The organism is Pseudomonas sp. PIC25 (assembly GCF_002286785.1).
Classification (GTDB): Bacteria; Pseudomonadota; Gammaproteobacteria; order Pseudomonadales; family Pseudomonadaceae; genus Pseudomonas_M.
Window position 1 is genome coordinate 1 of sequence record NZ_MUJY01000034.1, and the last position, 57,671, is coordinate 57,671.

General features: G+C 62.1%; 46 protein-coding genes, 1 pseudogene and 1 riboswitch (1 of these 48 running past the window's edge). Of the genes and pseudogenes, 12 read left to right on the top strand and 35 right to left on the bottom strand.

Annotated features, from left to right (window positions below; all coding sequences use genetic code 11):
• Positions 1-116: 116 nt before the first annotated feature.
• Positions 117-554 carry a hotdog fold domain-containing protein gene (locus tag BZL41_RS02045; RefSeq protein ID WP_095597758.1) on the bottom strand — a complete coding sequence of 146 codons (438 nt, stop codon included), beginning with the start codon at positions 552-554 and terminating at the stop codon, positions 117-119.
• A 104-nt stretch (positions 555-658) separates the two neighbouring features.
• Here BZL41_RS02045 and BZL41_RS02050 point away from each other — a divergent pair, with 104 nt between their 5' ends.
• Positions 659-1,237 (top strand): TetR/AcrR family transcriptional regulator, encoded by a 579-nt coding sequence (locus BZL41_RS02050; protein WP_095597759.1) that lies wholly within the window; start codon positions 659-661, stop codon positions 1,235-1,237.
• A 53-nt stretch (positions 1,238-1,290) separates the two neighbouring features.
• On the opposite strand, the gene BZL41_RS02055 is transcribed toward BZL41_RS02050, so the two are convergent.
• Both BZL41_RS02055 and BZL41_RS02060 read right to left on the bottom strand, forming a co-directional pair.
• Positions 1,291-1,788, bottom strand: coding sequence for a DUF934 domain-containing protein (locus tag BZL41_RS02055; protein ID WP_095597760.1), 498 nt, complete (start codon positions 1,786-1,788; stop codon positions 1,291-1,293).
• Entirely contained in the window at positions 1,772-3,430 is a 1,659-nt protein-coding gene (locus tag BZL41_RS02060) for a nitrite/sulfite reductase (protein ID WP_095597761.1), read from the bottom strand. The genes BZL41_RS02055 and BZL41_RS02060 overlap by 17 nt, the downstream gene beginning before the upstream one ends.
• Before the next feature lie 553 nt (positions 3,431-3,983).
• Here BZL41_RS02060 and BZL41_RS02065 point away from each other — a divergent pair.
• Positions 3,984-5,060: an ABC transporter substrate-binding protein gene (locus BZL41_RS02065; protein ID WP_095597762.1), complete on the top strand. Its 1,077-nt coding sequence runs from the start codon at positions 3,984-3,986 to the stop codon at positions 5,058-5,060.
• A gap of 2 nt (positions 5,061-5,062) precedes the next feature.
• Here the strand turns inward: BZL41_RS02065 and BZL41_RS02070 are convergent, their stop codons facing one another.
• Together BZL41_RS02070 and BZL41_RS02075 are read right to left on the bottom strand one after the other, a co-directional pair.
• Positions 5,063-5,284: a DUF2970 domain-containing protein gene (locus BZL41_RS02070; protein ID WP_095597763.1), complete on the bottom strand. Its 222-nt coding sequence runs from the start codon at positions 5,282-5,284 to the stop codon at positions 5,063-5,065.
• A 27-nt stretch (positions 5,285-5,311) separates the two neighbouring features.
• Entirely contained in the window at positions 5,312-6,637 is a 1,326-nt protein-coding gene (locus BZL41_RS02075) for an MATE family efflux transporter (protein WP_095597764.1), read from the bottom strand.
• A 163-nt stretch (positions 6,638-6,800) separates the two neighbouring features.
• A riboswitch (cobalamin riboswitch) is annotated at positions 6,801-6,938 on the top strand.
• A gap of 102 nt (positions 6,939-7,040) precedes the next feature.
• Here BZL41_RS02075 and BZL41_RS02080 point away from each other — a divergent pair.
• The 6 genes from BZL41_RS02080 (at position 7,041) to BZL41_RS28330 (ending at position 14,924) form a co-directional block, all read left to right on the top strand.
• A complete protein-coding gene (locus tag BZL41_RS02080) occupies positions 7,041-11,327 on the top strand; it encodes a cobaltochelatase subunit CobN (RefSeq protein WP_095597765.1) in 4,287 nt (1,428 codons plus the stop codon).
• 2 nt (positions 11,328-11,329) lie between these two features.
• Entirely contained in the window at positions 11,330-11,806 is a 477-nt protein-coding gene (locus BZL41_RS02085; protein ID WP_095597818.1) for a MotA/TolQ/ExbB proton channel family protein, read from the top strand.
• Positions 11,784-12,083, top strand: coding sequence for a DUF2149 domain-containing protein (locus BZL41_RS02090; RefSeq protein ID WP_095597766.1), 300 nt, complete (start codon positions 11,784-11,786; stop codon positions 12,081-12,083). The genes BZL41_RS02085 and BZL41_RS02090 overlap by 23 nt, the downstream gene beginning before the upstream one ends.
• A 314-nt stretch (positions 12,084-12,397) precedes the next feature.
• Positions 12,398-12,892 carry a CesT family type III secretion system chaperone gene (locus BZL41_RS02095; protein WP_095597767.1) on the top strand — a complete coding sequence of 165 codons (495 nt, stop codon included), beginning with the start codon at positions 12,398-12,400 and terminating at the stop codon, positions 12,890-12,892.
• A gap of 122 nt (positions 12,893-13,014) precedes the next feature.
• A complete protein-coding gene (locus tag BZL41_RS02100; protein ID WP_168190917.1) occupies positions 13,015-13,842 on the top strand; it encodes a YopT-type cysteine protease domain-containing protein in 828 nt (275 codons plus the stop codon).
• 410 nt (positions 13,843-14,252) lie between these two features.
• Entirely contained in the window at positions 14,253-14,924 is a 672-nt protein-coding gene (locus BZL41_RS28330; RefSeq protein ID WP_168190919.1) for a YopT-type cysteine protease domain-containing protein, read from the top strand.
• A 308-nt stretch (positions 14,925-15,232) separates the two neighbouring features.
• Here BZL41_RS28330 and sctU read toward each other — a convergent pair whose 3' ends face one another.
• The 11 genes from sctU to sctW are packed head-to-tail and all read right to left on the bottom strand — an operon-like array spanning position 15,233 to position 25,598.
• The gene (sctU, locus tag BZL41_RS02110) at positions 15,233-16,354 is read right to left on the bottom strand and encodes a type III secretion system export apparatus subunit SctU (protein ID WP_095597770.1); all 1,122 of its coding nucleotides are present in this window, start codon (positions 16,352-16,354) and stop codon (positions 15,233-15,235) included.
• Positions 16,351-17,145 (bottom strand): type III secretion system export apparatus subunit SctT, encoded by a 795-nt coding sequence (gene sctT / locus BZL41_RS02115; protein ID WP_095597771.1) that lies wholly within the window; start codon positions 17,143-17,145, stop codon positions 16,351-16,353. Before sctT ends, sctU begins: the two co-directional genes overlap by 4 nt.
• Before the next feature lies 1 nt (position 17,146).
• Positions 17,147-17,407 carry a type III secretion system export apparatus subunit SctS gene (sctS, locus tag BZL41_RS02120; protein WP_084335215.1) on the bottom strand — a complete coding sequence of 87 codons (261 nt, stop codon included), beginning with the start codon at positions 17,405-17,407 and terminating at the stop codon, positions 17,147-17,149.
• Positions 17,408-17,418: 11 nt separating this feature from the next.
• Entirely contained in the window at positions 17,419-18,072 is a 654-nt protein-coding gene (gene sctR, locus BZL41_RS02125; protein WP_095597772.1) for a type III secretion system export apparatus subunit SctR, read from the bottom strand.
• Positions 18,069-19,097 (bottom strand): type III secretion system cytoplasmic ring protein SctQ, encoded by a 1,029-nt coding sequence (gene sctQ / locus BZL41_RS02130; protein ID WP_095597773.1) that lies wholly within the window; start codon positions 19,095-19,097, stop codon positions 18,069-18,071. Before sctQ ends, sctR begins: the two co-directional genes overlap by 4 nt.
• Entirely contained in the window at positions 19,094-19,624 is a 531-nt protein-coding gene (locus BZL41_RS02135) for a type III secretion system HrpP C-terminal domain-containing protein (RefSeq protein WP_095597774.1), read from the bottom strand. Before BZL41_RS02135 ends, sctQ begins: the two co-directional genes overlap by 4 nt.
• Positions 19,621-20,088, bottom strand: a complete 468-nt coding sequence (locus BZL41_RS02140) for a YscO family type III secretion system apparatus protein (RefSeq protein WP_095597775.1) — start codon at positions 20,086-20,088, stop codon at positions 19,621-19,623. Before BZL41_RS02140 ends, BZL41_RS02135 begins: the two co-directional genes overlap by 4 nt.
• Entirely contained in the window at positions 20,075-21,433 is a 1,359-nt protein-coding gene (sctN, locus tag BZL41_RS02145; protein ID WP_174706128.1) for a type III secretion system ATPase SctN, read from the bottom strand. The genes BZL41_RS02140 and sctN overlap by 14 nt, the downstream gene beginning before the upstream one ends.
• The gene (locus BZL41_RS02150; RefSeq protein ID WP_095597777.1) at positions 21,433-22,362 is read right to left on the bottom strand and encodes an FHA domain-containing protein; all 930 of its coding nucleotides are present in this window, start codon (positions 22,360-22,362) and stop codon (positions 21,433-21,435) included. The genes sctN and BZL41_RS02150 overlap by 1 nt, the downstream gene beginning before the upstream one ends.
• Before the next feature lie 33 nt (positions 22,363-22,395).
• Positions 22,396-24,483: a type III secretion system export apparatus subunit SctV gene (gene sctV / locus BZL41_RS02155; protein ID WP_095597778.1), complete on the bottom strand. Its 2,088-nt coding sequence runs from the start codon at positions 24,481-24,483 to the stop codon at positions 22,396-22,398.
• The gene (gene sctW, locus BZL41_RS02160) at positions 24,480-25,598 is read right to left on the bottom strand and encodes a type III secretion system gatekeeper subunit SctW (RefSeq protein ID WP_095597779.1); all 1,119 of its coding nucleotides are present in this window, start codon (positions 25,596-25,598) and stop codon (positions 24,480-24,482) included. Before sctW ends, sctV begins: the two co-directional genes overlap by 4 nt.
• A gap of 304 nt (positions 25,599-25,902) precedes the next feature.
• Between sctW and BZL41_RS02165 the strand changes: the two genes are divergently transcribed.
• The 3 genes from BZL41_RS02165 to BZL41_RS02175 all read left to right on the top strand — a co-directional run bounded on the left by BZL41_RS02165 (position 25,903) and on the right by BZL41_RS02175 (position 28,379).
• Positions 25,903-26,430: an RNA polymerase sigma factor gene (locus tag BZL41_RS02165; protein ID WP_084335206.1), complete on the top strand. Its 528-nt coding sequence runs from the start codon at positions 25,903-25,905 to the stop codon at positions 26,428-26,430.
• A gap of 164 nt (positions 26,431-26,594) precedes the next feature.
• Positions 26,595-27,077 carry a CesT family type III secretion system chaperone gene (locus tag BZL41_RS02170; protein WP_168190924.1) on the top strand — a complete coding sequence of 161 codons (483 nt, stop codon included), beginning with the start codon at positions 26,595-26,597 and terminating at the stop codon, positions 27,075-27,077.
• A gap of 144 nt (positions 27,078-27,221) precedes the next feature.
• On the top strand, positions 27,222-28,379 hold the full coding sequence (locus BZL41_RS02175) for a hypothetical protein (RefSeq protein WP_095597781.1): 1,158 nt from the start codon (positions 27,222-27,224) through the stop codon (positions 28,377-28,379).
• Here the strand turns inward: BZL41_RS02175 and BZL41_RS02180 are convergent.
• From BZL41_RS02180 to BZL41_RS02240, 13 genes and pseudogenes are all read right to left on the bottom strand, one after another.
• Complete coding sequence (locus tag BZL41_RS02180; RefSeq protein WP_095597782.1) at positions 28,376-29,491, bottom strand: hypothetical protein; 1,116 nt, start codon at positions 29,489-29,491, stop codon at positions 28,376-28,378. The two genes, BZL41_RS02175 and BZL41_RS02180, sit on opposite strands and share 4 nt — an antisense overlap.
• 282 nt (positions 29,492-29,773) lie before the next feature.
• Positions 29,774-30,172: a type IV pilin protein gene (locus tag BZL41_RS02185; RefSeq protein WP_095597783.1), complete on the bottom strand. Its 399-nt coding sequence runs from the start codon at positions 30,170-30,172 to the stop codon at positions 29,774-29,776.
• A 6-nt stretch (positions 30,173-30,178) separates the two neighbouring features.
• Positions 30,179-34,609: a pilus assembly protein gene (locus BZL41_RS02190; protein ID WP_095597784.1), complete on the bottom strand. Its 4,431-nt coding sequence runs from the start codon at positions 34,607-34,609 to the stop codon at positions 30,179-30,181.
• A gap of 57 nt (positions 34,610-34,666) precedes the next feature.
• Positions 34,667-35,191: a PilX N-terminal domain-containing pilus assembly protein gene (locus BZL41_RS02195; RefSeq protein WP_095597785.1), complete on the bottom strand. Its 525-nt coding sequence runs from the start codon at positions 35,189-35,191 to the stop codon at positions 34,667-34,669.
• Positions 35,188-35,973 carry a PilW family protein gene (locus BZL41_RS02200; protein WP_095597786.1) on the bottom strand — a complete coding sequence of 262 codons (786 nt, stop codon included), beginning with the start codon at positions 35,971-35,973 and terminating at the stop codon, positions 35,188-35,190. The genes BZL41_RS02195 and BZL41_RS02200 overlap by 4 nt, the downstream gene beginning before the upstream one ends.
• A 9-nt stretch (positions 35,974-35,982) precedes the next feature.
• Complete coding sequence (pilV, locus tag BZL41_RS02205) at positions 35,983-36,528, bottom strand: type IV pilus modification protein PilV (protein ID WP_256578059.1); 546 nt, start codon at positions 36,526-36,528, stop codon at positions 35,983-35,985.
• Positions 36,513-36,974, bottom strand: a complete 462-nt coding sequence (locus BZL41_RS02210) for a GspH/FimT family pseudopilin (RefSeq protein ID WP_095597787.1) — start codon at positions 36,972-36,974, stop codon at positions 36,513-36,515. Before BZL41_RS02210 ends, pilV begins: the two co-directional genes overlap by 16 nt.
• A gap of 466 nt (positions 36,975-37,440) precedes the next feature.
• A pseudogene (gene crp, locus BZL41_RS02215) lies at positions 37,441-38,073 on the bottom strand (cAMP-activated global transcriptional regulator CRP); the annotation flags it as partial.
• Between the two features lie 337 nt (positions 38,074-38,410).
• Complete coding sequence (locus tag BZL41_RS02220; RefSeq protein WP_084335194.1) at positions 38,411-39,040, bottom strand: response regulator transcription factor; 630 nt, start codon at positions 39,038-39,040, stop codon at positions 38,411-38,413.
• 70 nt (positions 39,041-39,110) lie between these two features.
• The gene (locus BZL41_RS02225; RefSeq protein ID WP_168190926.1) at positions 39,111-43,343 is read right to left on the bottom strand and encodes a PAS domain S-box protein; all 4,233 of its coding nucleotides are present in this window, start codon (positions 43,341-43,343) and stop codon (positions 39,111-39,113) included.
• A 158-nt stretch (positions 43,344-43,501) separates the two neighbouring features.
• Positions 43,502-45,892: a type II secretion system secretin GspD gene (gene gspD, locus BZL41_RS02230; protein ID WP_095597790.1), complete on the bottom strand. Its 2,391-nt coding sequence runs from the start codon at positions 45,890-45,892 to the stop codon at positions 43,502-43,504.
• 735 nt (positions 45,893-46,627) lie between these two features.
• Positions 46,628-48,058, bottom strand: coding sequence for a pectate lyase (locus tag BZL41_RS02235; protein ID WP_218224374.1), 1,431 nt, complete (start codon positions 48,056-48,058; stop codon positions 46,628-46,630).
• 459 nt (positions 48,059-48,517) lie between these two features.
• Positions 48,518-49,444, bottom strand: coding sequence for a LysR family transcriptional regulator (locus BZL41_RS02240; protein WP_095597791.1), 927 nt, complete (start codon positions 49,442-49,444; stop codon positions 48,518-48,520).
• A 149-nt stretch (positions 49,445-49,593) separates the two neighbouring features.
• Between BZL41_RS02240 and BZL41_RS02245 the strand changes: the two genes are divergently transcribed.
• A complete protein-coding gene (locus BZL41_RS02245; protein ID WP_095597792.1) occupies positions 49,594-50,823 on the top strand; it encodes an acyl-CoA dehydrogenase in 1,230 nt (409 codons plus the stop codon).
• Positions 50,824-50,862: 39 nt separating this feature from the next.
• Here the strand turns inward: BZL41_RS02245 and xylB are convergent, their stop codons facing one another.
• From xylB to BZL41_RS02275, 6 genes are all read right to left on the bottom strand, one after another.
• Positions 50,863-52,377: a xylulokinase gene (xylB, locus tag BZL41_RS02250; protein WP_095597793.1), complete on the bottom strand. Its 1,515-nt coding sequence runs from the start codon at positions 52,375-52,377 to the stop codon at positions 50,863-50,865.
• Positions 52,374-53,849 carry a mannitol dehydrogenase family protein gene (locus BZL41_RS02255; RefSeq protein WP_095597821.1) on the bottom strand — a complete coding sequence of 492 codons (1,476 nt, stop codon included), beginning with the start codon at positions 53,847-53,849 and terminating at the stop codon, positions 52,374-52,376. Before BZL41_RS02255 ends, xylB begins: the two co-directional genes overlap by 4 nt.
• A 99-nt stretch (positions 53,850-53,948) precedes the next feature.
• The gene (locus BZL41_RS02260) at positions 53,949-55,049 is read right to left on the bottom strand and encodes an ABC transporter ATP-binding protein (protein ID WP_095597794.1); all 1,101 of its coding nucleotides are present in this window, start codon (positions 55,047-55,049) and stop codon (positions 53,949-53,951) included.
• An 11-nt stretch (positions 55,050-55,060) separates the two neighbouring features.
• A complete protein-coding gene (locus tag BZL41_RS02265; protein ID WP_095597795.1) occupies positions 55,061-55,894 on the bottom strand; it encodes a carbohydrate ABC transporter permease in 834 nt (277 codons plus the stop codon).
• A 10-nt stretch (positions 55,895-55,904) separates the two neighbouring features.
• Positions 55,905-56,822 (bottom strand): carbohydrate ABC transporter permease, encoded by a 918-nt coding sequence (locus BZL41_RS02270; protein WP_371916468.1) that lies wholly within the window; start codon positions 56,820-56,822, stop codon positions 55,905-55,907.
• A 72-nt stretch (positions 56,823-56,894) separates the two neighbouring features.
• Positions 56,895-57,671: the 3' portion of a sugar ABC transporter substrate-binding protein gene (locus tag BZL41_RS02275; RefSeq protein ID WP_095597797.1), read on the bottom strand. It continues 531 nt past the right edge of the window; the window shows 777 of its 1,308 coding nt (coding positions 532-1,308); the start codon falls outside the window, past its right edge — the gene reads right to left on this strand; its stop codon occupies positions 56,895-56,897.

Consider the following 57,671-nt stretch of genomic DNA (forward strand, 5'->3'; position numbering starts at 1 on the left):
ACCGCCCAAGGCCATCAAGGCCCAGGACGGTGAAGATTTCGAAGACCCGCTATCCAGTGGATCGGAAGGCTGCTCCGCTTAAGTGAACAGCATTACGGCCTGGCGCCGGGCTTTTTTCATGCTTGGCTGACGTACATGGTGATCTCGGCGCGGAACACCGGCTTATCGCCGACATAAACCATCACCGGCACCTTGATGTCGCCGATCAGGTTCCAGTCGATGGCGCTGCCATCGGCCACGGTGCGGATGTCACCGTCGGCCTTGGCCAGGTACTCCACGGTCATGCCGCGTGGAATCCAGCGGCAGCCCGGTGGGATGGAGGCATCGGTCATGGTACCGGCCGCTAGTTCGGCAGCGTTGCACAGTGCGATGGCATGAACGGTGCCGATGTGGTTCAACACCTCGCGTCGCTTGGGGAAGGCCACTTCCGCATAGCCCGGACGCAGTTCGACGACCTGCGGGGCGATACTGGCGAAGTAGGGTGCCACCTGGCCGATCATGGCGCTGAACTGGGCCGGGCCGGCCTGCCGGAACATCTGCAACATTTGACTCATACGTTTCTCCTGAGTGAAAACGAATTGAAGATGAGCGCGCGCCGGGGCAGTATACGAGCATTAGAAATGAATTCTAGAAAAATATTCTAGTCATTGGGGAGCTGATGGCCCGTCGTTCACGCAAGGATGAAATCCTCCAGGCCGCGCTGGCCTGCTTCACCGAATTCGGTGTCGATGCCACCACCATCGAGATGATCCGCGATCGCTCCGGTGCCAGCATCGGCAGTCTCTATCACCACTTCGGCAACAAAGAGCGCATCATCGGCGCGCTGTACCTGGCGGGTACGGCGGAATACGCAGCCCTGCTGGAGGAAGGTTTCGCCGTGGCCGACAGCGCGGAGGATTGTGTGAAGCTGCTGGTGACTAGCTACATCGACTGGGTGGTGGCCAACCCGGACTGGGCACGTTTCATCCTGCACAGCCGAGGGCGCGTCGAGGCGAGTGAGGTGGGGGAGGCGCTACGCGAGGCCAATCGCGTGCATTACGGGCGCATCAACCAGGCTCTGGCGAGCTACCGAGAACAGGGCGTATTCAAGCCGATACCAGTGGACTGCTTTTCATCGCTGATCATCGGGCCGGCCCATGATTTTGCCCGCAATTGGCTGGCCGGGCGCACGGAGACGGCGTTGATCGAATGCCGTGACCTGTTGGCCCAGGCGGCTTGGGATAGCGTCAGCGCATAAATTGCGTGGAAAAGAAAAGCCCCGCGGGAGGCGAGGCTTTCAGGCTTCATCGATCAACCGCGGCGGCGGAACAGCGGCAATGGCTGGTCGGTGGCGGCCTGGTAGACCTCGGAGAAGTCGTGCAGGCTCTGTAGTGCGTCATAGGGGTCGCGGTCCGGGCGGATGGCATAGGCATCGAACCCGCAGCGCTTCATGAAGAACAACTGGTCGCGCAGTACATCGCCAATCGCACGAACTTCGCCCTTGTAGCCGTAGCGCTCACGCAGCAGGCGGGCGCTGGAGAAGTGGCGACCATCGGTGAACACCGGGAAGTTCAGCGCCACGACCTGGAAGTACTGCAGATCGTCGGCGATCTCTTCCACTTCCTCGTCGCTGTCCAGCCATACGCCGAGGCCGCCGTCGCGGGCCTTCAGCGCGTGGGCGTGGTCGCGCCACAGGGCGAGCGGAACGATCAGGTCGTCGCTGTTGGAGAGTCCTTCGAGCGTCACGTCCTTGGGCAGCAGGTGCCAGGTTTCATCGATCACCTGGTCATTCTTAATGATTCGCTGCATACACGCGCTCCTTGAAGGGGTCGATACCGATACGGCGGAAGGTGTCGATGAAGCGCTCGTCTTCGGCGCGTTTTTCCACGTAGACATTGATGATTTTCTCGATCACGTCCGGCATGGCGTCCTGGGCGAAGGAGGGGCCGAGAATCTGGCCGAGGCTGGCATCTCGACTGGCGCTGCCGCCGAGGGAGACCTGGTAGAACTCCTCGCCTTTCTTGTCCACCCCGAGGATGCCGATATGGCCGACGTGGTGGTGACCGCAAGCGTTCATACAGCCGGAGATGTTGAGGTCGATCTCACCCAGATCGAACAGGTAGTCCAGATCGTCGAAACGGCGCTGGATGGCTTCGGCAATCGGAATCGACTTGGCGTTGGCCAGGGAGCAGAAGTCGCCGCCCGGGCAGCAGATGATATCGGTCAGCAGGCCGATGTTCGGCGTGGCGAAGCCCAGCTCGCGCAGCTCGCCCCACAGCGCGAACAAATCGCGCTGGCGCACGTCGGCCAGGATGATGTTCTGGTTATGGCTGTTGCGTACTTCACCGAAGCTGTAGCGATCGGCCAGGTCGGCGATGGCATCCAGTTGTTTGTCGGTGACATCGCCCGGCGCAGTGCCGGTGGGCTTCAGCGACAGCGTGACTGCGGCATAGCCCGGCTTCTTGTGCAGTACGACGTTGCGTGCGCGCCAGCGGGCAAAGCCCGGGTGCTCGGCATCGAGACGGGCGAGAGCCTCGTCCTGGTCCTCCAGCGACTCATAGTTTGGGTCGATGAAGTGCTTGGCCACGCGTTCCACTTCGGCTTCGGTCAGGGTGGTCGGGCCGTCCTTCAGGTGGACGAACTCGGCCTCGACTTTCTCGGCGAAGACTTCCGGTGTCAACGCCTTGACCAGAATCTTGATGCGCGCCTTGAACTTGTTGTCGCGGCGGCCATAGCGGTTGTAGACCCGCAAGATCGCGTCCAGGTAGCTCAGCAGGTGCTGCCAGGGCAGGAATTCATTGATGAAGCTGCCAACCACCGGTGTCCGGCCGAGACCGCCACCGACGGAAACGCGGAAGCCCAGTTCGCCTGCGGCGTTCTTCACCGCTTCCAGGCCGATGTCATGAACCTCGATGGCGGCACGGTCGCTCACGGCGCCGTTCACCGCGATCTTGAACTTACGCGGCAGGTGGGCGAATTCCGGGTGGAAGGTCGACCACTGGCGGATGATCTCGCACCAGGGGCGTGGATCGACCAGCTCGTCGCGGGCGACGCCGGCGAACTGATCGGTCGTGGTGTTGCGAATGCAGTTGCCGCTGGTCTGGATCGCATGCATCTGCACGGTGGCCAGTTCGGCGAGGATATCCGGCACGTCTTCCAGGTCCGGCCAGTTGAACTGCACGTTCTGGCGGGTGCTGATATGGGCATAGCCCTTGTCGTAGTCGCGAGCGATCTGCGCCAGCTTGCGTATTTGCTTCGAGGAGAGCAGGCCGTAGGGCACTGCTATCCGCAACATGGGGGCATAGCGCTGGATATAGAGGCCGTTCTGCAGGCGCAGCGGACGGAACTCTTCGCCTGTCAGTTCGCCTGCCAGATAACGGCGGGTCTGATCGCGGAACTGCTTGACGCGGTCCTCGACGATCCGTTGATCGTACTCGTCGTATACGTACATGAAATGTCCTGTTTTCAGGCTACTTAGCAACCCTCGCGGCATGCTGCACGAGGCTGCCGGCGAATCGGGTTTCTGGGCTTTCCGCGCGCACGGTCGCGCACTCCCCGCGGAGCCCGAGGAAGATACCAGCTCAGGGTTATGCGCAAAAGTGAAGTTTGAATATATGGTAGGAACTATTAGTTCTAAGTTACCGAAGGAGCATAACTCCGCTGCTTGAGGGAGCGACGGCGCTGGTCTTAACTCCGAAGGGTGTCACCCATAATCACAAGAAGGGGGAAGCATGACCGACCATTCCGAACACGAAAACCGCGACAGTGTGGTAGATGCCTGGGCGATCCTGGTGCTGATCGCGATTGCCGTGGCAACGGCCGTCTTCTGGGTCAGCCATCAGTAAGTCGCTGCCATACGCCACACCGGCTGGCCGTTTCCGACGAGGCGGCCAGTGTCTGCTTGCGACACCGCTCGTCCAACCGGCGCTTTCGATCGGGCTCATGGCTATTTGATAGCTATTCTCGACGCTACACTAAGCTCTTTTGCCCCGGATAACCGCTCCATGCTCCTGCGTCTGTTTCTTTTTCTTTTCTGCCTGTTCGGCAGCCTGGCGGCGCATGCGACATCGGTGGTGTTTCTCAATCCTGGGCGATCCACGGAAGTCTTCTGGGTCGGCTATACCCGCTTCATGCAGGCGGCTGCGGACGACCTGGGGTTCGAATTGACCGTGCTTTATGGCGAACGCGACGCGCAACGTACCCTGCAACAGGCGCGTGACACGCTGGGCGGCGAGGCTCTGCCGGACTACCTGCTGTTCGTCAACGAGGAACATGCCGGGCCGGAAATTCTGCGTCTGGCGGCGGGCAAGCCGGTCAAGCTGTTCTCCGTAAACAGCCATCTGACCGAAGAGCAGCAGCGCTATACCGGCAACACCCGGGAAAACCACCCCAACTGGATCGGCAGCATGGTACCGAACGACGAAGAGGCCGGTTACCTGATGGCCAGGGCGTTGTTCGTCCAGGCCGAGCAGGGCACCTTCGGCGAGATAGAGCTGATCGCGTTCGCCGGCAATCGCCAGACGCCGGCCTCGCGGATACGGGAGGCCGGCCTGCAACGCGCGCTGGCCGAGCACCCTAGGGTGCGCTTGCGTCAGATGGTCTACGGCGAATGGAACCGCCAGCGGGCCTATGAGCAGGCGCAATTGCTGTTGCCGCGCTATCCGCAGACCCGAGTGATCTGGGCAGCGAACGACGAAATGGCCTTCGGCGCGATGCAGGCGCTGGAGGAGCGGCACAAGGTTCCCGGCAGGGATGTGCTGTTTTCCGCCCTGAATACTTCCCGCGAGGTGCTCCAAGCGCGTATCGATGGACGTATCAGTGCCCTGGTCGGCGGGCATTTCACCCTCGGCGGCTGGGCTCTGGTGCTGTTACATGACTATGATGCTGGTCTGGATTTCGCCGCCCATGGCGGCAAGGACCGCCAGGTCCCGCTGTTCAGGTTGCTCGATGAGAAGCAATCCCGGCGCTTGATGCAGCGCCAGGAGCAGAAAGGCTTCGGCCTGGACTTCCGGAAGTTCACCCTGCAAGGCTGGCCCGATGCGAAGGACTACCGGTTCTCCCTCGATGCACTGCTGGATTGAATTCAGATCCCGGCCAGGTGGATCACCAGCTTCACCACGCCAAAGATCGTCAGCACGAACAGCAATGTGAACACCACGCCCAGGATGATGAAGTGACTCGGTTTGCCGTGGGTGAAATCGCGAGCGCGGTTCTTGCCGCTCTGCACGCCCAGGGCGGCAGCCAGTACGCTGTGCAGCATCTGCCAGAACGTCAGCGGTTTGCGGTCTTCGGATTGGTCGTTCATGGGCACCTCCGTCAAGGAGCTTAGCCGCTACAGGCGGATTTGCGTCCAGCCCCTGCGCTGCCACATCACCGCGAACACCGCGGAGGCCATGCCGCGCTGCAGAATCTGCAGACTCCAGATCGCCAGCAAGCCATGGCCCAGCACCGGGCCGACCAGATAGGCCAGCGGCAGGAAGAACAGCCACTGGTTACCCAGGCTGACCGCCATCACCGTGCGACTGGCGCCAGCGCCCAGCAGGGCCTGGGTAAGCACCAGCGCGGTCGCGTCGATGACCATACCGAAGCCGGTCAGGCGCAAGGGCCAGGTGCCCAGCTCGATCAGATGCGCGTCGCTGACGAACAGCGGCAGGATGGCCTGCGGAAACAACCAGAACGGCATGCCCAGCAACGCCAGACCGATGGCCGCGACCTTTACCACCTCCCAGCCCCAGCGATGGGCGGCGACCGCATCTTTCTCGCCGAGGCTCTGGCTGACCAGCGTGGTCGCCGCCATACCCAGGCCGACGCCCGGCAGGATGAGGAACAGCGCCAGGTTGATCAGCACATGGGCGATCGCCAGCTCCGCCGTGCCGACCTGGCCGATGATCCAGAACAGCGCGGTGATGCCGGCGGCGAAGAAGAACTGCTGCAAGGAGTTGGGTAACACCAGGCGCAGCATCACGCGGATATCCAGCGCGCTGGGCCGGCGGCGTAGAAAGCCCTGCGCTTGGGCGATGCGCCAAGTCTGCCAGCCGTAGATCGCCGAGCCCAGGTACAGCGCGAGGCTGGTGCCCAGGCCGGAGCCTGGCGCACCCATGTTGGGCAGGCCGAACAGTCCGTGGATCAGGCTGTAGCTGATGACGACGTTGGCCGCGTGCATGATCACCAGCGTGCGCATGTACACGCCGGATTGGTGGCTGCCGTTCCAGTAGCCGCGGAAGGAGAAGTTCATGCCGACGGCGAAGATCGCCAGCACCCGCCATTCGAAATAGCGAATGCCAATGGCGCTCACCTCCGGGTCATCGGACAGCAGGCCGATGATGGTTTCCGCCTGCCACCAGCCAAGCAGTGTCAGCGGCAGGGCGATACCCAGGGCGATGGCCAGACCTGCATTCAGCGGTGCGGCGGCCTCGTCGGCGCGTCCTTCGCCGCGGCGGCGTGCCACCTGGGCCTGCACGGCGGCTCCCAGGCCCATGACCAGGGCGATGGCCATGAAGTTGGCGTAGCTGCCGATCCCGACTCCGGCCAGGGCTTTCTCGCCCAGGTGGCCGACCATGGCGGCATCGATTAGGTTGAGCAGGCTCTGGCTGAGCATGCCGCCGATGATCGGCAGGCCGAGGTTGAGAATGTGCTTGAGGCGCTGGCGTTCGAGCATGAAAACCTTATGGGGCAGGGAAGCGCATCCGACTGTTCGTGGCGAAGTCCTGGCGCGTGTCGGTCGCGACCGGGCTTGAGCGGGGCATCTTAACCCAGCCGGTACCGGCTTGATCTAGTGCAGGGCGCCGCGTAAGGTGGCGCCCCATTCGGCCCGGTGCGGCCGAACGAACGGAACGCGTGGTGCCCGGATCAAGGTCCGGGGTAAATGGGAAGACAGTCCAAGCTGTCGCTGCCCCCGCAACGGTAGGGTCGATGCGTTCGACCGAGCCCGACACCAGCCCGCGTTCCGCAGGAAAGTTGCGGTGGGCGACTTCCCCGGCATAGAGCTTCTTCTGCCTTGGCCTTGTGGCCGGGGCGCATCCCTCTATTTCGGCAGCCCATCCTTTCTTCACGGAGTGGGCATGTCGTTTATCCGACCTTTTCTTCTGATCGGTCTGTTCTGCCTGGGTTGGCCGCTGGCGGCGCAGGCCCGGATCAATGCCATCGTGTCGCAGTACAGCGCGGCGGAGTTCGCCGCCGGGGCGGCGCTCTTCGCGCAGCGCTATCCGCAGCAGGCGGTGAGTGCGCGGACACCGGAACAACTCGCCGAACTGGACGATGCCGCCGTGCGCGACTGGCTGGCCCAAGGCAGCGTACTGCTGACGGTGGGACTGTTCGGTGCCGAGGCCGAGCGTCTGCAACCCTTGCTGGCGGAATGGACTGCCGGTGAGCGATTCATTCTGCACAGCGAGCAGAATCTGGTGGCGCTCAGTCGTATCGGTGGGCGTCTCGCCTTCGCCAATCGCGAAGAGGCAGAAAAGCTCGGCGCACAGAAGCCGTTGGGCGATTTGACAGGCTGGGTCCGGAAAATGGCCGAGGCCTACCCACGTCAGGCCGAGTGGGTTCAGGCACGCAGTTATTGGCTGGCCGGCGGCAGCGAGAATATCGCTCGCCTGCTTGGCTGGCTGGCCGCTCGCGGCAGCCCCGCTGTCCGGGCCGAGGCGCCCCAGGCCCGGCCGTCGCTGCGCTATTACCAGCACGGCCGGCTGCGGGAACCGAAGCAACTGGTCTGGAAGGGCAATCGACTGGTCGCACTGGTCGATCACGGCCGTGCCGACCGCAACGGTGACCGCGAACTCAATGACGTACTCTGCCGTGCGCTGGAGCAACGCGGAATGGCCTGCGTGAGCCTGTTCGCCGACTGGGGCGCCGCCACCCTGGAGGCGCTGCGCTGGTTGAAGGAGGGCGAGCATCCGCCGCTGGCCGCCGTCGTGGCTTTGCAGGATTTCGTCATGGGCGGCGGGGAAGGGCGCGAACAGGCCACCGATCTGCTGGTCGGCCTGAACGCTCCGGTGCTCAAGGGGCTACGCCTGGACGACCGCGACGAGACCGCCTGGCAACTGTCCAGCGACGGCCTCGGCCGCGACAAGGTGCATTACCAACTGGCCATGCCGGAACTCCAGGGCAGCAGCCAGCCGATGGTCCTGGCGGCGTGGCAGGCGGCGCAGATCGACCGCGTGACCGGTATCCGCTTCGGCTTCAGCCAGCCGTTACCGGCACGGGTCGAAGCCCTGGCGGCGCGAGTCCAGGGCTGGCAGCGCCTGCAAGAGAAGGTCAACGCCGACAAACGCATCGCGCTCATCTACTACAACCATCCGCCGGGGCGGCACAACATCGGCGCAGACAACCTCGACGTGCCGCAGTCGCTGTTCCAGATCCTCCAGCGGCTCAAGGCCGAGGGCTACGACACCGGCCCCTTGCCGGAGAGCCCGCAAGCGCTGCTCGACCTGTTGCAGGAGCGCGGCGTCAACTTGCCGGAGCAGGGCGACGCCCTGGCCGAAATGGCTGGCAAGGTAGAAAGCATGAACAGCGAGGAGTACCGCCGCTGGTTCGCCACACTGCCTGCTGCCTTGCAGTCGGAAATGATCCGTGGACCGCTGGGGTATTGGCATGCGCAGTTGCGTCGTGCGCTGGAAAGCTCGCAACTGGCGATTGCCGGGGAAATCTTCGCCAACGGCTCCAGCGAGCTGCATCACGTGCTGGACGGCGTCGTCCACCCGGCCAAGACACGTGCGCTGGACCTGCTGGCGCAGCTCGAAAACCTCTACCGCCAGGCACTGGAGCGCTCAGGGCAGGTCGACTGGGCGCAGGCCGATGCGCTGATCCAGGCGCTTGCCGACACCGGCATCGAAGGGTTGCGCGGCTGGGGCGAAGGGCCGGGCTACGTGATGGTGCACCAGGGGCGGTTGGTGTTGCCGGGGCTGCGTTTCGGCAATGTCTTCGTCGGTCCGCAGCCGCCCCGGGGCTGGGAAATCGATGAGGAATTGCTGCACGCCAACCTGGTGTTCCCGCCGCCGCACCAGTACCTGGCCTTCTACCACTGGCTGCGCGACGACTTCAAAGCCGATGCCCTGATCCACCTCGGCCGGCATTCCACCTACGAGTTCCTGCCGCGTCGTCGCGCCGGCCTGTCCGACGAGGACTACTCGATGCAGGTGATCGGCGACCTGCCGAGCATCTATCCGTACATCGTCGATGGCGTCGGCGAGGGTATCCAGGCCAAGCGTCGAGGGCTGGCCGTGATGATCGACCACCTGACGCCGCCGCTGGTGGCCACGCCGCTCTACGACGACCTGCTCAAGCTGCGCCAGCTCATCGAGAGCTTCGAGACCGGCAGCGGCCAGGTGGATGGTCCGGCCCGCCGCGCCACCATCGTCGAAATCAAGCGGTTGATCGGCAGCTCCGGCCTTGAGCCCGAGCTGCGCGAATCCATGGCCGAACCCCTGGCGGCACGCGGCATCGACTTCGAACAGGCGGATGACGATCTGCTGGTACACGAGGTTGGCCATTACCTGACCAATATCCAGGAGCGCTTCATGCCCATGGGCCTGCACGTGTTCGGCAAGCCTTGGCAACCGGAAGCCGTCGAAACCCTGCTGACCTCCATGGGCGCTGCCGGGGAGAAGCAGCGTCAGGCCCTGATCGATTCGCCGGTATCGGAAATGAACGCCCTGGTCGGCGCGCTGAATGGCCGCTTCGTCGCGCCCGGCAAGGGCAACGACCCAATCCGCACGCCTGAAGCGCTGCCCACAGGGCGCAATTTCCACGCCTTGGACAGCAGCCTGCTGCCGAGCCGCATCGGCTGGGGCATTGGCCGCGACATGGCGGACAAAGCCCGGGAGCGCCCCATTGAGGACGGCGGGCGTGAGGCGGTGATCCTCTGGGCCTCGGACACGGTGCGCGACGAGGGTGCGATGATCGCCTTCGGCCTGGACCTGCTCGGCGTCGAGCCGATCTGGAACAGCCGTGGCATCGTCGAAGGCATTCGCCGTGTGCCGCTGGAGAGCGGTCGCCAGCGGCGCGACCTGCTGTTCACCACCTCCGGCCTGTTCCGCGACCTCTACGCCGACCAGCTCGCCATGCTCGAACGCGGCGTGCTGCTTGCCCTGGATGGCGCCAGCGAAACCATCCGCCGTGATTACCCCGCGCTGCGCCCTGCGCTGGCCACCGCCCTGGAACCGCTCGGTGCCTTGGCCAGCGGCGGCGACGAATCGCTGGGGGCCAACCGCGTCGCTGCCAACTGGGTGCACGATGCGGCGCGCCGGCTGGACGCCGGTGCGGGCCCCGAACAGGCCGGTAGCCTGGCGGCCCTGCGCCTGTTCGGGGTGGCGCCCGGTGCCTATGGCGCAGGCATCAACAACCTGGTGGAACGCTCCGGCAGTTGGCAGGATCGTAGCGAACTGGCCCGCGCCTACGTCAACCGCATGGGCCATGCCTACGGCATGCGGCATCAGGGCGAGCCGGTGCAGGCGGTGTTCGAAGAGGGTCTCAAGCAGGTCAAGCGCACCTACCTCGGTCGCTCCAGCAACCTCTACGGCCTGATGGATAACAACGATGCCTTCGATTATCTCGGCGGCCTGAGTCTGGCGGTCGAGCAGTTTTCCGGCCAGGTGCCGGAGAGTTACGTCGGCTGGCACAACGACCCACGCCAAGTGCGTCTGGAGCCGTTGCAGCAGGCGCTGCTGGCCGAGCTGCGCGGGCGCTTCCTCAACCCAGCCTGGATTAAAGCGCTGATGCAGCACGACTATGCCGGCGCCCGCACCATGGGCAGCGAATTCCTCGAATACCTCTGGGGCTGGCAGGTGACCAACCCCGACATCATTCGCGACAGCGCCTGGGAAGAGGTCAAGGCGGTGTATCTGGACGACCGCTATGACCTGGGCATCGACCGCTTCCTCGAACAGGGCGCCAACGTGCATGTGAAGAGCAACATGCTGGCGATCATGCTGGTGGCCATCCACAAAGGCTTCTGGCAAGCCGATGAGACAACGGTCAAGGCACTCGGCGAGCAGTTCGCCCGGCTGGTGGTGGAAAACGGCCTGCCAGGCAGCGGTCATACCCGGCCGGACCATCCGATGTTCCAGTGGCTGCTGCCGCAACTGCCGGAAGACCTGCGCACCGCGCTCGCGGCTCGTCTGGAAGCGGCGAAGCTGCCACAGCCGGAGGTGTCGGCCGCGCCGAGCAGCATCAGCGAACTCCAGTCGGACGCCGTCGAGCCGGCTGCCGGTGAAGAGGCACCAGACGAAGCAACTTCCGGCGAGGTGCAACCGCTCGGTCCGTCGATCTGGATCGGCGTGTTGGCCTTGCTGGCGCTACTCGGGCTGGGTATCTGGCGTGGCCGCGGGCATCAACCCCTGGGAGGGCAATGAACATGTTCGACAGTAACGTCTTCGGCTGGCTGCACCTGCTGGTGGGCTGGCTGCTGCAACCGGTGACCTGGGCCCTGTTCGGCCTGCTGGCGCTGGCCGTGTGGGATATCGGCGTGGCGGCCGGCGAGCGCCTGGGCGGGCTGTCTCGCTGGCGGTCGCGGGCACCGACCGATGTCGAACGGCGTGCCCGCAAGCGCCTGGACCGCGCCGATCTGATCGCCCGCATCGGTCCGATGCTCGGCCTGATGGGCACGTTGATCCCCCTCGGTCCGGGGCTGGCGGCGTTGGGCGAGGGCAATGTGCAGATTCTCAGCGTGGCCATGCGTGTGGCCTTCGACACCACGGTGCTCGGCCTGCTCGCCGGGGTGATCGGCTTCGCCCTCGGCCGTCTGCGCCGGCGCTGGTATGACGAACTGCTCGACGAACTGGAAGCCGTAGAGGACGGGGAGGCGGGCGATGAGCCGGCGCTGGCGCTCTAGCCGTTTCGCTGCGGGCGACGACGACCCGCTTGGCCCGCTGGCGAACATGGTCGACGTGATACTGGTGTTCGCTTGCGGCCTGATCGCCGCCCTGGTGGCCCAGACCGACCTGCTGCAACGGTTGGAACAGCGTAGTGAACCGGTCGCGGTGGAGCGCGGCCGCGAACTGCCCCAACTACCGGACAGCCTCAAGGGAAAGGGCGGCGAAGGGCTGGAGAGCGTCGGCCAGGTCTACCGCGATCCACAGACGGGTAAGCTGATACTCATTGGGCAATAAACGCGGGGCCGGTTTGGCACCCAACCGGAGCAGATTCATCCGCGAACCGGTTCGCTCCCACACTGGGCCTGGACGCTACCGTTGGAGCGAACTCTGCTCGCGAAAAGCTTCGCCAGCAGAACGGGCTCCTACAAAAAAGCGGTGCGGTCGGCATCCTTGCAGGGCGAATTCATTGGCCCAGCGGCGGTAAACGGGCGAATACTGCTTCTACGAACCGTTGTCTCGCCTGACCGACTTTTCAACATTGAACTGCCATGGCGCATTACCCACTCAATCGAAGCCGGTGAAAACCGCTATTCGACTATGGGTGAGAGATGAATTTCCTCGAAGCGGAGCAGATGATCAGCCGTTGGCTGACCCGTTGCGGAGTTACGGCTGTCAACGGGCGGGTACTGGATGCGCAGGGTTGCCGCAATGTCGCCCTGGCAGGTTCTCCTGAGATTTTGGTGATGCTGCCGCCGGGTCAGACCCTGGCGTATTTCTACAGCTCGGTCTGCGAGCTGGACCTGGCACGCGACAATGGCCTGCTGACCCTGGCCATGACCCTCAACCTCGACCCGGCCAACACCCGTGGCGCCGCATTGGGCTTCGACCCGGAACGGCGTCAGCTGCTGCTGCGTGCCGTACACCCCTTGGAGCAGACGAACGACGATGAACTGGACCGGGTATTGCGAAACTTCGGCGAACTCGTCCGGGAGCTGGGCGCCTACTTCGAGCGTTGTCGTCAGCCGGCATCGACCGTTGCTTCCCTTTCAAGGCCGGGGCCCACGTCGCTGAGTATCCTAGCCCTGACGGGAGGGTGTGCATGACTCCCTTGCACATCGCTCGTGGCCAGCCGAGCGGCATCGATACGGAGGCTCGGCAAGAGGCCCCATTGCCGCTGGGTCGGGTGGCTAATCCGGAGGTCCGACCGTCGGTTCCCAGTGCCGCAATGACGCCCCTGACCCATCCGCTGCCGGCGCCGTTATCACTGCCGCCCCCTCCGCTGAATACCGCCAGGCCGGCATCCGCGACCGGCAATGCGGGGGCGCCGTCCCATCTTCCGCCGTTCCAGTCGCCTGAGCTATCGAACATCGCCTTCATGCACCACGTCGCTCTTCATCATGGGGGCACCTTGAGCTTGCCGTTCAACCAGCGCGAGGCCCGGCTTGCAGTGCTGAAGACGATCGAAGGGGGGGGCGAACACATCGATGCGGCGACCCAGGATAAAGGGCTCTGCTTCGGTCTTTCGCTCAACTGGTTGAAGAACGCGGCGGAAGGTCACGATAACGCGCATTTCGTCGAGGCATTCCAGGCGTGGGACAGAGATTCGCTTTTCCTGAGATCGGTGGGCTTACAGCACATCGAACTGGAGACAGCCATTGCGCAGCACAACCGCAATGCGCTGCGGATGTTCCAGTCGACATTGCCGGCGGCCGGTTTCCAGCTTCACAGCATGGGGGCCGTCGATCTCGAGGCCCCTAACGGTATTCAGGTACTCGGTGAGGCCGTGAATGCCTTGGGGCGTGGCGACGGAGAGCGCTATTTCATGTTGTGTTCGAGCCAGCATGCGATGGCCTTGCACAAGGATGCCGCGGGGCATATGCACTTCTTCGATCCCAACGGTGGCGTCGTGAGCACCGACGATATCGCGGCCATGGCCCGGGTGATCCGCGACGTACTTGTGCAAAGCCCCACGTATTGGGCGCGGGGGAAGGGACACAACCTGATCATTTTCGAAGCCAGGCCAGGGCATGCGGCTGGGCGCGGGGTGCGCTGAAGTTTCGGAATGGCCTGACAGATGTTGAGGGGAAGAAGCCCATGAGTGCCTTGTCGATTGCCCGGGGCCCGGCAATCAATGCTGACATCCAGGTTAGGCAGGCTCCGCCGTTGCTGTTGAGCCGAGTGACGAGCCCCACGGTCCACCGTCCGGCCTTGAATGCCGGCATGGCGCCCTTGAACCGGCCCATGTCGGCTCCCTTGCCGTTGCCTCGACCTCCGGCAGGTACGAACCGGCCGGCGCCGGTGGTTGTTCCTGGTCCGGCCCATGGGGCGCGTTCGCCTCAATCCACGGCGGGCATGAGCGTTCGGCCGGTCGACTCCCAGCATCACCCGGAGCATCTGGGCCGTGATATCGGAAGGGCGTCCGAGCGGGCGCTACCTCCTTCCCGTGAGTCGCGAGAAGCCAGGATGATCCGGGACCTGGCGCGAAGAAACGGATGTGCGCTCAGCCTGCCTTTCGATCAGAAAAAAATAATGAACATGATCTACCAGCAGGTTCCGGGCCTGGGTGAACACCTTACTGCGGCCGAACAATCTCACGGCTGCTGCTTTGGCCTATCGCTCAACTGGTTGAAAAATGCGGCGGATGGCCACAACGATGCCTTCTTCGCCGAGTCCCTCCAGGACTGGAGCAACAACTCGCTTTTTCTACGGACGATCGGCTTGCAGTTCGTTGGGTTAGATAAGGCCCGCGCGGAGAACGGAGAGAATGACCTGAAAGTGATTCAGGCAGCCTTGCCCGGTGCGGGGCTCGAAATGACAGGGGCGGGGGCCGTGAACCTCTCCCGGCCGGACATGAACCACGTGCTGAAGCAGGCGTTGGAATTCATGGGCTCGGGGGCTGAGTCGCGTTATTTCGTCCTGGTTTCGGACACCCACGCAATGGCCTTGCGCAAGGACGAGTCGGGGCGTCTGCATTTCTTCGACCCGAACGGCGGTGTGATCAGCTCGGACAGTCCGGACGCGATGAAACGCATGCTGCGCGATACGTTGCTATTGACTCCCGGTTACTGGCACCGCGGACAGGACAAGGTCTTGCAGATCGTTGAAGCCAAACCGTCTGGTGGCGCGCAAGGGTGAGCGACGACAGACCGGCGCATGTGGTCTGTCATTCTCGAGCGTGTCGGCTTTTGATGGGGTCCCATGCTTTGACGTGGGGCTCTTGGGGAGGGCGCTCCGCGTCCCGCCCAGTGCAATGGACGCGGAGCGTCCGGGCTGCGTTCACGCAGAGCGTGGGAACGATCTGCCCGTCTCGGTAAGGAACTCGATGGTTCCCATGCTCCAGCGTGGGAACCCCTGTCAGGACGCTCTGCGTCCGCCCAGAGTAAGGGACGCGAAGCGTCCAGGGCTGCATTCCCACGCAGAGCGTGGGAACGATCCGAGCTGACTCAGGCCATGCGGTCCGGTGGCATTTCGATCACTTCGCCGCTGGCTTCGTCGTCGCCGAGCTGTTCGTCCAATTCGCGCAGCAGGCGGTAGACCTGGGCGACGGCCTGGAGGGTTTCGCGGGGGATGTAGCTGCCGACCTCGGTCTTGTAGAGGGTTCGGGTCAGCCAGATGTAGCGAATGACCGGGATTTCCCGTTCGTGGGCGTCTTCGATCAGGTCACGGGCGTCGGCTTCTTCGCCCTTGTAGAGAATGACGGGCAGGGGCGTTTCTTCCGGGCGGTAGTACAGCGCCACCGCGTAGTGGGTCGGGTTGACCAGCAGCATGTCCGGCTTTTCGTCCGTGGGTACCGGCTTGGGCTTCTTCGGGGCATCGGGACCGCTCATGACCAGCTCCCGCGCCACCGACTTGCGATGGCCCTTGGTGTGTGGGTCGCCTTCCATCTGCTTGTATTCGTTGTGGATGTCTTCCTTGCTCATGCGTTGGCGCTTGAGGAAAAAGTATTTCTGCAGGCCGAAGTCGATGGCGGCGATGGCCACCAGGGTGCCCAGGGTGGCGTGGGCGATCTTGGCGAAGAGATCGGCGAGGGTATGCCAGTATTGGTCCAGGTCGGTCAGCGCCAGCTTGACCAACACACCCAGCGCCGGTTTCACCACGATGTAGAGCACTGAGCAGATGGCGGCCGCCTTCAGCACGTTGGTCAGCATTTCCGTCATCTTCTGGGCGGAAAACATCTGCTTGATGTGGTTGACCGGGTTCAGCCGGTTGAAGTCTAGCTTGAAGGCCGCCGGCGCGAACATGGGGCCGAACTGCATCCACCCTCCGATCACCCGCAGCAGCACCGCGACGGAAACGCTGACGATGGAAAAGGAGGCGAGTGTCCAGAGGGCGTGCACGAGCAGCTCTTCGAAAGCACGCACGAAGGGCTGATCCATGCGTTGCAGCGGCAGTGCGACCAGGGCCTGGAGTTCGCGCATGCCGGTATCGGCGAGGCCGAGGATGACTTCGATCAGCCCGGCGCAGATCGCCAGTTTGTGGACGTCCTGGCTCTGGCTGACTTCGCCCTTCTTGCGCGCTTCCTGCAGTTTGTGGGGTGTTGCCTTCTCTGTCTTTTCTCCGCTCATGGCTGGCTCAGCATCAGGGGCAGCAGGTGGGAGAGGTCGCGCAGGTCGAGGAGGCGCTCGTTGGCGAGGTACTCGATCATGGGCATGTAGAGCAGGACGAAGGCCATGCCGACCAGGCACTTGGCCGGCATGGACAGCGAGGAAACCTGCAGGTGCGGGCTGTAGAGGCTGAGGATCGCCACGGAGAAATCCAGCATCAGCAACAGGCCCACCAGGGGCGCGGCGTAGAGCACCATGTGGCTGAAGGCGTCGGCGAGCAGGCCGAGGTAGACATCGAAACCGTCCGCTGTTGGTTGCGGCAACCATTCGGTCGGCGGCCATACCAGGTAACTGTCCCAGATGACCTGGGTGATGGCGGCGTAGCCGAGGCCAATGACCAGCAGGAGGATGAGTACTTCCTGCATCAGGTGGCCGAGGGGCGTGACGTCCTGGCCGAGCGCGGGGTTGAGCTGGCCACCGGTGAGGGCGCCGCGCTGGTTGTCGAACAGCGCACCGACCGAGGAAAACAGCCAGAACGGCATGGACAGCAGCAGGCCGAGCAGGATGCCGAGCACGATTTCCTTGAAGAACAGGCCGCCGAGCCAGAGCCAGGTGTGCTCGGTGCCGGCGAGGGTGGCGCGGATGCCGGGCATGGGTACCAGCGCCAGGGCCAGGACGATGGCATGGCGCAGCATGCCCTTCATTTCCTTGAAGGCGAAGATCGGCACCAGGAACAGGCAGGGGTAGAGACGCGCCATGCCCAGGGTCAGGGCGAGGATGGTATCGACGAGCTGGTCGATGACGGAGAGCATGTCAGGCGCCTGTCTGGGCGATCATGTTGAAGGCGAGGGTGGTCAGTTCGATCAGCTCCACGCCGACCCAGCGCCCGGTCAGTGCCAGGGTCATGCCGACGGCGACCAGCTTGACGGCGAAGGGCAGGGTCTGGTCCTGCAACTGCATCACCGCCTGCAGCAGCGAGATGATCACGCCGACGATCACGGCGACGATGAGCGGCGGTGCGGAGAGCATGACGACCAGCAGCATGGCCTGCTTGAACAGGGTCAGGATTTCCATGGCGGTTTCCCTCAGAGGTAGCTGTAGAACAGGCCGTCGAGCAGGCGCGTCCAGCCGCTGGCCAGGACGAACAGAAGAATCTTCAGGGGCAGCGCCAGGGTCATGGGCGACACCATCTGCATGCCGAGGGCGAGCAGGATGTTGGAGACGATCAGGTCGATGACGATGAGCGGGATGTAGACGAGGAAGCCGATCTGGAAGCCCGCCTGCAGCTCGGAAAGGACGAACGCCGGCACGATCACCAGGAGGTCGTCGCGCTTGACCTTGGCGGCCATGTCTTTCGGCCACATGCGGGCGCTGTTGTCCATCAGGTGGGTGAGGATGTCGGGGTCTGTATTGCGCGACATGAAGTTCTGCAGCGGCTCGATGACCCGCGTGGTGCCGGCCTGGATGGTGTCCATGGAGGAGAAGTCGATCTTTTCCTCCTTGAGGCGCTGGTTCATGTCGCTGAACACGGGCGCCATGATGAAGATGGTGGCGGCCAGGGCGATGCCGTAGACCGCCATGTTCGGCGGCACCTGCTGCACCCCGATGGCGTTGCGGGTGATCAGGAGCACCATGGATATCTTCAGGAAACAGGTGCAGATGATCATCAGCAACGGCAGCAGGGAGAGCGCTCCGAGGAAGAGCGCGAGCAGCAAGGGGTCGACGTGTCCGATATTCATCTACCGAGTTCCAGGCGAGTGATCTGTAAACCTATGTGGCCATCCACGTCGACCAGTTCCCCGTGTGCCAGCGGACGGTCGTCATGGCAGAGCATGGCGAGGCCCGGGGTGCCTTGGGTGAGGGTGAGTACGGAGCCCGCACCGAGGGTCCGGAGTTCGCCCAGGGTGAGGGACAGGCGTCCGCAGTTGAGGGTCAGGGACAACGGCAGATCGTCGAAGGTGGCGCCGCTGTCGTCTTCTAGGGCCATCTCCGGGGAAAGGCCCGGGACGGTGAGGTCGGGAGTGAACTCGCTGGCGTAGGCGTTCATGGGGATTTCCTCCAGGTCGGTGATGACGAAGTGCGGGTTGGGGTGGTTGTCGAGCTGGCCGTGCAGGCGCAGGCGGCCGAGCACCAGGTGGCCGGTGCCGTCGGGTTGGAAATAGGTCTGTTGCGGCAGCACGATGTCGCCGGGGCGCAATGAGCGGAGCTGGCCCATGGTGAGCGCGGTCCGCCCGAGCAGGAGCGACGGCGACAGGCGCCAGCCGGGGCCGGTGGTGTTGGTCAGCGGGCGCCAGCCCGGCTGGGCGAGCAGCCGTCGGGCGGTGTCCAGCGGCAGCAGGGCGTCGCTGCGCACGGTCTGGCCGTCCAACTGGGCTTCGAAGACGCAGGGCAGCCCATCGTCCAATTCGAGGCGGCGCGGCACGAGCTGGCCGAACAACTGGTGCAGCCGCGGGCTCAGGCACTGATTGTAGAAGGGCCAGTACCAATGGCCTTCGTCGGGTTCGACCGTGTCGTTGTCGTCCAGCAGCGCCGGGCAGGTCGCCAGCAGGCTGAGCAGGGGCGAAGCCTGGTACAGGCGCAGGGGGCCGAGGTCGGTGGCGAAGGTGACACCGTTGCCGGCCGCTTTCTCGCTGGCCTGGTACAGGGTGAGGGTGCCCTGGCGATCGGCGAGCTGGAAGTCGAGCACCAGGCCTTGGCCGATGCGTCGGCGGATCTCAGCTTGCGCCTGGGGAAGCGGCCGCAGTTTGAGCAGCTTGGCGGTCATGCCCAGTCCTCCTGCTCCTGGAATTCCAGCCGCACCGGCCGGCCGATGGCGTTCGCCAGACTCTGCTGGCAATGCCCGCGGCTGTCGCGGAAGCGCTCGACGAGGCTGCGGCGGGCGAAGCGCAAGGTGATGTTCCAGCCTTGCCCGGCCTGCTGCTTGAGTGCCACGCCGACCTCACCGAGGTTGGGCAGCATCAGGGTGGCGTTGAACGGTTCGCCGGCCTGCTCGGGGCGGTCGGCGAGCAGCCCGGTGAGCTGTGCCTGTACATCGTCCCAGGCGGGCGACGCGCCGCCGGCCGGGGCGCTGTCCGCTTCCGGCAAGGCGCCTCCCGTATAGCCGGTACCGGCCTGGGGCAGCCAGTCGATGTCGCCGCCGAGCAGGTCGAGGAACAGGTCGCGGTCGGTTTCGGCACGGTGGTATTCGCCGGCGCGTTCCGACCTGTCCCGCTGCGCTTCCCGCGGTGTTTCCCGTGCTTGGGAGGCGGCGCTGCGGTGGGGCTGTTGCTGGGTGCGCTGGATCTGATTCACAGGCCGGCCCCCAGGTTCTTGGTCAGGTAGTCGAGCTTTTCCACGTCGCGCTGGCTGATGATCACCGTTTGGCGTGCGCTGTCGATGCGCTGCTCCTGGCGACCATGGTTGTTCTTCAGCTCGTCCAGCTGTTGTTCGCGTTGGGCGAGGGCGCCGATCATGCCTTTCTCGCGATTGCTCCAGTCCTGCAGTCTGGCGACAGGCTTGGCTTCGGCCTGGTATTCGGCGAGCAGGTCGGCGCGCTCGCGCCAGTGCTGCCGGCGGTGCTCCTGTAGCGCCGCACGGTCGTTTTCGAGGCGTGTGGCCAGTTCGGCCAGGCGTGCCTGTTCTTCGCGCAGCTCGCGTTCGGCGCGGCTGAGGCGCTGGCGGCGGATGGGCTTGAGGATGGCCAGGGTGCGGCTCAGTTCGGCCATGGCCGGGTCTTCGGCCAGCGGCTCTTCCGGCATGAACTTAGCGTGGCGCATGGGCGGTCACTCCGGTCAGTTGTTCGAGGGTCTCGATGAGGTCGGTGGGGGCACGCATTTCCTGGCGGAGGAAGGCGTTGATGGCGTCCTGCGCTTCCACCGCGTAGTCGGTGAGCGGGTCGTGGCCCTGCTGGTATTCGCCGAGCTTGATGAGCATTTCCACCTGCTGGTAGGCGGCCATCAGCCGACGCAGGGTAGTGGCTTGGCGGATGTGATCGCGCTCGACCACGTTGCTCATGGTCCGGCTCAGGCTGGCGAGCACGTCGATGGCCGGGTAGTGGCCTTTTTCTGCGAGGCGGCGGGCCAGGACGATGTGGCCGTCGAGCAGGGAACGCACTTCGTCGGCGACCGGGTCGTTCATCGAGTCCTGCTCGATGAGCACCGAATAGAGCGCGGTGATGGCGCCGTCGTTAGTCTTGCCGGCGCGCTCGACGAGACGCGGCAACAGAGTGTAGACCGAGGGCGGCAGGCCGCCGCGTCCCGGCGGTTCGCCGCTGGCCAGGCCGATCTCGCGCTGGGCACGGGCGAAGCGGGTGAGCGAGTCGATCACCAGCAGTACCTTGCAGCCCTTGCGCCGGTAACCTTCGGCGATAGCAGTGGCGGTGAAGGCCGCACGGGCGCGCTCCATGCTGCTGCGGTCGGAGGTGGAGCAGACCAGCACGGTGCGTCGGCGCAGTTCGTCGTCCAATTCGTGGTCGAGGAATTCGCGCAGCTCGCGGCCACGTTCGCCGATCAGGCCGAAGACGATGGCGTCGCATGGGGTGTTGCGCGCCAGTTCGGCGAGCAGGGTGGTCTTGCCGCAACCGGCGCCGGCGAACAGGCCGACGCGCTGGCCTTCGCCGATGGTCAGCAGGCCGTCGATGGCGCGCATGCCGGTGGGCAGATGGGTATCGATGCGTGGACGGTCGGTAGGTGCCGGCGCGTCGCTGATCACCGGAAGGGCATGCTCGGAGTCCTCCGGGTTGGCGAAGGCGCTGCGGCTTTCGCTGTCGATGGCACGGCCGAAGCCATCGAGCACGCTGCCCAGCAGGTCGTCGCTGACCACGATGCTGTGTGGACGGAACAGCGGGATCACACGGGCGCCGATGGCGATGCCGTCCAATGCGCCGAGGGCGGAAAGCAGGGTGATTTCCTGGTTGAAGCCGACGATTTCGGCGAGAACCATTTCCCCGTCGTCGCGCTGGATGCGGCACAGGTCGCCGATCTTGGCGCGCGGCAGGCGGCTTTCCAGGAGGATGCCGCTGACGCCGCTGATGCGGCCGAAGGTGCTCACCGGCGCGTAGCGGCGCAGGCGCGCGCGCTCGGCTTGGCACCAGGCTTCCAGGTTCTGCAGCGCGGCTTCCATCACCAAGTCACCTCGATCTGCTGGTTGCCCTCGAACTTGAGGTGCTTGTTGTCCAGCAGCACCAGGCGCAACCCGTCGATCTCGTCACCGACGAAGATCCTGCGTCCGGTGGTGGTGACGATGTGCGCGCGCGGGCCGCCGTTGATCTGGACGATGGTGAAGGGCAGCGCCGAAACCAGGGGGGTGGTGCGGTCGATTACCTTGAGTTCGCCGTTGTACTGCCGGTCGAAGCGCACCAGCATGCGTTGCACCATTTCCTGCTCGCTTTCGCCGATGCTGCCGTGCAGGACCAGGTTGTCACCCTCGACGGTGAGGCTGAGCTGCCGGTTCAGTTCGCGGTCCCGGATCATCTTCAGCAGCGTGGTCTTGCCTGCTTCCAGCGACGGCCGCGGGCGGGTGACCTGGGTTTTTTCCGGGATGGCGGCCTGGCCGGTCATGATCCAGCCGGTAGCGATCGCCAGGGTCACACTGGCGCCCAGGGTCAGCATGCCGGGCCAGTTGCGCGTACGGCGCGGTACGGGCGGGCGGTCTTCGCTCGGTGCGGCCAGCTCGGTGGTGGCCGAGGCGGCGCGGCTTTCGATCAACTCCTGCGGCTCGGCTTCGGCGGCGCTGTCTTCCTCTTCTTCAGTGGGCCATTCCTTGTCGGCGCTGACCAGGGTCAGCCATACGCCGCCGAGGGCGAACAGGGTATCCGGCTGCAGCGGGTCGATTTCGCTGACGCGGTGGCCTTCGCTGTCGCCGATCTGTCCTTCGCAGGCGGACAGGGCCCAGGTGTCGCCGCGCCGTTCCAGTAGGCAGTGTTCGGTCTGGATACCAGGGTCATAGAGCGCCAGGTCGGCTTCGGAAGAGGAACCGATGCGCCACTGGCCACCGCTGAGCGGCAGGGCGGCGCCGCGATGCAAGCCGGTCAATACGCGTAGTTCGTACATGTTGAGGTCCCGTTCCAATCAAGCGAAATGCCGTCAGGCAAGCATCATGTGCGAGTCGTCGAGGTTGATCCGGCCCAGTACGTTGACCGGTATGGAGCTCTGCAACTCGGCGAAAGAAAGCACTGGCACCTGGTTGAATTCGTCCTGCAGCAGGGTCCGTAGCGGGCTGCGCAGGTCCTGGGCCACCAGGAGCAATGCGTTCTTCCTACCTCTGAGTGGGAAAGCGGCGCGCAACTGTTCCATCAATACGTTGCCGAGTTCGGGGGAGAGGGCGAAGAAGGTGCCGGTCTGCATCTGCCGCAGGGAGTCGCGCAGAAGCACTTCGGTCTCCGGGGTCAGCAACCAGACGTGCAGGCCCTCGCTGTCGCAGTGCTGGTGGCAAATCTGCGTGCGTAGGGCGATGCGTACGTAGTCGGTGAGAATGCCGACGTCGCGCTCGTGCTGGCCGTGTTCGATCAGCGCCTCGGCGATGGGGCGGATGGCGCGCACGGGGATGCGCTCGGCCGCCAGGCGCTGGAGCACGGCGGAGAAGCGCGACAGGGGCAGCACGCGCTGCAGCTCCTGGGCGAGCTCGGATTGCTCGCTTTCCAGCCAACCGAGGATCGCCTTGGTTTCCTGCAGGCCGATGAATTGCGCGCTGGTGCTGTGCAGGGCCTTGCTCATCCGTTCCTGGATCAGCGCCTCGGCGGTGATGCCGGTCAACTCGCCGCTCTGCAGCGCCGGGTGGTCCGGGGCGAGCCAGGCCCACATGGCTTCTTCTCGGTCCGGGTCGCCGGGCGGGATGTCTTCGGCGTGCTCGCCCAGCAGGCTGCGTTCGACCGCCAGTTTGCCGTTGGCGAAGCTGGCCTTGAGCACCGGGACTTCATGGATGCAGAAACGGAATTCGTCCGGCGCCACCCGCTCGCTGTATTCGATCTCGAAGGAGGGTAGGGTGAAGCCGAAACGATAGACGAGCGTATTGCGTTGTTGACGGATGCCGTGAACCACCGAAGCCGCCAATTGCTGCCCCATGTGGCAACTGTTGAACTGCAACAGATAGGGGCGGGTGGGGATAAAGCGGCGCAGGTCTTCGTGGCCGTTCTGTTCCGGTTCGCAGTGCACGGCTGTGTTTTGGTTGTCCAGGCCATTCTGCTTGGCTCTCCACAACTGCAGTAAACCGCTGCCCAGACAGACGACGCTGATGGTCACGAACACCGCGCCGGGCATGCCTGGGATCGCGGCGAAGCCGAGCATGCCGACGGAGGCGATGATCCAGGCCTTGGGCTGGCTGGTGAGCTGCTCGGCGATTTCCCGGCCGATATTGGCATCCACCGTCTGGCTGCCGGAGACGCGCGTGATGATCATGCCAGCGGTCAGGGAGATGAGCAGTGCGGGAATCTGGGCGATCAGGCCGTCGCCGATGGTCAGCACCGAGTACAGGCGCATGGAGTCGCCGGCCGCCATGCCGTTCTGCAGCACGCCGATGGCGAAGCCGCCCAGCATGTTGATGAAGACGATGATCAGGCTGGCGATGGCGTCGCCCTTGACGAACTTCATGGCGCCATCCATCGCGCCGAACAACTGGCTTTCCTTGCCGAGACGCTCGCGACGGATGCGTGCCTCGGTGCCGTCGATCAGGCCGGCGCGCAGGTCGCTGTCGATGGACATCTGCTTGCCGGGCATGGCGTCGAGGGTGAAGCGGGCCGCGACCTCGGCGACCCGTTCGGAACCCTTGGTGATGACCAGGAAGTTCACGATGGTGAGGATCAGGAAGATCACCAGGCCCACCGCCAGGTTACCGCCCACCACGAAGTTGCCGAACGCCTCGACGATGTGGCCTGCGTCGTGCTGCAGGAGAATCAAGCGCGTGGTGGCGATGGACAGCGCCAGGCGGAACATGGTGGTGAGCAGCAGCACCGCGGGGAAGGTCGAGAACGCCAGCGGTGTGGGCAGATACATGGCCAGCATGATTAGCAGGGAGGACAAGCTGATGTTCACTGCGATCAGCACGTCCACCACCTGGGTCGGCAGAGGCAGGATGAACATGAACACGATGGCCATGACCATGACGGCGCCGACCACTTCGGAACGCCGCATCGCGCTGATGGCGATGCGGTTCAACAGCACGATGAGACCATTCATGCGCTCGCCTTCCTGTTCGGTTCCGTGCGCAGTTGCCGCTCGACGCGGGCCTGTTCGTCCATCAGGGTGCGCAGGATGCCCAGCCCGCTCTGGCGGCTCTTGGCGTCTTTCCAGAGCGCGACGGGCAGCTCATTGACCACGGGATACAAGGCATTCAAGAACGGCGCCTGCTTCAGGGGTTCCTTGCCGATTACCTCATGGCTGAGGTTCTGGAAGTCGCGGACGAATACGCCGGCATTGGCCAGGCGCAGCAGGCGCCGGGTCAACTGGACGGCGCTCATGCCGGGCGGGTTGTCTTCGCTGCCGACGCGTTCGAGCAGATCGCGGCTGCTTTTCAGGGTGTGGCCCAGTTGGCTGGAGGCGTTGAGCTGGCCGAGCAGATCGCGTAGCGCCTTGGGGGTGAGCGAAGGGGCCAGGGCGCCAATGTCGTCGGCCAGGGCGCGTTGCATGGCAAGCAGGCCGCGATTGAAATCTTTCTCGTCGAAGCGCTCGAGCAGGGAGTCGAGAAGACCGCTCGCGGATTGCTGGTTGACCACCGCCTGGTAGTAGAGCTGGCGCATGGCCTGCTTCTGCTGCGGGTCCGAGCTGAAGTCGGCGATGGCGGCTGCGGTGTTGAAGCCGGCGCGAATCTGCTCGCCGTAGTCCTTCTCCAGCGCTTGCAGGTAGCGCTCGGCCGTCTGGGTGTCGGTGAGATTGCCTTCCGCCTTGGCCTGGCGCTGCATCTGCTGCAACAGCAGGCTGGCGCGGGCCGGGTCCTTGTCGACCTGGTCCAGCAGATCCTCCACGGAAGGGTTCTTGTTCAACAGGCTGCGCATCTGCTCGGCCTGTTTGCCCATCTGCGTCAGCGAGGGCTGGTCAAGGAGGCGATAAAGCTCGGCCAGCTTTTCCACGCGCTCCACGGTGCGTGCCGATTTCCGCCCTGCAATCTCCCGGTTGTGCAGCGTTTTGCTGTGACGCTCGATGCTTTCGCTGAACGCCATGGAAATTTCTTCCATCGAGTTCGCCAAGGGTTGGCTCTGTAGCGCTTGAGCCGGTTTCTCCGTAGGAATCTGGGGTAGGTCTACGGGATTACTGAAAGTATTGGGCTGAATGCCGTTGAGAGAATTGATCGACATGACGAGTTGACCCACTTGGAGAGGTTCTATTGCTGTGTGGAAAGAGTGACGAATAAGTTCCGAAAGGGTGTGTTTATTTTTAGCGAAAGGCTTTGGTGGGGTGCATATATATAAGGAAGAGAAGCGTGCAAATCATTGCATTGGTTTTTTTTGGTTTTGCAGATAGTTGCGCTGACAGGTTCTTTGTTATTTTAATTTTTTCTTAAAAATCAGTTACTTGAGTTTTTATTATTTCATGGCACGGGCTCTGCAATAGGTGTTTTGCCAACTCTGGCATTACCTGTTCGATGAAAGAGGACAAGCCATGGAAAATATTGCGATCCAACGCCCTGAACTGACTCAAGTGGATTGGGGTGAACTGGCCAAGAGCTGTGAGCAGAAACTTCGCCGCTTCATTCGCAAGCGGGTTTTGAATCAGGACGATGCCGAAGACTTGATGCAGATGACGTATCTCGAGGCCTTGCGCAATCAGCATAAGTTCTCCGGTACTTCCAAGCCGGAAACCTGGTTGTTCGGTATCGCGGTGAACTTGGTGCGCAACCACTTCAAATGCCTGTATGGCCAACCGCAATGCAGCGATCTGGACGATGTGATCGGCACGCTGGAATACGACATGGACCCGGGCGCGCTTGCCGAGCAGCACCACACCCTGGCGCGCACGGCGGAAGCCATTGAGGCGTTGCCCAGTGACATGCGCACCCTGCTGGATCTGATCGTGGAAAGCGACCTGAGCTACCAGGACGCCGCAGAGGCGCTGGGCATTCCGGTCGGTACGGTCCGTTCGCGGCTGTCCCGTGCCCGTGAGCAATTGAAAAACACGGTTTTCAGCTGAGTTCAGCCATTCCAGCCCAAGGGTGTGCCGAGCACACCCGCAGGGCTAGAGCTGTTTATCCCGGCCAGGACAAGCAAATCCCCGAATGACGGAACCCCTTTGTGATCGATGCCACTCAACTGGCGAGACACGCATCGTTCTCGAAAACAAAGGAGATGAGTCACATGACGAAAGAAGAAGAAATCCTGCAGGCTGCCCACGAAGAACATTACGATCGGTTGATCACTGAGCTGGCGGATGCCTTCGGCGTCGACGCAGCCGCGCTCAAGGAAACCGGCCACTTGGTGGTCGGCGGCATCGATATCGGTTTGCTGAACTACAAGATGTGGGACCAGGGTCGGATCACGGTGTTCTTCGACCTGGGCACCATTCCGCCTGCCCGGCAAGCCGAGGTGTACCGCAAGCTGCTGGAGCAGAACCTGCTGTTGCCGCGCACTTTCGGCACCTACGCGATCATCCCCGGGACCGATCACGGCGCCCTGGCCTACACCTTCGACATCGACGGCCTCGATGGCTACGGGTTGGCCAAGAACATCTGCGAAACCCTGACCCAGTACCGAAGCCTGGAGAAGTCTCTGCAGGATGCCAGCGAAAGCAGCCGTCTGCGGATGGGGACCTCCCTGAAATCGTCCGGGATCGGTCTTTAGTGAAAACGCCACGGATCGCCGATTCAGTACGGCTGGTTTTCCCGTAGTGCTGTCTCCCCGAATCTGGCGCTAACGGTGTGGCGTTTCCCGATGAAGACGAACGATCTTTCATTCGCAAGCCGATAAGAACGAAGGAAATGACCCATGCAAGTCGGTAATCAACCATCACATCTCGCAATTACATTGCACGATTCGGCGCCATCCGCGCCCACGCCGAGCGGCCCTCAGACCAAAGGCGAAAAGATCAACTCGTGGCTGGGCTCCGCTGGCCAGCAGGCCATCGTCAGCGGTGTGGCCTGGGGCTTTGCCAACAAGCTGGCTCCTGCTGTAGGGAAGAAAGTGGGCGAATCGATCGCGGGGCCTGAAGGCGCTACCGCAGGCGTTGCGATCGGCAACCTGATTGGCGGTGCCTGCCTGGGCATTGCCCACTACTCTGCGGAAGTCGCTTGTACGAAGCTACGGACCAAACTGGGACATGGCTTCCAGTATCAGCCGGATATCAATGGCGCCAAGGGCAAGAAGTTCACCTACAACACCTTCATCGCTACTTTTAGTTCGGTAGGGGCACTCAAGGGCTTGGCCAAGGAGAAGCTCGGAATCGGCAAAGGGTGGGGGGACGTCTTCAAGGGTGTCGGGCTGGATACCGTTTCCTCCGCTATCGGAGGAGGCATCGCCCAGTCGATCATCAACCTGCGCAAGCCGCTGGTGGGTGGGGGCGGGTTCCATGGAGAACTCAAGTACAAGGAGATCAAGGACGGCCCCTACAACTGGCGCGAAGCGAAGAATCGCATCGCTGGGGGAACGGTTGCCGGGGCTTCCGGGGCCATGCTGGATGCGGTTACCGAGATGTCGAGCCCGAAGGGTGGCTTCAAGATTGCGACCAGCATGGTGATGGGGGGGGCGAAGTCCTGGATGATGCTGCACACTTGGTTCAACGCCCGAGAGACGGTGGGTGCGATGTTTCCGAAGCCACCGGCTGCGACACCGACGCCGCCCGCGGCGCCGACGACCTCGACGCCGCCTGCTCCGCCGGCGCAAGAACAAGTCGCACTACCCGAGAGCAATACGCCCGAGATCGAGCTGACGACCCATACCGGTGATCCGACCCATATCGCCACGCCGTCGCTCTTGAGAGATACGGTAGAGTCGCAGCGCTACTACGGTGGGGAGCAATCGGAAATCGCTGAACATTCAAGCGCGAATGAGGATGAGGAAACCCCCATCACTTCCAAGCGGCATGGAGAAAAAACCTTGGAGAGTATATTAAGCCAGTCTTCCGATAGATGGGTGCGGCCCTTCTAGCCTGCACACGAGCGAAGCCCGGAGTATTCTGGGCTTTCTCGCTCCATCGGCGTGACGATGGAGCCTTGAATCGGGCTGGATTCGCTCACGGGATCGTCGATCGTCGAGGCTGCGTCGTCAGCCTTCACGTGCGGCATCAGAGAGGCGAAGGAGTTGTCGATGCGCTCGAGGGCATCGGCAGTGCGTTCCTGAAACTGCAAGGCGAGCAGCAGAAGAGCCACTTCATTGGCGATGACGTCGTTGGCTTGCCGCAACTCCATGCTGGCATCCAGGATTTTCAAGGCGGCTACGTCGAGTTCTTCGAATATCCGGTCCTGGGCTTTATCGGGTGACCGGCTGAATTGAAGATACTGTTGAGTGATCGCCTGAGTACTGGCGATTCCCTGGTGAATGGCTGCCACTGTTTCCCGAATCCGGCTTTCCAGGTCGGCGATGATGTCCTGGCGTTGGCGCAGCTCCGCTGCGACCGATGCCAGTTTCCCTTTCCCGGATTGGGGCGCCGCAATCGAAATCGATGTATCGAGAATCAGCAGCTTGTTCTGCCGGGTCGTGTCGCCGAGGTTCTTCGTTTGATCCTGCAAACGGACCAGCAATGTCAGCAGCTCCCGGATTTCATGTGCCAGCGATTCCTTGCCGGCCGTTTCCAGCGATCTTTTCAGCCTGCCCAGAGCGCAACGATTGAGTTCGAACAGGCTGGCCAAGCCACCGTCGGTTCCTTCGTAAAGAAGCACCAGCCGCTCGGTTCGCGTAGCCAGGTCGGCGAAACAGGCGGCCAGGGTGCTGGCCGTCCTCTCGGTGTAGTGCCGGGCGATTTCGAGTTGTCGACTGCAGGCCGGCAGCACTTCGTCTATGTTTGCCACGATCGTCACCTGCGCTGGCCCGGCCTGCTCGCCATGGCGACACGCCCGTAACCTGGCATCGGCACGCGCGGCGGACCAGATCGCCGATGCCAGACCAAGGGCGGCGGCGGATGCGGCGAGCTCCAGGGACATCGGCGAAAAGGCATCGTCCCACAACAGCCAGGCGCCCGTTGCGATACCCGCCGTGGCGAGCGAGAGGGGTTGCAAGAGCATCCTGACACGGGAGGAAATACCGGCTTGGTTGATCGACATGAGTGCTCCGTTGTCTTGCTCGGTCGCCGTTGGCAATCGATAGAGTGGTTATTGCCGACTCTGGAGAATTCAATGTCGAGGAGCTATCAGTTTGCTACTGATTTTGTTGTCGGAAGCTGGAGGGGGCGGGTAGGGATAGTCCGAGCCGGGGAAAGGTGCGGGATAAGTGTGGCTGGTGCAGGGGGATGGGGGGAACTGGTGGAGCCGTGTGGCAGGTGGCTCCGGCGTGAGAAGCGCAGAGTAGGGACCTAGGCGAATCCCTACCCTGCGCTCTTCGAGGCGTTACCGCCAGCAGTCCGATATTTCTCCGCTGCCGGTCTTTCCGCGAACGCCCATGGCGTCCAGGGTCAGCGTGCGGCAGGTGGTATCTCTCGTCTGCGTATTCTGCGGTACGGCGTTGAGCGTATAGCCGTCGCCGTCGACCGCAATCGTCAATTGGTAAAGTCGATTCGCAGAAAACTCCGACAAGCCGAGCTTTTTGGCGGTGTCGGCATATTCGTTGTTCTGCGAAAAGTAACGCTCTTGCCGTGCAGCGGCATCATTCAGGAGGGCCATGCCCTCCGTCCGGTTGCCGCGGATCACGTACTGCTGATAGTTCGGAATGGCGATGGCGGCGAGGATGCCGATGATCACCACGACGATCATCATTTCGATCAAGGTGAAACCGCGAGCGTACTGCATGGCACGTTACTCCTGTTCCGTCGGGACGACTTGCCAGCTCTGGCGGCCGGTGGCGTTGGGGCCGAAGTTGACTTCGGTGGAGCTTTCCGGATTGGTCAAGGTCGATCCATTCACGGTGAAACCACCACCTGCGGAACCGAAACCGGATACGGCAACGTCTGTCCCGTTCTGACCATATCCATCCGAAACGTCGATGCTGTTGCTCTTGTCGAGGTCAAAAACGTTGAAGCGGGTGCGCCCCCCAGTGAACGGGCTGATGCCATAGGTCCAGCCGTCCAGTCCGGCCTTGCAAGGATCTTCGACCGGGGTGCGGGTAGCGAAGAAAAGTACCTGGCCACGGGCAGCCATCTCGTCCACCATCCGCTCGCCGAGGGGCTTTCCTTTATCGACTTTGAGATCCAGATACCAGCCCCATTTCTGGATGTTGCCATTACTATCGAACCAGTCGACCGGGTTGTCGCTGACCAGTCGGACAGTACGGCTAACCTGGCCGAAGGAGGAGACGGTCTGCACTTCGATAGTCTGTTTCTGGAGCGATTTACGGCTCAGGCTTTGGGTGGTATTAGCCGTCTCGCCGCGAGTCTGGGTGTCCCAGATACCATAGATCGTTTGCAACTCCTTGTTGCTCTTATCGGTGTCCCCCATGTAACGACCGGTTCCGACGAGCACCAGATAGCCTTTCTGGCTGGGATGACGAACGAGGGAAGGCAGCGCAGTAATGGATTGAGCCGTACCATCTTCCGCAACGGCCGTATAAAGCGGCTTGCCGGAGAACGAGACTGCAAATTTGCTGGCGGCCGTGGGACCATCGTTCTCTCGGCCGAAAGGTGCAGTTTCGCTGTGTCCTCCAAGAAGGTCGAACCGCCAGAGATTGCCTTGCAAGTCGCCAGCGTAAGCGTAGTCAGCTACGCCATCACCATTGTTGTCGGCCGCGCGAATGCTGGAGAGACCATTGTTCTCGTTCTCCCTGCCTTGAGCATCCAACTTGCTGATCAATTTGCCGGTTTCGATATCCAGTACGAACAGGACGGCCTTGCCACTGGCGCTGTTGGCACTGTTGTAGCCATTGCCCATTAGCACCCCCCACTGACCGCTGTGCAGGCGAGCGATGGCAGGTACAGGGAAGCTGTAACCCAAGTCGCTGAGTTTGGTTTTTTCATCCAGCGTGGCGGGGTTCTCGTCGCTGAATTCCCACAACAGCTCGATGTTGTCTGGGTCGGTGACATCCAGCGCGAACAGCGAGCGTCCACCGGCGCGCAAGGTACCGATCAGCACGGTGTGCCAGCCTCCCTTGAAATAGACATCCCGTACGACCAGCGAGCCATCGACATAGAAGCGATGGTTGTATTCGGTGGCGGTCAATTGGTTCAGGTGGTTGATCACGGCAGTCGGAACGAAGGCGAAGGTCTCGGTTCCAGTCTTGGCATCGAAGGCGTGCAGCATGCCGTCGTTGGCACCGATATACACTTGCTGGCGCCGGTCGTTTTGGGCACTCTGGAACTGGCCATAACCACCGTTGCCGAAGCCTTCGATGGCGTCAGCCAGATAGGCCAGGTACTGTGCACCGGCTACCACCACCGGGCCGGAGTTGATGATGTCGCCCAGTAGGGACTTGCGGGTGCGGAACAGCTTGCCTTCCTCACTTCTGTCACCTTTGATGAAGTCCAGGCGCTTCTCACCCTCACCATCGGCAATACCCGCGGGGGAGTTATTGAGCACGGCCTTTTGCTGATCGCTCAAATTGCTCCACTGAAAATCCACCAGACCGTTCCTGCCGGCCATTTTGATCGTGCGGTTGACTGGAACCTGAGCGTTCCACTCCACGGACTGGACTTTAGTGACGGGGTTCTGGCTTTCCTTGGTCAAGTCACCTATCCAACCCTCCGCTGAAAACGAAGTCTTGTAGACCGAGCGACCGTCGCTCAGGCTCGTTCCTTCGGGCATGACGGAAGGGCGACTGATCGATGCGTTTTTCTGCAGGATATCGCTGAAGGCCTTGTTCAGTTGTTCTTTGAGCGTCAGCGCATTGGTGACCAGGAAGTAGTTCGATGGGTCCTTGGTCGAACTGCTTGGCGACTTCACCGTATCGGGATCGCCATATTTGGCGGCGTACCAGAGCGGGTCCTTGAGTAACTTGGCGCCTTTGCTTTCGCCGGGCTTGAAAGTTCGCTCCGCTACAGGAGGAAGACCGGCACACTCGGCACTTTTGAGGTTTTTCTCTATGGCACACCAGCCGGCAGGACGATTGGGGGGCGTATTCAGCTTGTACGCCACCTGACCGGCGCAACTGTTGCGTGTGCCATCGTTACGGCTACCTGTCAGGTCGCAGACTTCCAGATAGGTTCCATCGGCCGTACTGCCCGAAATCACGTAACCGGCATGCTGGTCCATACCGCCGGCGGCATATTCGGAATACAGCTTGATATTGAGCTCGTTCTTTTCCGTAACCTCGACCGTATAGAGCACGATCATGTCCATGTCATGGTCGGCGCCTTGTTCCACGTCTTCGAAGTTGATGCGGAACTCGGCGTAAGGGCGGCCTGCATTGACGGATTTATCAGTATCGCTGCCATCTTCGGCCATATTGGCGATCTTCTGGACGTAGAAGTCGACGATCTGGTTGGTGGGTTGGAAGTCCGCGTTTGCGTCGATGTTGAAACCAGCCACGGATTTTGCGTACGGAACCAAGGTGATCTGATGGTTCCCGACAGGAATCTCGAACTTCGGCAGAGGAGATGTCAGTGCCACCGAGTAGGTTCTGAGCGCCTTGTCGCCGCCAATATTGTTAAGCGCTCCGAAGCGGGAGATGCCAGCGGCATAGTAGGAGCCTTGCTTGGTGGGCTCTTCCGGGGCAAGTCCGCGGATCGTGGAGAAGTTGGCGAACTTCTTGGGTGTCGGGGCGTTGTCGACGACGCCGTTCGACTCGCCGATGATAATCTGGGTGGGCTTGGGCTTCTCCGAGTCCCAGATGGCATCGACCTGTTGGGAAACGTTCAATGTCGAGATGGATTCCGGGTCATTGGAATTACTCAAGGGACTCCAGTGGCTTCCAGGGAGGTCGGTGTCATAGGAAGGATTGATGTCGCTGACTACCGTCATCACAGGCATGGAGCAGGCGAAATAGCCACTGCCGCCGCCTGCTTTAGGCAAGTAGGGTGGGCTCCATTGGGGTTTGGCGAGTTCGAGGCTCACATCGCCACCCCACCAGGGGTCGTAATCGAACTCGGGCCGAGGAGCCTTGGCGCCTGAGAAATAGCGCAAAGATTCATACATCATTTCGGCGATGGGGTTACCCCACATTTCGCATTCGCCATCTTTGATGGCACGTGTCGAGATCCAGCCGCAGCTATAGATATCCCCGTTGAAACCTACGGTTTTCAATCGGTTGAGAGTGTCGACCACCCCTCGAACATTGCCATCGGCACCGCAGTTACCGTTCAGGCAGAACTGGCCGGTCTGGGCGTTGAATTCGCGGGCGAAGCTTTCGATGTTGCTGCGCAGGACGCCGCCTTGGGTGTTTTTTCTGTACGAGCCGGTCAACAGGCCAAAGTACATCCGGTCCGTCGCCCCGTAGTCGTGCAGGATGCCGGTGGGTTTGTTCACGCCTGATGGGTAAGCTTGGCAGTTCGCTTCCAATTTGCCGCTTTCGCATACACGAACACGAACACGATAATCGATGATCGTGCCGCAGCTATGGCTGCTCGATCTGCATTCAGTGTCGGCGACGGGGCGTTCCTTGGATACCCATTCCCAGATGCGGTAAGGAGAGTGCTGCAACACTCGCAGGCGGGGCCCCCAGGCCTCGGCGGAGCTAAGGGTCGTATTGGCGAATAGGTGCCGCGAGTTTTTGGTGGGAGCGCCGAGCGGGGTATATTTGGCAATGTCATAGCCGTCGACTTCGACACTGGTGTATTCCTTGCCCCAGCTATGGGCATCCTGAGGAATATGAGAGCGCTCCAGAACGGTCTCGCTGTCGCTGTCGATGGCCCGGTAGCCGCCATAGAACACTTTGCGCATGGCATCCATGCGTGAGGTGGTCAGGTAGTTCAGAAAGTCGCCACTCCACTTGCCGTCACAGGTCTTGTCCGGCGCCTCCTCGTCAGGATTGAACTGGCGGCTACCCTCGTCATAGACATAGCAGCGATGGGAGTCGAAATAGCCGTAGTAATCGATCCCCCCGTTATCGGCCGATAAATATCCCTTATAGCCAACATCGATCACGCCGTCTCCGTTGAGGTCCGAGGCGTCGTTATAGGCTTCGTAGTACAACTTATGGTCACGGCCCATGACCAGCATGTTCAGAGGCGGCGCGGCATTGCTGACGAAGAGGGGAGATTGGGATATGTCGGCATCCTTGGCCATTGCCGCTTGGCTGATGACAGTGGCGGCGAGACATATGGCAAGCACGGACCTGAATTGGATAGAGGGCACGTTCATCCTGACTTCTCTTTGAAGCGTTGGGCTGATGGCCGGTCGCTGCCGGCCAATGGCGGATTAGTTGAAGACTCGGGCCACAACCGACCGGAGGTTGCTTTCCCCGCCTTTCTTGTTCTGGGCGTTGCTATTGATCTCGTAATAGAAGGTCCCGATACCCATCAGCATGTTGCCGTACTCCGGATTTTCGGTCGTACCTTCCGCTTCACCAGAGGGGGCTTGAATGGCATACCAGAGGGTGTTGCGGTCGGGCTCGGTCTTGCCGTCCGAGCCTTGGTAGGCCACGGCACCGGTGAAGCTCGGAACATAGGATGGGGTTCGGTCAAGGATGCAGAGGGGGGATGTGGACATCTCCTTGCTGCAGCGCTCGGGAGCCTTCATCAGTTTGACGAAGCGCTTTTCTCCATCGCGCAATCCCGATTCCGCTGAGTTGAACAACCGCTTCTGCTCCAGAGCGCTGCCAGTCATCCGGCTTTCCAGCGTGGTTTCGCGCATGCTGGAAATGGCCAGTAGTGTCACGATCAGCAGCATGACCAGGGCGATCAGCAGGGTCGCACCGCGTTGCGTACGGGGGAGGGAGGTCATGGCATCAGGTTCCTCAGGGTGATGTTGCCAACGGCGATCTGATAGAGGCGGCCCTGGTCGGCTTTGGCCAGGCTGCCTTGTTCTTCCTTGGAGAGAAGCGCCTTCCAGTCGTCAAGGACCTTGCTGGCGTCGTCCGTGCGCAAGCGCGCCTGTTCGCTGGCCATGAGCGCCTTATAGCGAACCGAGCGAATGGTTGCGTCGCTGGAGGGTTTGGTGGAGTACCCTTTGATGACGCGTTCTTCCTCGGGACCAGTGCCCAGCTCGAAGCGGATATCGGCGATACCTTTCACCAGGATCGCGGATTGGCCATTACGGGAGCACACCAGTTCGCCATTCTCGTTGAGCGCCAGTTTCTCGGTGATGGGGGGGGCGTTGGTGTATGGCGTGGTAGGGACATTGCCGGCCTTGTTGCCCAGGCAATCAGTGTCGCCCGGATAGCGGGGCTGATAACGCAGGCAGATGCCGTTGTCTTCACTGAGCTGTACCGTTTGCCCGGCACCGAATGCCGGACATTCCTTGCTGGCGGCTGTGGCAGCGAAGGCCGTTTCGAAAGGAGTACTTGGTGTCCGCCGATAGCCGGTCTTCGCTAGCTCCTGATCCAAAACTAGAAGCGTGAATCGACTGTTTTCCTGATTCGCGGCTTGGCTTTGCTGGAAGAGGTAATTGCGTTTGTTGTCGATGAAAATCTGCGTGACGCCGAGAATCAAGAAACAACCGATGAGCATGGCGATCATCAGTTCGATCAGGGAAAGGCCACGTTGTGCGTGATGAGAAAGAAACATACTCGCTCCTCAGATTTCCGCACGCAGGCGGTAGCGGCACACTTTCGGGCCTTCGGTCGTGTCGCTGGCATCCAGGCATTCGCCAGCCTTCACCTTCCATGCCAGTTGGATCTCCACTATAGAGCCCTGTCCGCAGGTACCGCCCGGGGTCCGGGTATGGCAGACATGGAATTCGTCTTTAAGCAGGTCGGCCGTGACGCCGGGTAGGCGACTGCTGGCCTGCAATGCCCAGCAACCGAGCTGGCGATCGACGGACAGGGTTGTGGCCTGGCAGTCCTTTGCGTCTACTTTGGGGAACGCCGAGCCGGGAGTTTTGCGATAATTCTCTTCGGCATCGGCGTTGCTGCGGATCAGCTCCAGCAAATCGTTCGCCAACATGGCTGCGGTGTTGCGCTGGACGGAGTCCTGGGTGTACTGGATCGTCCGCGCCTGCATGGCGACCATCCCGAGTACACCGATAACGATCAGCAACAGGGCAATCAGAACTTCGATCATGCTGAAACCCCGCTGGCAGCGGGGTGCGCGAAGGCCCAGCGTCATCACGAGGTGGCGCATGCTTTTTTCTCCTGGGTCTTGCTGGAAAGACTGACCCTGCCGCTGTTTTCCACGCTCAGGGTGCGGACCAGAGCCGGTGTGCTCTGGGCACAGACAGCGATGGTGAGCGCCGCATCTGCCGTGCCGTTCTGGCGAAAGGTCAAGGTATCGCGGCTGACCTGCAGATCGATGGCCGTGAAGCGCTGCTGGCGAAGTACCTTGTCCTTCGTCTTGACGAGCCAGGTACCATCCTTTTGGGTGACCGTAATGGAGCGGCCGCGCGATACCGCTTCGGTGCGCGCGTATTGCAGCAAGCCGTAGAACTCTTCGCTGGCGCTCTGAAGGCGGTTGCGTCTTACCAGATCGGTAAAGCTCGGAACCGCGATGCTGGCGAAGATGCCGAGAATCGCGACGATGACCATGAGCTCTACCAAGGTGAACCCCGATGAGGTCTTTCCCCAGGGCATTTTCGTTTCTCCAGGCGTGGGCTAAGCGAGCGCATCACATTGCGTTGCTCATTCCCTGAGTTGACGTCGCCCGGTTAGTTCGAGGTTTTGTGCTTACCTGCTTTAAAGCAGGTGGATGGCAGGAAGAGTGCGGTTTTCTTCCGACAAATGGCATCAGTTGCCACTGATTTTGAAGTGGGGTTTCTAGTGATGTCTGTAGGAAATATCCTATTTTTTCTTAAGTTGACTCACGTATTGACCAAAAACAAAGCCGGAAAATATTCCGGCTTTGTGTGGGTTACATGACTTCTGTCAGCGGAAATACTGGTCAGGCAGTTTGCTGTGCGGGCGTACGAAAGAATTGGGTTGGCTTGGTGTTGCCGATACTTTCGTTAATATGACTGGGCTGTGCAGAGAGTAGGCGAGACTCTTCGATGACTTCTTTTTGTTCCAGGGCGTAAAGACTTTGAGAGTCGGCAGGCGGATTGAAAACCACCATGGTCTTGCCTTTGACCTGCACCAGTCCCTGATTCTCCAGGTTCTTCAGCACACGGCCGACCATTTCTCGCGAACAACTGATTATCCGGGCGATTTCCTGGCGTGTGATCTTCACTTGGATGCCATCCGGATGGGTCATCGCGCCGGGCTGCGTGCAGAGGTCAAAGAGTGTGCGAGCGACGCGGTGCGTAATGTCGAGGAAGGTCAGGTCAAAGGCTTTGCGTGTGGTATTGCGCAGGCGTTCGGCCATTTGCTTGATGACCGCGTAGAGCAGTTCGGGGTCCTGTTTGGCCAGTTCCCGGAAACGTTCATAACTGACCTCCGCCACTTCGCATTCGGTCTTCGCGATAACCCAGGCGCTACGCGTCTGCTTCGGTCCCTCGCGATCGAACAGGCCCATTTCACCGAAGAATTCTCCGGATTTCAGGTAGGTGATGATGAGTTCACGCCCGGTGTCGTCATCGATCAATACACTCATCGATCCCTTGATGATCAGATACAAGGTTTCGCAACGATCGCCTGGGCAGATTACGGTGCTTTTGGCGGGATACCGCCGGTAGTGGCAATGGGTGAGAAACTTTTCAAGATTCTTGATCTTTGGAGCGAGAGTTGTCAGTGGCATTTTTAGTCCCAATACAGAAGAGAGGTTCTCTATCTTGTTTGGTGGAGGAAACTCACCGGCAATGGATCGCATTGCATGGAGTTTGAATCTCTTCGATTCGCGGAACTTACGTTTCCGTGTTCCTCCAGGTTGCGCATGGAGCCTTGGGTGAAGATTCGCCGTACCGCTTTTCGCCACTGATTCGGCTGTTGCCGTTACTCCTGGGCGCCCGGTTACGGATGCGTCCTACGGTGACTCTTCTTGGCGCCAGGAGCTATCGGAATTGGCTGGTTTTTAGGTGGGGGGTGGGTAGGGATTTGTAGGGTATTTCCTATTTTCAAAAAGTGCCGAACGCCACTCAGACGATCTTATGCGCGATGCTGTAGCGGATCAGATCGGCATTGCTGGAGAAGCCCATTTTTTCCATCAGACGTGCCTTGTGAGTGCTCACGGTCTTGTTGCTTATCGCCAGTTCCGTTGCGATCTGGTTGACGCTCAGGCCGCGCGCGAGCAGCCGCAGAATCTGTAGTTCCCGGCGGGTGAGGTCGTCGTGATCGGCGCGCTGCCCGAAGCCGCTCGCTTCCAGGGCCATCTGTTCGGCAAGTTGCGGATCGATGAAAGGTGCGCCGGCAACGACGCGGCGAATAGCAGTGAGCAGGGCCTCGGGGTCGCGGTCCTTGGTCAGGTAGCCCAGAGCCCCGGCCTTGAGCGCACGCTGGGCGATCTGGGTTTCGTTGTGCATGCTGAGTACCAGGATGGGCAGCAGAGGATAGTGTGTGTGTACGCGGGCGATCAGGTCCTCGCCAGCGATCCCCGGCATACTCATGTCGAGCAGGAGCAGGTCGATGCCACCGGCTCTCAGTTGATCGAGCACTTCGATACCGCTTTCGGCTTCGCCAACCACGATCAGGTCATCGACCAGGGCGAAGAGCTGCTTCAGACCTTCACGCATGATGGCATGGTCATCGGCTATGAGTACGCGAATCATTTGACCTCCGAAGCAAAGGTGAGAAGAAGAGCCTTGGATGGAGCGAGCAAGAACGCTCCGATGCGACTGCTCATGGGGTTTCCTGTGCGATGTTGACGGGCATCTGCAACCTGATGGTCGTGCCATTTCCCGGAGAGCTGATGATGCTCACCTTGCCCCCTAGCATGAGTCCTCGTTCCTGCATGCCTGCCAGACCGAATGTCTTCTTGCGGGGCGCTGTCGTATCGAATCCCCTGCCGTTGTCGGCAATTTCCAGCAAGTAGCTGCCGCTATTGCAGGAGAGGGAGATATCGACCCGGCTCGCGGCGGCATGGCGGGCGATGTTGGTGAGCGATTCCTGGACGACGCGGAAAGCAGCCGTGGCGTGTTCGTCGTCGATCTGCAAGGGCTCCTTCGGAATTTCCAGATGACACTCCAGACCGGTGTGCTCAGTGAACTCCGTCACCAGCCATTCGAGGGCCAGGGGAAGCCCCATATTGAGTGCGGCCGGGCGCAGACTGGAGGCGACGTTACGGACGACACGGATGGTCTTGTCGACCAGGGTCATCAGGCCCTGGATACGTTTCACCAGGAGCGGGTTGTTCTTGCCGAACTGGAAGCGCAGCAGGGAAATTCCCATGCGCAATGCCGTCAGGTGCTGGCCCAGTTCGTCGTGAATCTCCCGGGCGATGCGTTTGCGCTCTTCCTCTCGCGCGGTTTCGCGGCGACGGGAAAGGTCCCGCAGCCGTGCGTGCGATTCTTCCAGGCTGCGCTCGGCGGCGCGGATTGCCGAAATATCGCGGCCGATCGCCAGGATGGACGTAACGGAACCGTTGCGATCGCATTCCGGAACGAGCCGCACGTGTTGGACGATGGGGTTCTGCTGCTCGTTATGCAGCCCGTCGAACAGCAGTTCTGCCTCTGCGGGAATGCCGCTGCTGGCCACTCTCATGATCTCGTCCGACATCTGCGAGTTAGTGCCTGGCATGGCGTTGAGACGCTTGCCGCGCAGATCGGTGAGCGTGACTCCGAGCAGGTTTTCGAAGGCCGGGTTGGCATAGAGGCAGCGTGCCTTCGTGTCATAGCGGGAAATGAAGTCGGGGGCGTTCTCGACCAGCGCACGGAATTCTTCTTCACGCCGGTGAAGGATCTGTTCCGCACGCTTGCGCTCGGTGATATCCCGGGCGATACCGATGACCCGGTATACATGGCCTGACTCATGGTGCAGCGGGATCAGCGTCAAGTGGAAGTCGCGCGTTCCGATGGGCAGGTGCAGCCGTATCTCTTCGTCAATGGGCGTACCCGTTTTCAGGCAGGTGTGGTACTTGGCGATCGCTCGTTGTGCCAGTTGGCCAGGGAGCGCCTCTTCCAAGGTCTGGCCGATCAGGCCAGCGTGGGGTATACCGAGGAACTTCGCTCCGGCGGGGTTGACCTCGATGCTGCGGAACTCGCCGCCCTGCGTCACTTCCAGCAGGAAGAGGGCGTCCATGGAGTTGTCGAATATTTCCCGGTAGCGTTGCTCGCTTTCTTTTAGCCGGGCCTCGTCCCGCTTGCGCTGGATCGCGATGGCCGCCAAGTGGGTGACCTGGTGTACCTGCCGCAGGTCTTCTTCGGTCGGTCGGCCCGGTTTCGGGAGATAGATGCAGAAGGTGCCCAGCACCTCGCCCGACGAACCGAGAATGGGTTCGGACCAGCAGGCCTGCAGGCCGGCATCGATGGCCAGGGGGCTGATACCGTGCCAATTCGGATCGGCGCTGATGTCTTCCGTGATCACGGTTTCCTTGCGCCAGGCGCAGGTTCCGCAAGTGCCGATGCCCTCACCGATGGGAATCCTACTGAGTTTGCTGTTGTAGCGTTCGGGCAGGCTGGGTGCTGCGCCGAAGACAAGGTGCTTCTTGTCGTCGTCCATCAACATGATCGAGGCCAGGAAATCGGGCCGGGTTTTTTCCATGTACTCGGCGACCAGGACGAGCACTTCCGGTAGCGAACCGCCATGGGCGAGATGCTCGAAAATCCGCAGTCGGGCTTCTTCCTGTCGCTCGTGCTTTTTCATGGCGGTGACGTTGTAGCACTTGGCGAGGACGCTCACGATCTCACCGTTCAGGCCTTTTTCCGCAACGAACTGAGTGGCGTAGCTGATGATTTCGCCGGTTTCGATGGACGGCCATTCGATGATCGCTTCGGCGGGCTGGCCGGTCTGCAGGACGCCGGTGAGAATCGCCTTGTAGGTCTCTATCGGCGTAATGGCGCCCCAGCCCACCTCGACTGGCGCATTCATGGTCTTCTCGCGTGGCACTCCGAGTTCCCGCTCGTGCGTCTTGTTGACATAAGTGCGGCGAAGGTCACGATCGTAGCGGACGATGATATGGGGGGAGTTTTCAGCCAGCGTGCGGAACTGCTGCTCCCTGGCCCGGAGCAGTTCCTCCATGTGCTTGCTTTCGGTGATGTCGCGGCTGACACCGACGATCCGGTAGATTCGGTCGTGTTCGTCCCGTACCGGAATCATCGTGCCCGCTATGGTGCGCGAACCGGCACCCAGCACCAGTTCGGACTCCCACTCCACGCTGTTGCCGCTATGCAAGGCGCGGCGGAGTTCTCCAAGGACGAAGTCTGACGTGGATGTCTCTGCGAACTCCCCCAGGAACCTGCCGATGAGCTGGCTGCGGGGCCAGCCGGAAACCCGCTCGAAGGCGGCGTTGATTTCCAGGTAACGGAATCGTTCGTCTTCCGTTACTTCGAGCAGATACAGGCAATCCGAAGAGTTCTCGAAGACTTCGCGATAGTGGCGCTCGCGCTCCTGGCGTTCCGCTTCCAGGCGCTTCCTTCGCGAGATGTCCCTGGCCAGCGCCAGGTTGTATTCCTTGCCGTTGAACGTGAAGTAACTGACGGTGACTTCAACGGGGAAGATGGCCCCGTCACGGGCCTTGTGGACCGTTTCGAAGGTGCCGGTGCCGTCCTTGCGAATGGCCGTCAGTTTTTCGATGGCCGCCGCGAGCGAGTAATCAGGCGCGATGTCCGGTATGGACATGCCCAGTAGATCCACCTCGCTATAACCCAGGCTACGGCAGGCTTCGTGATTCACGTAGTGGAAGCGGGCCTGCATATCGAGCACGTATGCGGCTTCATGCACGTGGTCGAGAGCGAAATCCAGCAGGGCGAGACGTTCCTGGGCAGCCTTGTCCTGGGTGATGTCCTCGAAGAAGGAAACGTAATAGGGTGGGGTATCGTGCGGTGAAGTCACGACGTTGGCGGCCAGGCGCACCCAGACGAAGTGGCCGTCCCGATGACGGTAGCGCTTCTCGATATGCTGCGGGAGAGAGGCCTCGTTCGCGATCTGGCGCAACAGTTCGTTGCCTTTGTCCTGATCGTCGGGGTGTGTCAGAGCCTGCGAAGTCGTCTGCAACAGCTCCGCCTCCGTGTAGCCAAGCATGTCGCAGAGCGTGCGATTGGCGCTAAGCCAGCGGCCCTCCATGGAGAGCAGGGCCATACCGATACCGGCGCATTCGAACGCCTTGCGAAAGCGCTCCTCGCTTTCCCGCAGGGCCTGTTCGATCTGCTTGCGTTCGGTGACATCGTGCAGGAAACCGTACCAGATGATGCTGCCGTCGCTCTCGATGGTGGGCTGGGAGCGGCCCTCGATCCAGACGATACCCCGCTCGGAATGGCGAATCCGATACTCGCAGCGCCAGGGTTCGAGCGTGCGGGCCGACTCAGCGATGGTCGCCATGACCCGTTCGTAATCGCCGGGATGGATCTGCTTGAAGAGAGGGGAAACGTCATCCACCAGTTCGGCTGGGTTCAAGCCGAAGAGTTTTTCGTATCCCCGGGTCGACCAGGATGGAACGCTATGTCGTCCGTTGGCCCCCTGACGGTAGATGCCGATAACGCCCGGAGCGGTTTCCGTCACCTTTTCCAGCCATTGGTTCTGCTCGAGGCGCTCCCGCAGGCGCTGGGCTTCCGCCTTGCGGCGTTCAGTCGTTTCGGTGATTTCCAGGACGATGCGTCGCACCTGCCCGTCGTGGCGCTGGAAACTGAGCTGGGTCAGGCCGCGAAGCATCCGCCCCTGCTTGCCCAGGTAGTTGGATTCCAGCTGGATACGCATGGCTCCGCTGTGCAGCGCGTGTTCCCATTCCTTGCAGAACGCTTCGGTATCCTCTGGTGCCAGCAGGTCCCTGATATTCCGTTCGGCCAGTTCGGCCTCGGAAAAACCAGTGATCGTACAGAGAGCCGGATTCGCCCGAACGAACGAGCCATCCCCGGCGAGGAGGGCAACCCCCGTCGACATCGTTTCCAAGGCGTCCTGAAGCCATTCGGAGCCTTGCATGGCTTGTGCTGCTTCGTTCGTTACACCGGACGACATGCTAATTGGTCCTCACTGTTCCGCGGAGTCCGTTCCGCAGGCTGCATCAGGGTTGCTCGTCTCGTTTGCCGGGGCGCTAGACTCAGCCTAGCCGCTCGAGGTCATTCACTCCGCCGCTTCGCTCAGGGAGCCCGCGAAACCTGTGCTCCCTCCACGGGGCTGGCGAAGATGAGGGCATCACGTTGCGGCAATTGCTTGGGTAGCCGGGCCATCGCCAGGCGCGCCTTGGCCGAATCATCGTAGTTACCGTACAACAACACGAACCAGGGCTCGTTGTCGCGTTTCGTTTCATGTATCCACAAGGGTTCGCCGGGATGTTGCTGCAGTACTGCCTGCATGAAGGGCAAGCTGCTGCCGCCGACCAATTGAATCGCATAACGCTGCGGTTTTTCCGTTTCGCGGGGCGGCTGCGGCGGCGTAGCCGTTGGCATCGGCGCTGCGTCTTCGCCACCTTTCCCGTTCCCGAGCTGTTTCGGATCGACGGGCTTGGGTGTCTCCAGCAAGGTGGTGACCGGTGCCGGCGAGGGAATGGCTGCCTCCGGAGCGGGCTCGCTCTGCGGCTGAGGAGCCGGATGGGGGCGCAGGTCGATTTCCACGCCCGGCGACTGGGAGCGATCGAACAGCCGTTGTGGCTCCAGCGGGAGGACATTCGCCGCTTCGGTACTCGCCTGGCTCAGCAGGCGCATGTCGCTGTACTTGCGCCCGCTGAGGGCGTTCAGGCCTGCCGAATCGCGTACCACGGTGGGATGCAGGAATACCATCAGGTTGCGCTTGACGTGGCTGTCCTGGGTGGAGCGGAACAGCCGCCCGAGCAGCGGAATATCACCCAGCAGGGGAACCTTGGAGTTGCTGTGGGTGATGTCGTCCTGGATCAGTCCGCCGAGCACGATGACCTGACCGTCGTCGGCCAGGATGGTGCTCTTGATCGAACGCTTGTTGGTCACCAGGTCGACTGCCTGGGCAGACAGCGATGCGCTGGGTGCGATGGAGGAAATCTCCTGCTCGATCTCCAGGCGCAACGTGGCACCCTCATTGAGATGAGGCGTGACCTTGAGTGTCACGCCGATGTCCTTGCGTTCGATGGTAGTGAACGGGTTGCTGGCGCCGTCGCTGGTGGTGGCGTAGGAGCCGGTCTGGAATGGCACGTTCTGGCCTACCAGGATCTCGGCCTTCTGGTTGTCCAGGGTCAGCAGGGTCGGGGTGGAGAGCAGGTTGCTCTTGCTGTTCGTGGACAGCGCGGTGATCAGAGCGCCGAAGTTGCTGGTGCCGACGCCGATGATGGCGCCGTTGGGCAAGCTGGTCGGTATCTGATCATTGGCGATGGCGCCGAGCAGCGTACCGACGGACAGGCCGGTATTGCTGAAGTTCACGCCGCCGATCCCCGCGGTGCCCGAGCCGCGGCCATCACTGGCCCACTGCACGCCGAGGGCATCGCTGATGTCGCCCGACACCTCGACGATCGCCGCCTCGACCAGCACCTGGGCGCGCGGTACGTCGAGTTGGCGGATAATGTCTTCGAGCATGTTCACTGTGTCCGGCTCGGCGAGAATAACCAGGGCGTTGAGGCTCTCGTCGGCGCGGATCATCAGTTGCTGCGGCTTGCCGGAACCGTCGCCGGTTCCCGTCTTCAAGGTCTCGCTGATCTGCCCGAGGGTTTCCGCCAGGGTCTTGGCATCGTTGTGACGGAGGCGGATCACGCGGGTATTGGCCGAGCGGGAGGAGGGCGTGTCCAGCGACTGGGCCAAGCTCACCAGCTTCGCGCGGGCCTCCGCCGGCCCCATGAAGATCAATCGGTTTGTTCGCGTGTCGGCGATCACCTGGGTACTGCCAATTTTCGCCTGCCCCCCGCCGTTGATGGTGTTGTTGAGGATTTCCGCGGCATCGGTCACCCAGGCATGGCGCATGTCGTACACGGTGTAGTCGCGTTGGTTCGCCTGGTCCAGTTGGCGGACGATCTCTTCGATACGGGCGATGTTGGCCTTGCGGTCGCTGATGATCATTGCGTTAGCCGAGGTGACTGCCGCCAGGTGCCCGTACTGCGGGACCAGCGGACGGATCAGCGGTATCAGTTCGGCAACGGCGTTGTGTTGGACCTGAATCACCCGGGTTTCCAGGCTGTCTGCACCGGAGAGGCCGCCCTTGGTGGCTTCGGCCTTGGCTTCGGCGTTCGGAATGATGCGGGCCTGGTCGCCCTGCGGCAGTACGGTATAGCCATAGGTGGCCAGTACCGAGAGGAACAGTTGGTAGACCTCGGGCAGGGTCAGGCTGGCATTCGAGACCACAGTGACCTGGCCCTTGACCCGTGGATCGACGACGAAGGTCTCTCCGGTAATTTCGGCGATCTGGCCGATGAAATCGCGGATGTCCGCGCCCTGGAGATTGATGGTCCAGCGCTCTCCCTGCTGTTGGGCTGCCGGGGCGGCAGAGGGCGTCGAGGCGGCATGCACTAGGGGCGCGGCAATAAGACCGCTGGCGATGAATAGGACGGTAAGGCGAAGAAGAGTGAATGGCATCGTCAGTCGTTGTCCGGCAAATACTTCGTCGGGTGAGGCGGCAGTGCGGTTGCCGGGCATTGTTCGCCGGGCTGTTCCGCGCTCAGAGGCTCGGTCGTCATGACGGAGAGCAACAGGGGCAGGCCAGGAGATAGGGAAACGTGGGGAGTAGGGGCACCCTCATTCGCCATGTTGGCAAACGATCGACGGGCTTGCCGTGCATGATGCGAAGGAACTGCGACCTTGCGGTTCGAGGTGGGTAGCTGACGGTCCGAGTTGTCTGTGCAATGGAAAATTGCGGTCAAGTGTTCGCCGACTCAGTGATTGTTGGAATGATTGTCTGCTGGGCCATGCCTCGGCCAGGACCGTGACCGGGTAGACCTGCCGCTGTCTCCCTGTCGAGGACGGGCGAGGCTCGCACCTTCGCGATTGCTCTCGAAATATAGGTAGAGCCAAGGCACATGGCTATCAGGTTATCCCGGTTTTGGTTAGGACTTTGGAAGGGGGTGGGTAGGGATATCCTTAGCTGAATGCTGTGACCCTCTGATTGCCACTTACCGGTCGCCCAAGCCGCGTTTCCAGGAAGATGCGCGCCCATTCGCAGGCCTGCCTGGTCCCGGTCCCGTACCACCGTGACGGGTGCCGCCGCTGGCTGGAAAGAATGCTGCCTGTCGTACCTTGGCAAGGGATCACCGGGCTCCGGTTTTCAGGACATGAAAGAACCCGGCCGTCGCGTCGACGACCGGGTTTCGAGGCTTAGAGTGCACTCACATCGCTGCGCTTGACATTGCAAGCTGTGGTTGCCCATGCACCTTCCTCGTTATACGAGGGGGATTCGCGTTTCTCGCTCTTCTGGACACCCTCGAACTCTTCGCAGACTACCGGCTTGCCTTCCTTGTAATCCTTGATCTTAAGGTTGCGGATGGTGGCGACATCCTTGTAGTTGCGGTTCACTCCGGCGATGGTACCGATGGTGCCATTCACTTTCACGCCGTCGATTTCCACCATGCGGGGGCCGCCGTTATTGCTGCAGTTCCCACAGGAGCGCCAAACTTTTCCATTGGCACCGGAGGCGATGAAGCCACTTTTGACGATGGTTTTGCTGTTCATCGAATTGTGCTGAAAGATCTTGTCGGGCTTGCCGCCGTAGCCATTCTTCTCGTTGTTGGCGATGCCGCCGACGATGGTCAGACTCTTGGTAGCCTTGATGTTGGAGGCGGCATCTTCGCAGACATCCTCCCAGACAACGTTTTCGATGCGGCAATCGCCGGCCACGCAGTGGATACCATCGGCACCACCATTGGCGGCGATGCGCAGGTTCTTAACCGTGGCGTTCTTTAGAATGATGAGGGGCTGTTGCTTGTCGCTGTCGCTAGGGCAGCTGGTACCCAGGGTGATGCCACCACAATCGATGGTGGCGTTTTCCACCACGGCGCCGGCATAGCAGGCGCTGTCGGCTTTCCTGACAGCCTTGGCCTGGGCAGCGGTGGAGGTACCGGCGAGGTTGGATTCGCTCAGGCTGCCGTCGGTGGCAACGAAGACGACCCAGTACCAGTAGTCCTGGTTCAGGTTTTCGGGGTGGTCGATAAAGGTCCGCTCGTTGCTGTCATCCAGTACGGCAATCTTCACTGCGGCGCTCTTGTCTGCTTTGGCGCTGCGGTAAACGATCTGGTGGACGAACTGTCCATCGGCCGACCAGCTCAGGTTTACCGAGTCGGCGCTCTTGAGCGTCATCAGCAGCGAACTCGAGGAGGATGCAACCGGTGCCGGCGAAATGCTGGGCACATTGTCAGCGGGGGCGCTGGCTTTCGGAGCCGTGGGTGTGTTACTCGGACTGGAGGCGGCACTGCCTGTGGCAACGACCGAGGTGCTTGCGGAGTTGGATAGTTTCGACTTCTTGCTGGCGTCGATGACTTTCACCCAGTACCAGTATTGTTGGCTCAGATTGCCCGGCTTATCGGTATAGCTACGCTTGCTGACGTCGAGTTTGGCGACGAGTTGGCGACCGCTGGAGCCGGATTGGGTGTTGCGGTAGATCTCCTGGGCGACGAACTCGCCGCTGGTCGTCCAGTTGAGGTTGACGGTCGATGCGCTTTGGGAAACCTTCAGGGCCACCTTGGGAGCGGCGAACGAAAGCGATGTGCCAAGCAGATAGAGACAACAGCCGATCAATACCTTGTACTTCATTGGAACTTCTCCAAAAGGATCGAAAAAGAGGTGTTGCACGTATTCGCTCTGGAACTCCTTCCCTGGCTGTTGAGCAGAATTAAAAAAGGCCGCATAAAGCGGCCAAAGAGTAGAGGCTCACTCCTCTACGGGGACCTTTAGTCTACCGGCAAGCAACCATCGGTAACTTCTGGCTATAAGAAATCAAGAACCGTTCTGCAGCTTTGCTTTGTATTGATTGGTCTATCACGATTTATTTTTGATCCAATTCGTCGAGAAAAAGACAGTCTGTGGTCAAGTTGGCTATTTCCATTTGAAGAGGGAACGATTTCGGCTGTCCGTACGAACGGAAGAAACTTTGCACTCGGTCACGTAATGAAAAAATCGTCCGGCGTAATGGAACCGATGATGGGCTGAGAAATGAAAACGCCGGCATTTGCCGGCGTTTTTCTTTAAGGGAGGGGTGGCCGATTGGTCGTTTCAGGCTTCTTCCATGCTCTTTTCCTGCCGGGTCACCTGCTGGCAGATTTCGATTATCTGTTCGCGCATCCAGCGGTTGGCCGGGTCCTGGTCGGTGCTTTCGTGCCAGTAGAGGTGCGTCTCCAGCGCGGGCACGTCCTTGACTGGCAGGTCGACGTAATGGAGGCCGTGGCGCCGCGCGAAGCGTTCCGGCACGGTCATGGCCATGTCGGTCTGCTGCATCACCAGCGAGGCCATCAGGTAATGCTGCGAGCGCAGGGCGATCCGGCGCTGGATACCCATCTTGCCCAGGGCCAGGTCTACGAAGCCCAGGCCGCTGCGCCGGCTGGAGATATGGATGTGGGTCAGCGCCAGGTATTCGTCGAGGCTGAGTTTGTCCTTGGCCATCGGATGGCCCTTGCGCAAGGCGCAGACGTAGCGGTCTTCCAGCAGCTTGACGTGGCGGACCTGCGGGTCGGTATTGAGCGGGGCGTCGACGGCGAAGTCGAGGCGGCCGGCGGCCAGTTCCTTGGTGGTTTCCCGGCGCTTGGCGAGGAAGCTTTCGATCTGCACGGTCGGCGCCAGCCGGCGCAGGCGTTGGAACAGCGGCGGCAGCACCACGGCCTCGGTGAGGTCGGTCATGCTGATGCGGTAGGTCTTGTTCGCCTGCTGCGGGTTGAAGGTACGGCTTTCCTGGACCGAGACGCGTAGCAACTGCAGGGCGTTGCGCACCGGGCCGATGATGTTTTGCGCCATCGGGGTCGGCACCATGCCCTGGGCGGTGCGCACGAAGAGTGGGTCGTTGAAGGTTTCGCGCAGACGGGCGAGGGCGTTGGAAACCGCGGGCTGGGTGATGCCGACGATCTGCCCGGCGCGGGTCAGATTGGCCTCGGTGTAGATGGCGTCGAACACGATGAAGAGGTTGAGGTCGACCTTGTTCAGGTTCATTCCGAGGCACTCCTGGCGTGGAAGGGAATCAGCGGGACATATATCGGTTATGAATGTTTATACACGGTGAAAATAGGTTCGATAAATCTTAAACGCTGTTCTAGCATCCTTTCCAGACCTCATTCGTAGCCCGTCAGAAGGTAGCCCTCATGGATTTCGCCTATTCCCCCAAGGTTCAGGAACTGCGTGAACGCGTCACCGCGTTCATGGAGGCCTATGTCTATCCGGCCGAGCCGGTGTTCGATCAGCAGGTGGCCGAAGGCGACCGCTGGCAGCCGACCGCGATCATCGAAGAGCTGAAAGCCAAGGCCAAGGCCGAGGGCCTGTGGAACCTGTTCCTCCCCGAATCCGAGTACGGTGCCGGCCTGACCAACACCGAATATGCTCCGCTGGCCGAGATCATGGGCCGTTCGCTGATCGGTTCCGAGCCGTTCAACTGCTCCGCGCCGGATACCGGCAACATGGAGGTGCTGGTGCGCTATGGCTCCGAAGAGCAGAAGCGCACCTGGTTGGAACCACTGCTGCGTGGCGAGATCCGTTCGGCGTTCGGCATGACCGAGCCGGGCGTCGCATCTTCCGATGCCACCAACATGGAAGCCCGCGCCGTACGCGAAGGCGATGAGTGGGTGATAAACGGCCGCAAATGGTGGACCTCCGGCGCCTGCGACCCGCGCTGCAAGATCATGATCTTCATGGGCCTGACCAACCCGGACGCCCCGCGCCACCAGCAGCACTCGATGATTCTGGTGCCGCTGGATACCCCCGGCGTGAAGATCATCCGGCCGTTGCCGGTGTTCGGCTACGACGACGCGCCCCACGGCCACGCCGAAGTGTTGCTGGAGAACGTTCGCGTGCCTTACGAGAACGTCATCCTCGGCGAAGGGCGTGGCTTCGAGATCGCCCAGGGCCGTCTCGGCCCGGGCCGTATTCACCACTGCATGCGTTCCATCGGCATGGCTGAGCGCGCCCTCGAGCTGATGTGCAAGCGTGCCGTCAGCCGCACCGCCTTCGGCAAGCCGCTGGCCCGGCTGGGCGGCAACATCGATCACATCGCCAATTCGCGGATGGAGATCAATATGGCGCGCCTGCTGACACTGAACGCGGCTTACATGATGGATACCGTCGGCAACAAGATCGCCGCCAGCGAGATCGCCCAGATCAAGGTGGTGGCGCCGAACGTCGCGCTGAAGGTGATTGACCGCGCTATCCAGATTCATGGCGGTGCCGGGGTTTCCAACGACTTCCCGCTGGCCTATTGGTACGCCATGCAGCGTACCCTGCGCCTGGCGGACGGTCCGGACGAGGTGCACCGCGCGGCGATCGGCAAGTTCGAGATCGGCAAGTACGTACCCAAGGACATGCTGCGCTCCAGCCGCTGACCAGGGACGCCCCTGCGCGACAGCCGCGGAGGGGCGGGCCTATGGCCTAACCCTGTACACATCCTCGAGATGCCGGCTATAACGCCGGTAAGCCGTTCCATAGGCCTGGACGTTGCCCGCCAGCGGCCGCGTCGCCGTCGTTTCATCCAGCCTGACGCAACGCGCGCACAGCTCTTCCAGGGATGCCTCCGGCTCGCGCTGGCGAGCATGGCACCAGGCCGCTTGGATCGCTGCGCCCAATGCCGCTGCCTCGCTCTGTTCGGCGCCGATTACCGGCACGTCCATGCTGTCGGCGATCAACTGTCGCCACATCGCGCTCTTCGCGCCGCCACCGATCAGGCGGATGCTATCGCCTCGGATGCCGTTTTCCCGCAACAGATCGAGCCCGCGCCGCAAGCCGAAGGTGATGCCTTCCAGCACGGCGCGGCACAGGTTGGCGCGGGTCAGGTTGGCGTAGGTCATACCCAGCAGGCTGGCGCTGGCCTCGGGTAGCGGAGGCACCCGTTCGCCGTTGAAGAAGGGCAGCAGGGTGAGTCCTTCGGCCCCGATGGGCGCTTGGGCGGCGAGCCGGGAAAAACTGTCCAGATCGATTGCCAGCAGCTCGCGGATCAACGCGTTGGCGTTGGTCAGGTTCATGGTGCAGATCAGCGACAGCCAGCCACCCGAAGAGGCACAGAACGAGGCGATCTCCGGCCGGCTGCCTATCAGTGGCCGGTCTGTCCAGGCGTAGAGGGTACCGGATGTTCCCAGGCTCATGGTGAGGACGCCGGGGCGAATATTGCCGGTGCCGATGGCGCCCATCATGTTGTCGCCGCCACCGCTGGAGACCAGAACATCGCGGGACAGGCCGAGCTGCCGGGCCACTTCCGGACGTAGCGTGCCGACAGGTTCGTCGGCGGCCAGTAACGTAGGCACCGCAGCAGCCAGGCGGCCGGTCGAGTCGATGTGACGCAACAGCTCGACATCCCAGATGCGTCCACGCACATCGAAATAGCCGGTGCCGGAGGCATCGCCATGTTCGCTGCAATAACGGCCGGTCAGCCAGAAATTCAGGTAGTCGTGGGGCAGCAGGACGTGGGCGATGCGCTTGAACACATTGGGGTGATGCTCGCGTGTCCAGAGCAGCTTGGACAGCGTATAGCCCGGCGCCAGGACCACGCCCAGGCGGCGGAGCGAGCCTTCGATACCACCCAGGTAGTCCAGCAACCGCTGGTTCTCCGCCTGGCTTTCCGTATCGCACCAGAGCTTGGCCGGCCGCAGCACGTCGCCCCGCTCATCCAGCAGGACCAGCCCATGCTGCTGGCCGGAGACCCCGATGCCCCGTACGTCATGACCGTCCACCCCGGCTTCGCCGAGGGCGGCCCGGCACGACTGGACGAGGGCGGCCAGCCACTCCGACGGCTCCTGTTCGCGGCGGCCGTTCGGGCCTTCGATCAGTCGGTGGGCCACCGCACCCTGGCCAAGCACCTGGCCGCTACGGGCATCGAGGAGCAGGGCCTTGGTACCCTGGGTGCCGCAATCGATGCCGAGGAAGAGGTCGCCGTGCCTGCTCATTGCGCCAGTAACCGTTCCAGCGTACGGCTGACGCCGAGGGTTTTCAGGCTGTGCAGGCTGCGTTCGAAGGCGTCGATGAACGCCGCCGAGCGCGGGATCTTCGGCCCGAAGATTTGCTCCACGCCGAGCAGCCGGGTGCTGAGCCCTTCGTCATCGGCCACCAGCGCCTGGCAGAACTCCGCGCGTGGGTCGGGAATCCGGTAGCGTTCGCCACGTTCGTCGATGCCGCGCAGGTACAGTGCCCAAGCCGCGACCACTAGGGACGCACGCTCCAGCGGACGCCCTTCATCGATCAGCCGGTTGATGGTGGGGACGCTGAACTTGGAGAACTTCGACGAGCCATCCGAGCAGACCCGTTCCAGTTGATCGGCGATGGCACGGTTGGAGAAGCGCTCGATCAGCGTGTGCTTATAGACCTCCAGATCAATGCCTGGGGCGGGCGGTAATTGCGGCGTCACGTCCTTGTCCATCCAACCGCGGATGAAGTGCACGAACAACGGGTCCGCCATGGTTTCGTGGACGAAGCGGTAACCGCGCAGGAAGCCCAGGTAGGTGAGTGCCAGATGGCTGCCGTTGAGCAGCTTAATTTTCATCTCTTCGTAGGGGGTGACGTCGTCAGTGAATTGCACCCCGACTTTTTCCCAGGCTGGCCGGCCGCTGACGAACTTGTCTTCCAGCACCCACTGCACGAAAGGCTCGCAGACCACCGGCCAGGCGTCGTCGATGCCGTGCCGGTCATGCAGGTCGAGGCGGTGCCGGGTGCTGGTCATCGGCGTGATGCGGTCAACCATGGCGTTGGGAAAGGTCACGTGCCCGGCGATCCAATCAGCGAGTTCCGGATCGCGAAGCCGGGCGAAGGCCAGCAGCGCCTTGCGCGTCACATCGCCGTTGTGCGGCAGGTTATCGCAGGACATCACCGTGAACGGCGGTGTGCCGGCGGTGCGGCGGCGGGCAAGGGCGCCGGCGAGAAAACCGAACAGGCTTTGCGGTGCATCGGGGTGGGCCAGGTCGTGCTGGATTTGCGGCAGTGTGGGATTGAATTCACCCGTGCTCTCGTTAATGCAATAACCGCCCTCGGTGACGGTGAGGGAGACGATGCGCGTCGCCGGATCGGCCAGCTTGTCGAGCAATGCCTGCGGCGACTCCTCGGCCAGCAGCATGCCGTTGAGCGCGCCGATCACGCGGACCTCGGTGTCCGCCGTGTCGGCCAGCTCCACCAGGGTGAAGAGATAGTTCTGCTCGGCGAGGGCATCGCGCATGGCGCGGTCCTCCCGGCGCAGCCCGGCGCCGCAGATTGCCCAGTCGAAGGCTTCGCCATGGTTCATCAGGGCATCGGTGTAGAACGCCTGATGGGCTCGATGGAAGCCGCCGACCCCGATATGGACGATGCCCTGGCTGAGCCGGGACAGGTCGTAGGTGGGGCGGGCCACTCCGGGCGGCAGATCGGAAAGGGTGTGCCGGTCTAGTTTCATGTGTGTGAGGTCCTGGATGCGGAAATCGGTACGCATCCTCCCGGCCCTCGACCTTGGTTGGTTGAAGGCACTGTGGCGAAGCCCGGGAGGGTGCCGGTTTCAGGCGGCCTGGCGAACCGCTCGGGCGACGGCCAGCCCGTCCGCGTCGAACAGATGGCAATGGTCGAGGTCCAGCGTCAGGCCGATGCGCTCTCCATAGCCGCAGGTGAAGTCGCCGCGTACGCGCAGGGTGAGGTTTTCCTCCGAGTCGGTGCGCACGTGGCAATAGGTGTCGCTGCCCAGGCGCTCGCTGACGTCGGTGCCGACCATGAGCTGCGCCTGCTCCGGTGGCGCACGGTGGAGATGTTCCGGGCGGATGCCGAGGGTCACCGGGCTGCCGACGTCCAGCGGTCCGGCCGCCGGCAACCGCAGGGTGCAACCGGCATCCAGGACGACCTCGCAGCCATCGGCGTGCAGGGCGCTGACCCGGCCCCGGAGGAAGCCCATCTTCGGCGTGCCGAGGAAACCGGCGACGAACAGGTTGGCCGGATGGTTGTACAGCTCCAGCGGCGAGCCGACCTGTTCGATCCGCCCACCGTTGAGCACCACCACTTTGTCGGCCAGGGTCATGGCTTCGACCTGATCGTGGGTCACGTAGATCATGGTGGCCTGCAATTCCTTGTGCAGGCGTGCCAGCTCCAGACGCATCTGCACGCGCAGGGCGGCATCGAGGTTGGACAGCGGCTCGTCGAAGAGGAAGATTTTCGGATTACGCACGATGGCCCGCCCGATCGCCACGCGCTGGCGCTGGCCACCGGAAAGCTGGCGCGGTTTACGTTCGAGCAGGGGTTCCAGTTCGAGGATGCGCGCGGCCTCGCTGACCTTGCGCTCGACCTCCTGCTTGTCGGTGCCGGCCAGGTCGAGGGCGAAGGACATGTTCTTGCGCACCGTCATGTGCGGGTACAGCGCATAGGTCTGGAACACCATGGCCAGGTCGCGTCTGGCCGGACTCTCGTCGGTGATCTCGCGGCCGTCCAGTTCGATGCTGCCGCTGCTGACTTCCTCCAGCCCGGCGATCAGCCGCAGCAGGGTCGACTTGCCGCAGCCGGACGGACCGACGAAGACGACGAATTCGCGGTTGCGGATGTCCAGGTCGATGCCCTTGATGATGGCGTGGCCATCGAAGCCTTTTTGCAGGTTGCGAATCTTCAGGTCTGCCATGGGAATTACCTTTATTTGACGGCGCCGAAGGAGAGGCCGCGCACCAGTTGCTTCTGGCTGATCCAGCCGAAGACCAGGATGGGCGCGCAGGCAAGGGTGGAAACTGCGGAGAGCTTGGCCCAGAACAGGCCTTCCGGGCTCGAATAGGAGGCGATCAGCGCGGTCAGCGGCGCGGCCTTCGCCGAGGTCAGGTTGAGTGACCAGAACGCCTCGTTCCAGCAGAGGATCAGCGATAGCAGCACGGTGGAGGCGATGCCGCCCTTGCTGATCGGCAGCAGCACCCGGACGATTTCCTGCAGAGTGCCGGCGCCGTCCATGCGCGAGGCTTCGAGGATTTCCCGGGGAATGTCCTTGAAGTAGGTGTACACCATCCAGACCATGATCGGCAGGTTGATCAGGGTGTAGATCAGTACCAGCACCAGCCGCGTATCCAGCAGGCCGAGGGACTTGGCCAGCAGGTAGATGGGCACCAGCACGCCGACTGCCGGCAGCATCTTGGTGGACAGCATCCACAGCAGCGTGCTGCGGGTCCGGCGGGTTTCGAAGAAGGCCATGGAGTAAGCCGCCGGGATGGCTAATAGCAACCCCAAGCCGGTGGCGCCGAAGGCGATGGTCACCGAGTTCCAGGCGTACTTGAAGTAGCCGCTGCGCTCCTGGATGTGCAGGTAGTTGTCCAGCGTCGGTACGAAGAAAAACTGCGGCGGCGTGGCGAAGGCGTCGATCTCGGTCTTGAAGCTGGTCAGCAGCATCCAGAAGATCGGGAAGAACAGCAGCAGCGCCGCGCTCCAGGCCGCCAGCCCGACCAGCCAGGTAGTGAGACGGCGGGATTGAGTGAGAGTCAGCATCGGTCGCTCCTCAGGACTTGTCGGTGAGGTTCTTGCCGAGCATGCGCACCAGCATGATCGCGGCGACGTTGGCGATGAGCACGGCGATCAGCCCTCCCGCCGAGGCCATGCCGACGTCGAACTGCAGCAACGCCTGGTTGTAGATCAGGTAGGCCAGGTTGGTGGACGCATAGCCGGGGCCGCCGCTGGTGGTGGTGTAGATTTCGGCGAACACCGAGAGCAGGAAGATCGTCTCGATCATCACCACCACGGCGATCGGCCGCGCCAGATGCGGCAGGGTCAGGTGCCAGAAGATCGCCAACGGGCCGGCACCGTCGAGGCGGGCGGCTTCCTTCTGCTCCTGGTCGAGCGACTGCATGGCGGTCATCAGGATCAGGATGGCGAATGGCAGCCACTGCCAGGACACGATGATCACGATGGACAGCAGCGGGTGCTGGGCCAGCCAGTCCACCGGCTGCGCGCCGAAGAGTTTCCACAGCGCCGCGAGGATGCCCGAGACCGGATGGAAGATCAGGTTCTTCCAGACCAGCGCCGAGACCGTCGGCATGATGAAGAACGGCGAGATCAGCAACACCCGGACGATCCCGCGTCCGGCGAAGTCGGCGGCTTCCAGCAGCGCCGAGATGAGCACGCCGAACACCACGCTGATCGCCAGCACGCTGCCGACCAGGATCAGCGTGTTGACGGCACCGGGCATGAAGCCGGTGTCGGTGATGAAGAACTCGAAATTCTCCAGACCGACGAAGGCGTTCTCGCCCGGATAGAGCAGGTTGTAGCGGATCAGGGAGAAGTACAGGGTCATGCCCAGCGGCACGATCATCCATAGAAGCAGGACGGCGACCGACGGGCTGACCAGCAGCCAGCCGGGGGAACGTCGGCGCCGAGGGGCGGCTGCCGGCAACGCGGGCAGGGCGGTGGCGGATTTCATCACAGAGGTATTCATGGCGTTCGCTCCGAGGGGGCGGCGGTGTCGCGGCGGCGGGCGGGCCCGCCACCGGGCCTACTTCGGATAGCCGGCGCGCTTCATCTCGCGGGCCGTGGACTGCTGCGCGGCGGCGAGCACCTGCTCCACCGGCATTTGCCCGGTAAGAGCGGCGGAGAACAGCTTGCCGACCTGAGTGCCGATGGCCTGGAACTCGGGGATGGTGACCAACTGGATGCCGACGTAGGGCACCGGCTTCAGGGTCGGATTGGCCGGGTCCGCCTTCTTCAAGGCTTCCAGGGTCAGCTTCGCGAATGGTGCGGCCTGCATGTAGGCATCGTTGTAGGTGGAGGCACGGGTGCCCGGCGGCACGTTGGCGACGCCGTCGGTCTTTGCCACCAGGGCGGCGTAATCCTTCGAGGTGGCCCAGGTGATGAAGGTCTTCGCCGCGTCCTGGGCCTTGGAACTGGTGGGAATCGCCAGCGCCCAGGAATACATCCAGGCCGCGCCCTTGTCGGTGACCTGCTGCGGGGCGAAGGCGAAGCCGACCTTGTCGGCCACCTTGCTCTGCGAGGCGTCGGTGACGAAGGAGCCGGCCACACTGGCGTCGACCCACATGGCGCACTTGCCGCTGTTGAACAGCGCGAGGTTTTCGTTGAAACCATTGCTCGAAGCGCCGGGCGGGCCGTATTGCTTCATCGTGTCGACGTAAAAGTTCAACGCCTGGGACCACTCGGGGCCGTTGAATTCCGGCTGCCATTTTTCGTCGAACCAGCGGGCACCGTAGGCGTTCGCCAGGGTGGTGATCAGCGCCATGTTCTCGCCCCAGCCGGCTTTGCCGCGCAGGCAGATACC

Coding starts and splice junctions, on each gene's coding strand:
- BZL41_RS02100 (WP_168190917.1), top strand. CDS start 13,015: ATGACGCCCCTGACCCATCCGCTGCCGGCGCCGTTATCACTGCCGCCC.
- BZL41_RS02195 (WP_095597785.1), bottom strand. CDS start 35,191: ATGACCTCCCTCCCCCGTACGCAACGCGGTGCGACCCTGCTGATCGCC.
- BZL41_RS02270 (WP_371916468.1), bottom strand. CDS start 56,822: ATGAAATCCGCCACCGCCCTGCCCGCGTTGCCGGCAGCCGCCCCTCGG.
- BZL41_RS02260 (WP_095597794.1), bottom strand. CDS start 55,049: ATGGCAGACCTGAAGATTCGCAACCTGCAAAAAGGCTTCGATGGCCAC.
- BZL41_RS02080 (WP_095597765.1), top strand. CDS start 7,041: ATGTCGTTTATCCGACCTTTTCTTCTGATCGGTCTGTTCTGCCTGGGT.
- sctT (WP_095597771.1), bottom strand. CDS start 17,145: ATGCTCTCCGTCATCGACCAGCTCGTCGATACCATCCTCGCCCTGACC.
- BZL41_RS02240 (WP_095597791.1), bottom strand. CDS start 49,444: ATGAACCTGAACAAGGTCGACCTCAACCTCTTCATCGTGTTCGACGCC.
- BZL41_RS02225 (WP_168190926.1), bottom strand. CDS start 43,343: ATGCAAGGCTCCGAATGGCTTCAGGACGCCTTGGAAACGATGTCGACG.
- pilV (WP_256578059.1), bottom strand. CDS start 36,528: ATGCGCCACCTCGTGATGACGCTGGGCCTTCGCGCACCCCGCTGCCAG.
- BZL41_RS02065 (WP_095597762.1), top strand. CDS start 3,984: ATGCTCCTGCGTCTGTTTCTTTTTCTTTTCTGCCTGTTCGGCAGCCTG.
- sctW (WP_095597779.1), bottom strand. CDS start 25,598: ATGTCGATCAATTCTCTCAACGGCATTCAGCCCAATACTTTCAGTAAT.
- xylB (WP_095597793.1), bottom strand. CDS start 52,377: ATGAGCAGGCACGGCGACCTCTTCCTCGGCATCGATTGCGGCACCCAG.
- sctN (WP_174706128.1), bottom strand. CDS start 21,433: ATGGAAGCCGCGCTGCAGAACCTGGAAGCCTGGTGCCAAGCCGAGCGC.
- BZL41_RS02185 (WP_095597783.1), bottom strand. CDS start 30,172: ATGCAGTACGCTCGCGGTTTCACCTTGATCGAAATGATGATCGTCGTG.
- BZL41_RS02165 (WP_084335206.1), top strand. CDS start 25,903: ATGGAAAATATTGCGATCCAACGCCCTGAACTGACTCAAGTGGATTGG.
- sctS (WP_084335215.1), bottom strand. CDS start 17,407: ATGGAAATCCTGACCCTGTTCAAGCAGGCCATGCTGCTGGTCGTCATG.
- BZL41_RS02265 (WP_095597795.1), bottom strand. CDS start 55,894: ATGCTGACTCTCACTCAATCCCGCCGTCTCACTACCTGGCTGGTCGGG.
- BZL41_RS02220 (WP_084335194.1), bottom strand. CDS start 39,040: ATGATTCGCGTACTCATAGCCGATGACCATGCCATCATGCGTGAAGGT.
- BZL41_RS02245 (WP_095597792.1), top strand. CDS start 49,594: ATGGATTTCGCCTATTCCCCCAAGGTTCAGGAACTGCGTGAACGCGTC.
- BZL41_RS02070 (WP_095597763.1), bottom strand. CDS start 5,284: ATGAACGACCAATCCGAAGACCGCAAACCGCTGACGTTCTGGCAGATG.
- sctQ (WP_095597773.1), bottom strand. CDS start 19,097: ATGACCGCCAAGCTGCTCAAACTGCGGCCGCTTCCCCAGGCGCAAGCT.
- BZL41_RS02255 (WP_095597821.1), bottom strand. CDS start 53,849: ATGAAACTAGACCGGCACACCCTTTCCGATCTGCCGCCCGGAGTGGCC.
- BZL41_RS02175 (WP_095597781.1), top strand. CDS start 27,222: ATGCAAGTCGGTAATCAACCATCACATCTCGCAATTACATTGCACGAT.
- gspD (WP_095597790.1), bottom strand. CDS start 45,892: ATGCCATTCACTCTTCTTCGCCTTACCGTCCTATTCATCGCCAGCGGT.
- sctV (WP_095597778.1), bottom strand. CDS start 24,483: ATGAATGGTCTCATCGTGCTGTTGAACCGCATCGCCATCAGCGCGATG.
- BZL41_RS02170 (WP_168190924.1), top strand. CDS start 26,595: ATGACGAAAGAAGAAGAAATCCTGCAGGCTGCCCACGAAGAACATTAC.
- BZL41_RS02190 (WP_095597784.1), bottom strand. CDS start 34,609: ATGAACGTGCCCTCTATCCAATTCAGGTCCGTGCTTGCCATATGTCTC.
- BZL41_RS02095 (WP_095597767.1), top strand. CDS start 12,398: ATGAATTTCCTCGAAGCGGAGCAGATGATCAGCCGTTGGCTGACCCGT.
- BZL41_RS02235 (WP_218224374.1), bottom strand. CDS start 48,058: ATGAAGTACAAGGTATTGATCGGCTGTTGTCTCTATCTGCTTGGCACA.
- BZL41_RS02045 (WP_095597758.1), bottom strand. CDS start 554: ATGAGTCAAATGTTGCAGATGTTCCGGCAGGCCGGCCCGGCCCAGTTC.
- sctR (WP_095597772.1), bottom strand. CDS start 18,072: ATGAATATCGGACACGTCGACCCCTTGCTGCTCGCGCTCTTCCTCGGA.
- BZL41_RS02210 (WP_095597787.1), bottom strand. CDS start 36,974: ATGCCCTGGGGAAAGACCTCATCGGGGTTCACCTTGGTAGAGCTCATG.
- BZL41_RS02200 (WP_095597786.1), bottom strand. CDS start 35,973: ATGTTTCTTTCTCATCACGCACAACGTGGCCTTTCCCTGATCGAACTG.
- BZL41_RS02055 (WP_095597760.1), bottom strand. CDS start 1,788: ATGCAGCGAATCATTAAGAATGACCAGGTGATCGATGAAACCTGGCAC.
- BZL41_RS28330 (WP_168190919.1), top strand. CDS start 14,253: ATGATCCGGGACCTGGCGCGAAGAAACGGATGTGCGCTCAGCCTGCCT.
- BZL41_RS02060 (WP_095597761.1), bottom strand. CDS start 3,430: ATGTACGTATACGACGAGTACGATCAACGGATCGTCGAGGACCGCGTC.
- sctU (WP_095597770.1), bottom strand. CDS start 16,354: ATGAGCGGAGAAAAGACAGAGAAGGCAACACCCCACAAACTGCAGGAA.
- BZL41_RS02085 (WP_095597818.1), top strand. CDS start 11,330: ATGTTCGACAGTAACGTCTTCGGCTGGCTGCACCTGCTGGTGGGCTGG.
- BZL41_RS02180 (WP_095597782.1), bottom strand. CDS start 29,491: ATGTCGATCAACCAAGCCGGTATTTCCTCCCGTGTCAGGATGCTCTTG.
- BZL41_RS02140 (WP_095597775.1), bottom strand. CDS start 20,088: ATGCGCCACGCTAAGTTCATGCCGGAAGAGCCGCTGGCCGAAGACCCG.
- BZL41_RS02075 (WP_095597764.1), bottom strand. CDS start 6,637: ATGCTCGAACGCCAGCGCCTCAAGCACATTCTCAACCTCGGCCTGCCG.
- BZL41_RS02050 (WP_095597759.1), top strand. CDS start 659: ATGGCCCGTCGTTCACGCAAGGATGAAATCCTCCAGGCCGCGCTGGCC.
- BZL41_RS02150 (WP_095597777.1), bottom strand. CDS start 22,362: ATGTACGAACTACGCGTATTGACCGGCTTGCATCGCGGCGCCGCCCTG.
- BZL41_RS02090 (WP_095597766.1), top strand. CDS start 11,784: ATGAGCCGGCGCTGGCGCTCTAGCCGTTTCGCTGCGGGCGACGACGAC.